We start from the raw sequence: 57,529 nt of genomic DNA on the forward strand, positions 1-57,529 counted from the left end.
AATCACCCAACAGATATCAACTCAACAAATTAATGGGTCCTGACCCTAGCCGAATGAGCTGGCGAGGCCGCGTATCACCCGAACTCAGATCGCGACCACGGAGCGCATCAGCCACACTGCAGCGGCCGTGTCGGAAGGACCGTGCCGCGACAGACACGGACGGTCCCGGTGTCCGGCGGCAACGCAGGACAGGCGCGAGACCGAGCTGCCGCGCTCAGTCGGCGATCAAGGTCAGGATATTCTCAACCGGCCCGGATTCTCAGCCGCCTGAGCCGCCACATGGCCATCGCCTGGCCCGTTTTCGGCTTCTGGCCCATCGCCACGCGCCGCCTGATTCTTCGGAAGATCGCGTTTTCAGGCTCCGTCTTCACCACCCGCGTCGGGCCGACGCTCGCTCATTCAGACGCGCCGATGTAGCCCTTCTCAAGCAGCAATTGTGCCAGATAGGCCCCGTCCTGCCCGGTTACGCCGGTAGTCAGAGCTACTTTGTCCGTCATTGCCGCATTCATCCACATGAATTGGCAAGCGATTGCAGATTTGCCGGCGGAAGGCAAATCCCGATGCGGGGAAAGACTTAACCCATAGAAGTCAATCTGGCTCAGACGCCTGAGACGGCGCAGAGGGCTTTCATCCTGGCGACGGCGAGGTCAGGGTTGGCCAGCAATCCCGCCTGGTCGGCGAGGCGAAAGATGTCGGCGTAGTGGCATATGCCGCGCGCCGACTGCATGCCGCCGACCATGGCGAAATGATCCTGGTGCCCGTTCAGCCAGGCCATGAAGACGATACCCGCCTTGTAATATTCGGTCGGCGCCTCGAAGATCTTGCGCGACAGCGGCACGGTCGGCGCCATCAGCGCGTCATAGCCGGCCCGGTTGCCCTCGCCGAGCTTCACCAGCGCGGCGTTGGCCACCGGCGCGATGGCGTCGAAGATGCCGAGCAGCGCATGCGAGTGCCTCTTGCCGTCGCCGGCGATCAATTCCGGGTAGTTGAAATCGTCACCCGTGAACATCACCACGCCTTCAGGGAGGCGGTCGCGCAGCAACACCTCCTTGCCGGCATCGAGCAGCGATATCTTTATGCCTTCGACCTTGTCGGCATGCCGCTCGATGATGGCAACGACCGTCTCCAGCGCAGGCTCGAAATCCCGACTGCCCCAATAGCCCTTGAGCGCCGGGTCGAACATGTCGCCCAGCCAGTGCAAGATCACCTTGCCGGAGGCCTGTGAGAGAATGCGGTCGTAGACGCGCGCGTAGTCGTCCGGTCCCTTGGCCACCGCCGCCAGCGCGCGGCTCGCCATCATGATCGCCTTGCCGCCCTCGCCTTCGATGAAGGCGAACTGCTCCTCATAGGCACGGATCACGTCGTCCAGGGTCCTTGCCGCCGCCGGCGCCAGTTGGTCGGTGCCGGCGCCCGAAGCGAGATCGGCGCCCTTCATCGTACGTGCCTCGGCGATCGAGCGGCGGATCAGTTCCTTCGCGCTTGCCCAGTCGAAACCCATGCCGCGCTGGGAAGTGTCCATCGCCTCGGCGATGCAGAAGCCGAGCCGCCACAAATGATGGCGAAAGGCCATGGTCTTGTCCCAGTCGACCGCCGGCCGCGACCAGGGATCGGTCATGGCGAAGGGGTTGGCGACGACATGGGCGGCGGCATAGGCGACGCGCGGGAAATCCGCGCCGATGATCGGCTCCGCCGGTTGGCCAACCAGCCGGTAGGCGACACGGTCGCCATTCTCCGCAGGCAGGATGATGTCCATCGAAATCTCCCTTTGCGGCAGCCTATAAATGGAACGTTCCAATAAATCAAGAACCTTTACAACTCTTGTGACTGAAGCGATTCAATGCTGCATCATGCTCCATCGACCTAGCATTTGCCGGGTCATTCATCAATTTTTTGAATTTCACAAGAATCCCAATTGACTCCGGTTTGGCGCAATGTTTAGAACGTTCCAATAGATTTGACGCCGAACGCGGAGTAAAGCACGGACATGGCCAGCCGGGCCAAGGCGACGATCCTGGATATCGCCCGCGAGGCTGGCGTGTCCAAATCGACGGTATCGCTCGTGCTGCAAGGCAGCGGGCTGATCCGGCCTGAGACAGCGGTCAAGGTGCGCAAGGCGATCGAGGATGTCGGCTATGTCTACAACCGTGGCGCCGCCAATCTGCGCAAGGCGCATTCCAACGTCATCGGCATGGTGATCAACGACCTCACCAATCCCTTCTTCGCCGAGCTGGCGGTCGGCATGGAGCGTGTCTTCCAGGCCGCCGGTATCGTGCCCTTCATCGCCAACACGGCGGAAAACCCTGTGCGTCAGGAAGAAGTGCTGAAGTCGCTGATGGAGCAGGGCGTCGCCGGCTTGATCGTCTCGCCGGCGCGCGGCACCACGCCCGGCGCCTTCCGCCGCATCGAGGCGGCCGGGGTACCGATCGTCTTTGCCATGCGCCGTCTGCCCGAGAGCCGCATCCCGGCAATCGCGCCCGACAACCATCGCGGCGCCTATCTCGCCACCCAGCATCTGATCGGCAAAGGCCATCGCCGATTAGCCTTCTTCGGTGGCTCCTCGGACCTGGTGGTTTATCACGACCGGCTGGGCGGCTTCCTCGAAGCCTGCGAGGCCCTTGGCATTCCTGCCGCTGACAGGACCATCGTCGAGGGCGAGACCAGCCGCAGAGGCGGCATGGCTTGCCTTGAGACCGCCCTTGCGGCACCTGAGCCGCCGACGGCCGCCCTTTGCTTCAACGATGCCGTCGCTTTCGGCGTCATGTTGGCGCTGCGCAAGCGCGGCCTGGAGGCAGGAACGGATTTTGCCGTGGTCGGCTTCGACGACGTGGCCGAAGCGGAACACTACATGCCGGCGCTGACCAGCGTTGCAGTCGATACCGCCGGCCTCGGCGAGCGCGCCGCCCACGTCATGCTGAAGATGATCCAGTCGCGCACGACGCGCGCCGAGGATCATATCGGCGCGGTCAGCCTGGCCATCAGGGAGAGTTGCGGCCCGGATCGCAATGCGCGCGGCGTTGGAATGGGAGATGCGGCATGAGCGTGAGATGGGGCCTGATCGGCGCAAGCACGATCGCCAGACAGTTCATGATCAACGCCATTCGCGCGCAGGCCGATGGCGAGGTCGCCGCCGTGATGAGCTCCAGTCCCGAGCGCGCAGAAGCCTGTGCCAGGGAAAACGGCATTCCTACAGCCGTCTCGGCGCTCGATGCGTTGCTCGCGGCCGATATCGACGCCGTCTACATCTCCACCACCAACGAGTTGCACCTCGAACAGGGGCTTGCCGCGATCGAGGCCGGCAAGCATGTGCTGTGCGAAAAGCCGCTGGCGCTGACCAGCGCCGATGCGCGCAAGATGGTCGCGGCTGCCAGGAAAGCCGGCATCGTGTTCGGCACCAACCATCATCTGCGCAATGCCGGCGCGCACCGTGCGATGCGCGAGGCGATTGCGGCGGGGCGCATCGGCAAGCCGATCGCCGCGCGTGTCTTCCATTCCGTCTACCTGCCTGAGAGCCTGCAGGGCTGGCGCATCACCAGGCCCGAAGCCGGTGGCGGCGTCGTGCTCGACATTACCGTCCACGATGCTGACACACTACGCTTCGTGCTCGGCGACGATCCGGTCGAGATATCGGCTTTCACGCAGTCGGCCGGCATGGCCGGCGGCGGGCTGGAGGACGGCGCCATGTGCATCTGGCGCTTCAAGTCCGGCGTCATTGCGCAATCGCATGAGGGCTTCACGACGAAATTCGCCGGCACCGGCTTCGAGGTGCATGGATCGGAAGGCTCGCTGATCGCCACCAATGTGATGACGCAGAAGCCGGTCGGCTCCGTGCTGCTGCGCACCGCCTCGGGTGAAGAAGAGCTGAGCTTCGACCGCGAGGACCTCTACACGCGCTCGCTGCGCCAGTTCCACGCCGCGATCAGCGGCGAAGGCCAGCCTTCCGCCACCGGCGAGGACGGCATCTGGTCGCTGGCGTCGGCCGAAGCCGCGCTGCAATCCTCGAAAACCGGCAAGGCTGTGACCATCGATCCGCAACTCGGGAGCCTCGCGTGAGCAAGCTCGTCTCGGCGGCCCATGCCGCCAGCCTGATCAAGGACGGCATGGTCGTCTCGGTGTCGTCGTCGAGCGGCCTCGGCTGCCCCGATGCCGTGCTTGCCGCGATCGGCGAGCGCTTCGACACGGAAGGTCATCCGAAGGCGATCACCACGCTGCACCCGATCGCCGCCGGCGACATGTACGGCATCAAGGGCATCGACCATCTCGCCAAGCCCGGCTTGCTGAAGCGCACGCTTTGCGGCTCCTATCCTTCCGGCCCCTCCTCCGCAGAGCCGCCGCAGATCTGGAAGATGATCGGCGACAATTCCGTCGCCGCCTATAACGTCCCTTCCGGCATCCTGTTCGACATGCATCGCGAGGCCGCCGCCAAGCGGCCGGGCGTGCTGACCAAGGTCGGCCTCGACACTTTCGCCGACCCGCGCCACCAAGGCTGCGCCATGAATGAGGCAGCCGGCGAGCCGATCGTCTCGGTGCAGCAGTTCGACGGCGAGGAATGGCTCTATTTCCGCGCCATCGTTCCAAACGTCTCGATCATCCGTGCCACCTCCGCCGACGAGCGCGGCAACCTCACCTACGAGCATGAAGGCGCGTATCTCGGCGGTCTGGAACAAGCGCTCGCAGCCCGCAACAATGGTGGCATCGTCATTGCGCAGGTGAAGCGCGTCGTTGAGAACGGCACGCTGAAGCCGCATGACGTGCGCGTCCCCGGCGTGCTGGTCGACCATATCGTGGTGGCGCCCGACCAATTGCAGACGACGCAGACGCCTTACGACCCGGCGATCTCAGGCGAAATCTTCCGCCCGCTCTCGACCTTCCGCACGCCCGAGATGAACGTTCAGAAGGTGATCGCCCGCCGCGTCGCGATGGAATTGCGCGACGGCATGGCCGTCAACATCGGCTTCGGCATTTCCGCCAACGTGCCGCGCATCCTTCTGGAGGAAGGCCAGCACGGCAAGGTCACCTGGGTGATCGAGCAGGGCGCCGTCGGCGGCGTGCCGCTGCTCGACTTCAAGTTCGGCTGCGCCTCCAATGCCGAGGCGATCATGCCCTCGCCGCACCAGTTCATCTACTTCCAGGCCGGCGGCTTCGATGCCTCGCTGCTTTCCTTCCTGCAGATCGACCGTCACGGCTCCGTCAACGTTTCGAAGCTTTCGGCACGGCCGCATGTCACCGCCGGCGCCGGCGGCTTCGTCGACATCACGTCGCGGGCGAAGAAGATCGTCTTCTCCGGCTTCTTCAATGCCGGCGCCAAGCTCTCGCTGGCCGATGGCGGCATCCGCATCGACCAGGAAGGCAAGGTCAAGAAGGTGGTCGAGGAGGTCGAGCACATCTCCTTCTCCGGCAAGCGCGCGGTCGCGCAAGGCCAGGACATCACCTATGTCACCGAACGCTGCGTGATGAGGCTGACGCCGGACGGGTTGATGGTGACGGAGCTGGCACCCGGCATCGACCTCGAGCGCGATGTGCTGGCGCAGGCCGACATTCCGCTCGCCATCGCCAACGACCTCAAGGTGACGCCTGCGTCGCTTTACCAGGACCGGCCGATCGGCTTGTCGCTCAACGGCGGTGCCTCGCTCGGAGGTGCACATGGGTTGTCGCTCAACGGCGGTGCCTCGCTCGGAGGTGCACATGGCTGAGCGCCTCGTCACCTTCGAAAAGGACGGCGCCATCGGCGTCGTCACGCTGCGGCGGCCGGAAAAATTCAACGCGCTCGACATTCCGATGCTGCGCGCGCTCGAAACCGCGCTCGACGAGGCCGAACTGGCCGAAGGCGTCCGAGTCGTGCTCATCCGCGGCGAAGGCAAGGGTTTTTGCGCCGGCGGCGACGTCGAGGCCTGGGGCGCGATGAGCGCCGCCGATTTCCAGGTGCAATGGGTCCGCTACGGTCACCGCGTCTTCGACCGGTTGGCTCGCTTGCGGCAGCCTACGATCGCCGTGCTGTCCGGTCACGCGCTGGGCGGAGGGCTTGAGCTGGCCGCGGCCTGCGACTTCCGCGTCGCCGAAAGCCGGGTGAAGCTTGGCTTCCCCGAAACCTCGATCGGCGTCGTGCCCGGCTGGTCCGGCACGCAACGCGCCGTGCGCCGCTTCGGCGCGCAAGCGGTGCGGCGCATGGCCCTCGGCGGTGAGATCCTGCAGGCAGCCGAAGCGCTTGCGCTCGGCGTCGTCGACCGCGTCGTCGACAGCGGCAAGGCGTTCGACGAAGCCAGGGCCTGGGGCGAAAAGATCGCCGAGCGCGGGCCGCTCGCAACCGAGGCCGCCAAGCTGATGATCGCCGTTGCCGAAGGCGAGGAGAATGCCGCCGCGACCGAGGTGCTGGCGAGCGGCTTCATTGCGTTGACCGGCGACCTCAAGGCCGGCGTCGGCGCCTTCAAGGCCAAGCAGAAGCCGGCCTTTTCGAGATCCTAGAGAAAGCACGATGAACGCACCCCTCAACATTGCCATGCCGGCCGAGGCGTCCCAGGCGCCGAAGACTTACAAGCTTCTCATAGACGGCAAGCATGTCGACGCCCGTGACGGCCGCACCATCGAGCGCAGCAGCGCTGGCCACGGCTTTACCGTTTCGCGTTACGCCCAGGCCGGCGTCGCGGAAGTGGAAGCCGCGGTCCAGGCCGCGCACAGGGCCTTCGAGAAAGGTCCCTGGCCGCGCATGAACGCGTCGGAACGCGCCGCTGTGCTGCTCAAGGCGGCCGACCTGATCGAGACCCGACTGGAACAGATTGCCAGGCTCGACGCGCTGGAATCCGGCAAGCCGATCGCCCAGGCGCGCGGCGAGATCGGCGGCGCCGTCGACATCTGGCGCTATGCCGCCTCGCTTGCCCGCACGCTGCATGGCGAAAGCTATGCCAATCTTGGCGACTCCATGCTGGGCGTGGTGCTGCGCGAGCCGATCGGCGTCGTCTCGATCATCACGCCGTGGAATTTCCCGTTCCTGATCATCAGCCAGAAACTGCCCTTCGCGCTCGCCGCCGGCTGCACTGCGGTGGTGAAGCCGAGCGAGATGACGTCGGCCTCAACCTTCGTGCTCGGCGACATCCTGCTGGAAGCGGGCCTGCCGGCCGGCGTCGTCAACATCCTCGCCGGCTTCGGCGCCGATGTCGGCGCGCCGATGGTCAGCCATCCGCTGGTCGAGATGGTCTCCTTCACCGGCTCGACCCGCGTCGGCAAGATGACCATGGCCGCCGCCTCGAATTCCTTGAAGAAGGTTTCGATGGAGCTCGGCGGCAAGAACGGCCAGATCGTCTTCCCCGACGCCGACCTCGAAGCGGCGGCGGACGCCGCCGTGTTCGGCGGCTTCTTCAACGCCGGTGAATGCTGCAATGCCGGCAGCCGGCTGATCGTGCATGCGGCGATCGCCGACGACTTCCTCGGCGCGGTCAAGGCGCTGGCCGAGAAGGTTCGCGTTGGCGACCCACTTGACGACCGCACCAAGGTCGGCGCCATGATCTCGGCCGACCACATGGAAAAGGTAGCCGGCTATGTGACGGCGGCCAGGACCGACGGCGGCGACGTCTACAGCGGCGGTGGGCAACTCGCCTCCAACGCCGGCCAGTATCTCGACCCGACCATCGTGCGGGGCGTCACCGAGGACATGGCCATCGCCCGCGAGGAAGTGTTCGGGCCGGTGCTGTCCGTGCTCACTTTTGAAACGATTGAAAAGGCATTGCACATCGCCAACAACACGCCCTATGGTCTGTCTGCGGGTGTGTGGAGCGCCAGCATCGACACGTGCATGTCGGTGGCGCGCGGTGTGCGTTCGGGGACGGTTTGGGTGAACACGTTCATGGAAGGTTATCCCGAACTGCCCTTCGGCGGCTACAAGCAGTCCGGTCTTGGACGCGAACTCGGCAAACGCGCCGTCGAGGACTATACCGAGGAAAAGACTATCCAGTTTCATCGCGGCCAGCGCACCGGATGGTGGGTCGGCTGAGTTGGGAACCCCGGCGGACATCCGCCGGTGATGTGCATGCAACAAGGGAGGTAGTACATGTTGCGCAAACTGCTTATCGGAACGGCTCTTGCGACGAGCTTTGCGTTCTCGGCGCATGCCGCGGACGTCAAGGAAGTGCAGATGCTGCATTGGTGGACGTCGGGCGGCGAAGCGGCCGCTCTGAACGTGCTGAAGCAGGATCTGGCCAAGGAAGGCTACGCCTGGAAGGACGTGCCGGTGGCCGGCGGCGGCGGCGACGCCGCCATGACCGCGCTGAAGGCGATGGTCGCGGCCGGCAACTATCCGACCGCCTCGCAGATGCTCGGCTACACCGTGCTCGACTATGCCGCCGCCGGCGTCATGGGCGACTTGACCGAGACCGCGAAGAAGGAAGGCTGGGACAAGTCGGTTCCGGCCGCCCTGCAGAAGTTCTCCGTCTATGACGGCAAGTGGGTCGCGGCTCCCGTCAACGTCCACTCCGTCAACTGGCTGTGGATCAACAAGGCGGTGATGGACAAGATCGGCGGCACCGAGCCGAAGACCTTCGACGACTTCATTGCCCTTCTCGACAAGGCCAAGGCCGCGGGCGTCATCCCGCTGGCGCTCGGCGGCCAGAACTGGCAGGAAGCCACCATGTTCGACTCCGTCGTGCTGTCGACCGGCGGGCCGGAGTTCTACAAGAAGGCGATGAACGACCTCGATGAGGAATCGCTCAAGTCCGACACGATGAAGAAGTCGTTCGACAACCTTGCCAAGCTCGTCACCTATGTCGACCCGAACTTCTCGGGCCGCGACTGGAACCTCGCCACCGCCATGGTCATCAAGGGCGACGCGCTGGTTCAGGTCATGGGCGACTGGGCCAAGGGCGAGTTCCACGCCGCCAAGAAGGAGCCGGGCACGGACTTCCTGTGCTATCGCTTCCCCGGCACCGACGGCAGCGTGATCTACAACTCCGACATGTTCGGCATGTTCAACGTTCCGGACGACCGCAAGGCCGCCCAGGTCGCTCTGGCCACCGCCACTTTGTCGAAGAGCTTCCAGTCGGCCTTCAACGTTGTGAAGGGTTCGGTCCCGGCCCGCACCGACGTGCCTGACACCGACTTCGACGCTTGCGGCAAGAAGGGCATCGCCGACCTGAAGAAGGCCAATGAAGGAGGCACGCTGTTCGGCTCGCTGGCCCAGGGCTATGGCGCGCCTCCGGCTGTTGCCAACGCTTACAAGGACGTCATCTCGAAGTTCGTCCACGGTCAGATCAAGACCTCGGACGAGGCCGTGACCGAGCTGGTCAAGGCGATCGACGACGCCAAGTAAGGCGTTTTGCCGTAAACTCGAGTCTCCCCCGCTTCGGCGGGGGAGGTCTCCTGTCGAGACGATATCCGGGATTTGCCTGGCGTGTCCGCGCGCCGGCCGGTCACCGCTAACCGGTACTGGATGAGCCAATGAGCACAGTTGCCGAAACCACTGCGAAGCTGACACCGGAACACGACGCCCGCCCCAGCGCGTCCGTCCGCACGCGATTGCAGGATCTGCTGCCGAAGATCGTTCTGGCGCCGAGCTTCGCGGCGACGATCGTCTTCGTCTATGGCTTCATCCTGTGGACGATCTATCTGTCATTCACCAACTCCAAGACCTTCCCGTCCTATGACATCACCGGCGCCCGCGCCTACCAGCGGCTATGGCGCTGGACCTTCGAGAGCGACCCGCCGTCGAGCTGGTACACCTCGATCACCAACATGGGCATTTTCGGTTTCCTCTATATCCTGATCTGCCTGGCGCTCGGCCTGTTCCTCGCCATCCTGCTCGACCAGAAAATCCGCGGCGAAGGCGTGTTGCGGCCGGTCTACCTCTATCCGATGGCGCTTTCCTTCATCGTCACTGGCGTCGCCTGGAAATGGTTCCTCGATCCCGGCCTCGGCCTCGAGCAGACGCTGCATCAATGGGGCTGGACGAGCTTCCATTTCGACTGGATCAAGAACAAGGATTTCGTCATCTACACTGTGGTGATCGCCGGCGTCTGGCAGGCTTCGGGATTCATCATGGCGATGTTCCTGGCCGGGCTTCGCGGCATCGACGGCGAGATCATGAAGGCGGCGCAGATCGACGGCGCCACAACCTTCCAGCTCTACCGCCGCATTGTCATTCCGCTGCTGCGGCCGGTGTTCCTGTCGGCCTTCATCGTGCTCGCCCACCTCGCCATCAAGTCCTACGACCTTGTCGTGGCGCTGACCAGCGGCGGCCCGGGCGGCTCGGCCTGGCTGCCGTCGAACTTCATGTATGAGTTCACCTTCAAGCGCAACGAGATGGCGGTCGGCTCCGCCAGCGCGGTGATCATGCTGATGACGCTGACCGCCATCATCGTGCCTTACCTCTATTCCGAGCTCAGGGAGAAGCCGCGATGAGCGCGATCACCTCACCGGCCCGCCAGGCCTCGAGCGGCGTCAGCGCCAGGACGATCAACCGCATCGTCATCTATGGTCTGCTCGCGCTGTTCGCGCTGTTCTACCTGATGCCGCTCTTCGTCATGCTGGTCACCTCGTTCAAGACCATGGACGAGATCCAGAACGGCAACATGCTGGCGCTGCCGCAGTCGCCGACCATCGCGCCCTGGTTCAAGGCTTGGGGCGAAACCTGCGTCGGCCTCACCTGCGCCGGCATCAAGGGCTACTTCTGGAACTCCATCAAGATGGTGGTTCCGGCGGTGCTGATCTCGACGCTGCTCGGCGCCCTCAACGGCTACGTGCTTACCAAATGGCGCTTCCGCGGCCACACGCTGGTCTTCGCGATGATGCTGTTCGCCTGCTTCATTCCGTTCCAGTCGGTGCTTTTGCCGATGGCGACGATCCTCGGCAGCATCGGCCGCTTCGGCGTCACCTTGCGGAACGCGACCGGGTTCAACTTCGGCCTCGGCAATTCGACGGTGAACCTGGTCTTCGTCCATGTCGTCTACGGCCTGGGCTTCACCACGCTGTTCTTCCGCAACTACTACGAGGCCTTCCCGACCGAGCTGGTGAAGGCGGCGCAGGTCGATGGCGCCTCTTTCTTCCAGATATTCCGCCGCATCATGCTGCCGAACTCGATGCCGATCTTCGTCGTCACCGTCATCTACCAGTTCACCAATATCTGGAACGACTTCCTGTTCGCCTCGGCCTATGCCGGCACCGGCGACGTGATGCCGATGACGGTGGCGCTGAACAATGTCGTCAACACCTCGACCGGCGTCGTCGAATACAACGTCAACATGGCCGCGGCGATGATCGCCGCGCTCCCCACCTTGCTCGTCTATGTCGTCGCCGGCCGCTACTTCGTGCGCGGGCTGATGGCAGGCGCGGTCAAGGGCTGACCTCTTTCTTGAAGGAACGACCATGGCTTTTCTGGAAATTGATGGGCTGAAGAAGCGTTTCGGGAATGTCGAGATCCTGAAGGGCATCGATGTCGAGCTCGAAAAGGGCGGCTTCCTCGTTCTGGTTGGCCCGTCCGGCTGCGGCAAGTCCACGCTGCTCAACACCATCGCCGGCCTGGAGCAGATCACCGAAGGCGAGATCCGCGTCGATGGCCGCGCGATCAACGATCTGCACCCGTCGAAGCGCGACATCGCCATGGTGTTCCAGAGCTACGCGCTCTATCCGAACATGACGGTCGCCGGAAACATCGCCTTCGGCATGGAGATGCGCGGCGTGCCGGTGGCGGAGCGGCAGAAGGCGATCGACAAAGTGGCCAAGATCCTGCAGATCGGCCACCTCCTGCAACGCAAGCCAAGCCAGCTTTCCGGCGGTCAGCGCCAACGCGTCGCCATGGGCCGGGCGCTGGTCCGCGACCCGAAGCTCTTCCTGTTCGACGAACCGCTCTCCAATCTCGACGCCAAGCTGCGCGTCGACATGCGCATCGAGATCAAGCGCCTGCATGCGACCACCGGCACCACGATCGTCTATGTCACGCACGACCAGATCGAGGCGATGACGCTGGCGACCAAGATCGCCGTGATGCGCGACGGCGAGGTGCAGCAGTTCGGCACGCCGGCCGAGATCTACAACAACCCTACCAACGTCTTCGTCGCCGACTTCATGGGCTCGCCCGCGATGAACCTCATCCCGGCCAAGATCGGCGCCAATGGCAGCGGGCTTTCCGTCGTGCTCGATCGCGAGGCGCGCCAGCCGATCACGCTGTCGCTGCCCGGCGCGCCGGCAGGCCTTGCTGCCTTCAAGGACAAGGCGGTTATCTTCGGCGTGCGTCCCGAAGCGCTGACCGATCCGGAAGGTGCGGAGCGCAACGGGTCCGAGATCGCCACCGCCGACTGCCACATCGAAGTGGTCGAGCCGGCTGGATCGGATACTTTCGCGGTCACCAACCTGGGCGGCAAGGGTGTGGTGGCGCGGCTGCGGGCGGACGCCAGGATTCAGCCCGGCACTAGCACGCCGCTGGCCTTCAACCTGAGCAAGGCGGTGTTCTTCGACCCGGCGACCGAGAAGCGTATCCTCTAACGATTATGACAAATCCGGATATCGTCATCATCGGCTCCGGCATTGGCGGCGCCACGATCGCCTCTGGCTTGGCCGGCAGCGGCGCCTCGATCTTGATCCTGGAGCGCGGTGAACCGCTACCCGCGACGCCGCATGCGCGCTCGACGCGATCGATCTTCGTCGACGAGCACTACCGGCCGAAGGAGATGTGGCGCGAGGCCGGCGGCGCGGCCTTCAACCCGGGCAACTACTACTATGTCGGCGGCAATTCCAAATTCTTCGGCGCGGTGCTGATCCGCTACCGCAAGGAGGACTTTTCCGAGCTCGAGCATTTCGGCGGTGTGTCACCCGCCTGGCCGTTTTCCTACGACGAGTTCGAACCCTGGTATTCGAAGGCCGAGCAGCTTTTTCGCGTGCGCGGAACGCTCGGCGAGGATCCGACCGAGCCGTTCCACTCGATCCCCTACGCCTTCAAGCCGGTGCCCGACGAGCCCTCGATCGCGCGCGCCCGCGCCGAACTCAAAGGTCTTGGCCTGCATCCGGCCTCGCTGCCGCTCGGCGTCGACATCGAAGCCTGGCTGAAAGAGGGCAAGACGGGTTGGGATGCTTTCCCGAACACCGGCCAGGGTAAGATCGACGCCCAGACTGGACCGCTGACGGCGGCGCTTTTGGACAAGAACATCAAGCTCGAAACTGGCGCCCATGTCGACTGGCTCGAGGCATCGCCGGACGGCAACTCGATAGCCGCCGTCCACTACACCCAGAATGGCTCGCAAAAGACGTTGTCGCCGAAACTGGTCATCCTCTCGGCCGGCGCGGTCAACTCCGCCGTCATCCTGCTGCGCTCGCCGTCGCCCAATACCGGTACGAAAGGGGGCAAGGGCCTGGCCAACAGCTCCGACCAGGTCGGCCGCAATTTCATGAACCACAATTCGAGCGCGATGCTGGCAATCGACCCGCGCCGCCGCAACGATGCCGTCTACCAGAAGACGCTGATGCTCAACGACTACTATCTGTCGGACGGCAAGGGCGGCAAACCGCTGGGCAATGTGCAGTTGCTCGGCAAGATCGACGGCAACATGCTGCGGGCCAATGTCAAGCTGGCGCCGAAATTCGCGCTCGATTTCATGGCCGGCCACGCCGTCGACTGGTATCTGATGTGCGAGGACCTGCCCGATCCCGAAAGCCGCATCATGGTCGACGGCAAGGAGATCGTCATGCAGTGGCAGCGCTCCAACATGCAGTCGCTAGAAGGCCTGACCAAGGTGATGCGCGAGAATTTTCGTGCCTGCGGCTATCCGATCGTGCTGTCGCGCCCCTTCGACAAGCGCACGCCCTCGCACCAGTGCGGCACGGTGAAGATGGGCAACGATCCGGCAACAGCGCCGCTCAATCCCTTCTGTCGTGCCTTCGACCACCGGAACCTGTTCGTCGTCGACGCCGGCTTCCTGCCGACCTCCGCCGCGGTCAATCCGGCGCTGTCGATCGCGGCGCAAGCGCTGCGGGTCGCTGATCACATCCGCAAGATGGACCTCGCCGCATGAGCCGCCCGGCAGCCATCGTCACCGGCGGCGCGCGCGGCATCGGCCTCGCCTGCGCCGAGGCGCTGGCCGATGCCGGCTTCGACATTCTTGTCGCCGACCTCGCGAACGACCCCACCAAACGGCTTATAGAGAACATCACGACGCGTGGTGCAGCGTTCGCCTACCATCGCTGCGATATTGCCAAACTTTCCGATCACGCAACGCTTGTCGGTGCCGCCATGCGCGCCTTCGGGCGCATCGATTGCCTCGTCAACAACGCCGGCGTCGGCGCCGTCGTGCGCGGCGATCTTCTTGAGCTGAAGCCGGAGAACTTCGATCGCGCACTTGCGATCAATCTGCGCGGCACGATGTTCCTGACCCAGGCTGTCGCCAAGGCCATGCTTTCGGCGCCCGTCGCATCGGCCAGATCGATCATCACCATCACTTCGGTCAGCGCCGCCATGGCCTCGCCTGAGCGTGCCGACTACTGCATTTCGAAGGCCGGCCTTTCCATGTGGGTGAAGAACCTGGCGCTGCGGCTCGCGGCGGAAAACATCGGCGTGTTCGAGGTGCGGCCGGGCATCATCCGCACCGACATGACAGCGGGCGTTTCCGCCAAATATGACGCGCTTATCGATGGCGGCCTGGTGCCGGCCAAACGCTGGGGCGAAGCCGCCGATATCGGCGCGGTGGTGGCAGCGTTGGCTTCCGGCAAGTTCGGCTTCTCGACCGGGTCGGTCATCGATGTCGACGGCGCGCTTTCCGTGCCTCGCTTGTAAGTGAGTGGAACAATGGCTGACTACATCATCGTTGGCGCCGGTCCGGCCGGCTGCGTTCTTGCCAACCGGCTGAGCGAAGATCCTTCTCATTCGGTCCTTCTCCTGGAAGCCGGCGGCAAGGACTGGCATCCGCTGATCCACATGCCGGCGGGCTTCGCCAAGATGACCAAGGGCATCGCCTCCTGGGGCTGGTCGACGGTGCCGCAGAAGAACATGAAGAACCGCGTCTTCTGGTACACGCAAGCCAAGGTGGTCGGCGGCGGCTCGTCGATCAACGCGCAGATCTACACGCGCGGCAACGCCCGCGACTACGATGCCTGGGAGAAGGAAGAGGGCCTCGCCGGCTGGGGTTATCGCGACGTGCTGCCCTATTTCAAGCGCGCCGAGAACAACCAGCGCTTCGCCAACGACTATCACGGCGACCAGGGGCCGCTCGGCGTCTCCAACCCGATCTCGCCGCTGCCGATCTGCGAGGCCTATTTCCGTGCCGGCCAGGAGATGGGCATCCCGTTCAATCCGGATTTCAACGGCGCCAGCCAGGAGGGCGTCGGCTACTATCAGCTTACCCAGAAGGACGCGCGGCGCTCCTCTGCGTCGGTCGCCTATCTGAAACCGATCCGCGACCGCAAGAATTTGACGGTCAGGACCGACGTGCTGGTCACCCGCGTCGTCGTCGAGACGGGCCGCGCCGTAGGCGTCGAGATCGTCGACCGGCCGGGTGGCGAGAAGACGATCCTGCGCTCGAACCGCGAGGTGGTAGTCTCCTCCGGCGCCATCGGCTCGCCGAAGCTTCTGATGCAGTCCGGCATCGGCCCGGCCGACCACCTGAAGTCGGTCGGCGTGACGCCCGTCCACGACCTGCCCGGCGTCGGCTCGAACATGCAGGACCATCTCGACCTGTTCGTCATTTCCGAATGCACCGGCGACCACACCTATGACAACTACGGCAAGCTGCACCGCACCATGTGGGCCGGTCTGCAATATCTGCTTTTGAAGAAGGGCCCGGTCGCCTCCAGCCTGTTCGAGACCGGCGGCTTCTGGTACGCCGACCCGACCGCCGCCTCACCCGATATCCAGTTCCATCTTGGCCTCGGCTCCGGCATCGAGGCCGGCGTCGAGAAGCTGAAGAACCCCGGCGTGACGCTCAACTCCGCCTTCCTGCGCCCGCGCTCGCGCGGCACGGTGCGGCTGAAGAGCGCCGACCCGGCCGATCATCCGCTGATCGATCCGAACTACTGGTCCGATCCGTATGATCGCGACATGTCGATCAAGGGGCTCAGGCTGGCGCGCGAGATCATGCGGCAGAAGGCGCTTCAGCCTTATGTGCTGCGCGAGGTGCTGCCCGGCCCTGCCCTGCAAAGCGACGCCGACCTCTTCGACTATGCCTGCCGCACCTCGAAGACCGACCACCACCCGGTCGGCACCTGCCGCATGGGCCATGACGCAATGAGCGTGGTGACGCCGGACCTCAGGCTGCGCGGCATAGAAGGCCTGCGCGTCTGCGATGCGTCGGTGATGCCGCGTGTTCCCTCCTCCAATACCAATGCGCCGACAATCATGGTCGGCGAAAAAGGCGCCGACCTGATCCTCGGCCGCGAGCCATTGCCGCCGGCCGTTTTCAAAGGCAACCAGGCGGCTTGAGGGAACATCGATGATCAGGCACTGCGTCTTCGTCCGCTTCCGCGACGATGTCTCCACCTCCGAGCGCGCGGCGATCCACGCCGACCTCGAGGCGCTGCGCTCCGTCATCGACGGCATGGGCAAGGTTCATTTCAGCGCCAATGTCAGCCCCGAGCCCTTCGCGCGCGGCCTCACGCATGGCTTCACCATCGACTTCCGCGATGCCGGCGCCCGCGACGCCTATCTAACGCATGAAGCCCATCAGCGCGCCGGCGCTCGCCTGGTTGCCGCGCTCGAAGGCGGCACCGACGGGCTGATGGTGTTCGACCTCGAATTTACGGAAATGTGACCGCCGGTTCACCGAAAACCGGCAAACCAGCCGTTCTCTTTTGCGCGCCGTGGAACATATCGCCCCCGGGGGATGCAAAGGAGAGAAACGCCTTGAACCTCACCACCGAGCAGAAGAAAACCGTAGTCGCATCATTCCTGGGCTGGACGCTCGATGCTTTTGATTTCTTCCTTCTGACATTCCTGCTTACCGATATTGCCAGTGAATTCCAGACCGACGTCCCGGCAGTCTCCAAAGCACTGTTCCTGACGCTCGCCACGCGCTTCATCGGCGCGTTCTTCTTCGGCATGCTAGCCGACAAATACGGCCGCAAGCCCATCCTGATGCTGAACATCGTCAGCTATTCGGTGATCGGGGCGCTGGCCGCTTTCTCGCCCAATCTCGGCATATTCCTGGCCCTGCGCGCGCTGTTCGGCATCGCCATGGGCGGCGAATGGGGCCTCGGCAGCTCGCTTGCCATGGAATCCATTCCGCCAAGCGCGCGCGGCATGGTCTCGGGCATCCTGCAATGCGGCTATCCCGCCGGCTATCCGCTCGCGGCGGTGGTCTACGGGCTGCTCTACGGGCAGACGATCGGCGACTTCACCATCGGCTGGCGCGCCATGTTCCTGCTGAGCTTCGTGCCGGCGCTGATCGTGCTCTTCATCCGCTCGCATGTCCCGGAATCGCCGGCATTCGTCGAAGGCCGAGCGCAGGCGCGGCCAGGCCTTCTCGAAACGCTGCGGCAGCACTGGGGCATCGCGGTCTATGCCGTCGTGCTGATGATGTTCTTCAACTTCTTCAGCCACGGCACGCAGGACCTCTACCCGACCTTCCTGAAGAAGCAACACGGTTTCGATCCGCACACGGTGAGCTGGATCACCATCGTCGCCAATATCGGCGCCATTATCGGCGGTCTGGCCTTCGGCGCGCTGTCGGAAAAGATCGGCCGCGTCAACGCCATCACGATTGCCTGCGTGATCGCCTTGCCGACCATTCCGCTGTGGGCTTATTCGACCACGCCCTTCATGCTGGCGCTCGGCGCGTTCGTCATGCAGGTAGCGGTGCAGGGCGCCTGGGGCGTGATCCCGGTGCATCTCAACGAGCTATCGCCGGGTACCGTGCGGGCGACCTTGCCGGGCTTCATCTACCAGGCCGGCAATCTCGCCGCTTCCTATGGCGGTCCCTACCAGGCGGGTATCGCCGAAGCTCCCGGAGGCAGCTACGGCTACGCGCTGGCGTTGTTTGCCGGCGTTGTCGCCGTCTGCATCATCGTCGTCATCCGCTTCAGTCCGGAGAAGCGCGGCCAGGTGATGACCGTGTTTGGCTGATTTTTGTTTCTACGCAATTGCAGGAAAACCGCTCCACATTGTTCCTAGAATTGCTCTAACCCAGCCTGAGCGCCACGACGCCCGCGACGATGCCCAGCGCGGCCGCGGCGCGCCAGGCGGTCATCTTCTCGCCCAGTGCCAGCACCGAGATCAGCATGGCGAACAGGATCGAGGTCTCGCGAAGCGACGCAACCGAGGCGATCGGCGCCTTGGTCATCGCCCACATCACGATCCAGTAGGCGGCGCCGCTGAGCACCCCGGTGAAAAGCCCCGCCTTCCAGTCGCGCGCCAGCACGGGCAGCGACTGCGGCCCGCGAAAAGCGACGCACAGCACCAGCGCCCATGCCGCATCGCAAACGAATAGCCAGGCAGCGTAGCTGGTTGCGGTGGCGGCCAATCGCGCGCCGCTGCCGTCGGACAGCGTGTAGCTGGCGATGAAGATCGATGTGCCTAGCGCGAAGCCGACCGCGCGAAGATTGAACCGTTCGAGATGCACGCCGCCGCGAAATGACATCACCAGCGTGCCGGCTGACAGAAGCATGATGCCGAAAATGGCGAGCGGTGCCGGCACCTCTCCAACCAGGACGATGCCGCCGATTGCGGCGAGCAGCGGCGCCGTGCCGCGCGCCAGCGGATAGGTCTGGGCGAAATCGCCAGCCTTGTAGGCGCCGATCAAAAAAGTCCGGTAGCCCATATGGAAGATCACCGAGGCGATGATGTAGGGCCACACTTCGGCCTTCGGCGCTTCGACGAAGGGAAGCGCGAACAGCGCCGCAAACCCCATGCCGAGCGTCATCAGCGTGATCGACAGGAAGCGGTCGAGATGCACCTTGACCAGCGCGTTCCAGATGGCATGCATGGCGGCCGCCGACAGCACCGCGAGGAAGACGAGAAGCGTCATGCCCGCCTCACCTGCCCGCGAAGCCTGAGGCTATGCCCGGCGTTTCCAGGTCAATGTCGACCCTGAGCGGGAAATGGTCGGAAGCCACCTCGCCGATGTCGGCGCTCACCCAACGCACCCGTGCGGCCAGCATGCCGCCGACGAAGCAATGGTCGAGCCGTCGTTTCGCCAGCCTGCCGTCGATGATCTTCTCGTGCGTATGGAAGTCCGGCCCGGGCTCGCTGGCGACTGAAGCGGCATCGACAAATCCGTCGATATAGGCGGCGCCGCGATGATAAGGCGCGCTGCCCACGATGCGCCGGTACTCCGCGCTTCCCGGCTCCATGTTGAAATCGCCGAGCCAAATCGCCGCCAGCGGGTTTTCCGGTTCGGGCTCGCCGTTGCTCCAGTTGTGCTGCGGCTCGTCGTCGGCACCGCTCCACGGGCCGCCCTCGGATGGCGCGCGACGATGCTCTGCAAGCAGATAGTCGATCTGTTCCAGCCGCTCCTCGGCCGCGATATGCGCAAGATGCAGCGAGAAGACCCGCACCGGCCCCGCCGGCGTGCGGATCATGCATTCGAGCGCCGCGTTGCGGGTGTTGAGCGGCTTGAGCGTGCGCCGCAGCGGCAGCGCATGCAGCCGCGACCAGACGATCGGCAGCCTCGACAGCACCATCGTGCCGAACTGCCGCCGGCGGTTCACGACGCGGCCGTCGCGCTTTTCGCTGGCGTCCATGTCGAAGGCCGGGCCATAGACCCAGTAATAGTCGGGCAGCAGCTGCGACAGCATTTCCGGCTGGTCGTCCTCGTTGGTGCGCTGCCATTGGCGCTCCACCTCCTGCAGGGCGATGATGTCGGCGCCGTCGACAAGGCGCGCCGCGCGCGCGAGGTCATAGCGGCCGTCGCTGCCGAACCCATACTGGATGTTGTAGCTGACCAGCTTCATCGATTAACCGGCTGAATATCTCGCCACGCCAGTACCGCCTCGGCTATCTCGTTGCAATGGACCGCGGCGGCGCGCGGAATAGGCCAACTAGTCCCGCGCCGTCCGGCTGTGTTGAGATTCAGGTCAGGCCGAGCCGAAAATGGTGGCTTCCGAGAACCGGAGCGGAGCGTACTGTAAGTACGTGAGCACCGGAAGCGCAGGATGCCGCTATTTGCAGGCCGGCCTCACCTGAATATCAGCACAGCCTAGGTGGTGAGCGATTGAAACCGCCCGGCCGGAGACGCGGCCAGTTCCGACCAGTCGATTTCCTCCTCCAGGCGGTGATAGGCCTCGTCGCCGATCGTGCCGTTGCGGCGCAGTTCCTCCAGCGTGTCTCGCTGGCGGTTGATGGCATAGAGGCGCAGCCGATCGTATTCGGTCGCCGCCTGCGCGTCCTCCGGATTCTCGGCGACCAGACGCTGGGCCTCGTATTGCTCGCGCACGACCGCGGCCGCGGCCGACGTCTTGCGGCTCAACACATCGAGCGCGGCCTGCATGACGGCGACGCGCGCCTGCGCCACCTCGCGGTCGATCGTCGTGTCCCGTTCGAAATTGAGCAGGCGCAGCAGCGGCTTCAGGCTCATGCCCTGCAGCACCAGCGTGCCGAGCACGACAGCGAAGGCCGCGAGCACGATCGGATCACGGCCGGGGAAGCCGGCCGGCAAGGCAACGGCCGCGACTAGCGTCACCAGCCCGCGCATGCCGCACCAGCCGACGAGCACGGCGCCGCGAAAGGTCGGCGCGTCCCGCCTTTGCTCTTCGCTGTCGAAGCGGGCGAGCCGTCGCATGATCGCAACATAACCCAACACCCAGACGAGACGCGCCACGATGACGACGGCCAGCACCGTCGCGGCGAAGAGAAATGCATTGCCATGCCCTTCGCCGGAGAGCCGGCCGACGATCGACCGTGCCTGCAGGCCCATCAGCACGAAAGCCAGCACGTTGAGCACGAACACCGCCGACTCCCAGACCGAATAGGTGCTGACGCGGCGCCTCGCCGACATGCGGCGCGGCGCGGTGCGCGCGATGGTGATGGCATAGACGACGATGGTGATGATGGCGGAAAGCCCGATCCTGTCGGCGATGATCCAGACGGCGAAGGTTCCGGCGAACTGCACCACCGTGCTGCTTGCGGCATCCTCGATGCGTGTGAGCGTCAGCAGCGAGATGCGGCCGAACAGATAGCCGGCGGCAACGCTGCCAATCGTCGACAAAAGAACCACGGGCACCGCGTCCTTCAGCATGACCGAGCCGATGGCGGCCGAAACCGCGATCCGGTAGATCAGCAGCGCCGTGGCGTCGTTGAGCAGGCTCTCGCCCTGCAGGATGGCGGTCAAGCGATGCGGCACCTTGAACTGGCCGAGCACGGCGCTCGCCGCCACCGCGTCCGGCGGCGCGACGATGGCGCCGAGCGCGATCGCCGCCGCGATCGGCAGGCCGGCCATCTTCCAGCCGACGAAGGCGACGACCACGGTGGTGAAGGCGACGGCGCCCAGCGCCAGCAGCGCCAGCGACAGCCGGTAGCGCTTCAGGTCGCGCAACGAGGTGTCATAGGCGGCATCGAGAAGCACCGGCGCAATGAACAGCGCCAGCGCCAGTTCCGGATCGATCTCGATCGTTGGAGCGCCAGGCAGAAAGGCAATCCCGGCGCCCGCCAGCGCCAGCAGCGAGGGATACGGAACCTCCAGCCAGCGCGACACTGCTGTCAGCGCGACGGCGATCAGAAGCAGGACAAGGGTGAGCTCGAAAAGCGCCATGGTTCATCGTAGCGGCGAAGCAAGGTTGTTGGCAGTACCTTGAGACAAGATGCTGTTAATTGTCGGCGCCTTGGCCTGCCTGGAAAGAGCGTAGGCGAACAGCTTCGACTGGGGATTTCAAAGCTACCGCTCAGGTCGGTGCCGCCCCTCATTGCCCTGCCGGGCATTTCTCCTCGTATAGTGACGGGGCGAAAGACGCCGTCACCGATGGTTTCGCCAATTGTCGCCGTTGCAGAATGAGGCGCCGGCGGTCGGCCCCCTTCTCCCCGTCACTATGCGGGGAGAAGGTGCCGGCAGGCGGAAGAGGGGCGGCGCCGACGTTTGATCGGCATCGAAGGGTCGACAACCGGGATTCACCGTTCAGCGCACCGGAGATCGCTGTGAAACGATGCTCGCTTCCTAGTGCAGGACCAACATATCGCCTGACGAGAACGAGATATCCGCCTTCTCGCCGACGGCGGGCGGCGGCGTCGCGGAGTTGTTGAAGGTGTCGAGCGACACCGTGTTGCCGCCGATGCCGACGCGTACCCGGATCACCGAGCCGAGGAAATGCACCTCGGCGATCTCGCCCGACAGGCTGGTGTCGTGGCCGGGCTGGCGCGCCAGCGAGATCGCTTCGGGCCTGAGCGCCAGCGACAGCGTGTCGCCGGACTTCGAGCCGTTGAGCTTGCCCTTGAGCGAAACTTCCTGGGCGTTGACCTGCACCTTGCCCGAGGCGGGGTCGGTGACCTTGCCCTCCAGCACGTTGAGCGTGCCGACGAAATTGGCGACGAACTTCGTCGCCGGCCGGTTGTAGATCTCGAACGGCGTGCCGACCTGCTCAGCCTTGCCGCCATACATCACCGCGATCCGGTCGGAGATCGACAGCGCCTCTTCCTGGTCGTGCGTGACGAAGATGGTGGTGATGCCGAGCTTCTTCTGTATCGAACGGATTTCCTCGCGCAGCGACACGCGCACTTTGGCATCGAGCGCCGACAGCGGCTCGTCGAGCAGCAAAAGCTTCGGCTTCGGCGCGATCGCGCGCGCCAGCGCGATACGCTGCTGCTGGCCGCCGGAGAGCTGGTAGGGGTAGCGATCGGCCATCTGCGGCAGCTTGATGATGTCGAGCATCTCCGCGACGCGGGAATCGATGGCCGCCTTGGCCATGCCCGCCACCTTCAGCCCGAACCCGATATTCTGCGCCACCGTCAGGTTGGGAAACAGCGCATACGCCTGGAACACCATGCCGACATTGCGCTGGTTCGGCTTCAGCCTGGTGATATCCTTGCCGCCGACGACGATCTTGCCGGCCGAGGGCTCCTCGAAGCCGGCCACCATGCGCAGCACCGTCGTCTTGCCGCAGCCGGACGGGCCGAGGAAGGAGACGAATTCGCCCGGCGCGACATCGAGGTTGAAATCCTCAACCACGGTGGTGGCTCCGAAGGACTTTCGCACATGCTGGATGGAGAGGAACGGCTCGGCCATGGCTTTTCTTTCGCTCAGTTCGGTCGGTTCGCCGATTTCGGCGCGAAGCGGGATAGGATCTGGATCAGGGACATGCAGCCCCAGGTAATGGCGAAGGCGATAATGGCCAGCGCCGCCGGCTCATAGGCACGGTTGGCGCCGATATTCTGCAGATACGGACCGAACGCCGGCCGGTTGAGCAGGCTGGCCATGGTGAACTCGCCGATGACGATAGCGAAGGTGAGGAAGGCGCCCGACAGCACCGCGATGAGAACATTGGGCAGGATGACGCGGGTGATGATCGTGGACCAGCCGGCACCCAGGATCTGCGCCGCTTCCGTCAGCGTCCGCACGTCGATGGTGCGAAGACCTGTATCCACTGCGCGATACATATAGGGCAGCGACAGCGTCGCGTAGCCGATCACCAGCAGAGCGTTGGTGGCCGTATCGTTTGCCAGGAACGGCAGCGGCGAATTCGACCCATACATCCTGATATAGCCGAAGACGATGACGATCGCCGGTATGACCAGCGGCAGCAGCGTGATGAACTCGACAAGCGGCCTGATTTGCGGCAGCCGCAGCCGAATCCAATAGGCCGCCGGCACCACCACCAGCACACCGAGGATGATGGTGAAAATTGCGGCAACCACCGAATACATGAAGGTCGCCTGGAAGCGCGGGTCTCCAAGCACGATCTGATAGGCGTCGAACGAATAGGCGCCGCGACGCATGCGCATGGAAAATTCCACTGTCGCGATCAGCGGGATGAAGAAATAGGCCGCGCCGAGGATGAAGACGACCCAGGCCCAGAATCTCCCGGTCTTCATTTCAGCCACCTCTCCGAGCGTGTTCGGAACCAGATGTAAAAGACATTGGCCAGGCCGGTGATAACGATCATGCCGAAGGCGATCGCATAGCCGAGATGGGCGTTGTGCAGCACGTCGCCGCGAATCTGCGCATAGAGCAGGATCGGCACGATGTTGAGCGAGGAGCCGGTCAGCGCATAGGCGGTGGCAATCGCCCCGAAGGCGTTGGCGAACAGGAGGATAACTGTGCCGAGAAAGCTCGGCCAAATCACCGGGATGACGACCATTCGCCAGTATTGCGCCGTGGTGGCGCCAAGCGTCGCGGCGGCCTCGCCCCATTCCTTCTTTAGCCCGTCGATCGCCGGCACGATGATGACCACCATCAACGGGATCTGGAAATAAACATAGGTCAGCGTGAGGCCCCAGAACGACAGGATGTTGAAGCCATGCGCGTAGATGTTGAGGCCAAACAGGGTGTTCAGGATCACCGTAGCGAGACCGAGTCGGCCAAGCGTGGCGAGGAAAGCAAAGGCCAGAGGGACGCCGGCAAAATTGGAGGCTACCCCGGAAAAAGTCAGCGTCGCCGAACGTATCCAATTGGGTAGGCCGCCACGCACGATCGCGATGGCGATGGCGAGGCCGGCAAATGCTCCGATGAGCGCCGATGCCAGGCTGACCTTGATCGAGATCCAGTAGGCGGCAACGATATTTGGCTCCGACAGAGCGATGAGATTTTCCAGCGTGAACTCACCAGCCTCGTTCTGGAACGCGCCCAGCATCAGGTAGAGCGTGGGCAGGATAAGAAACATGACTGCGAAGATGAAGAAGGGTGCAACGCCGATCCATTGCGTCGGCAGCCGCAACGCGCGCGCTTCGCTGGGCGGCGCGGTCTTTCCCGCAATGGCCTGGTTGGGGAACGAGACATCGGTCATGCGCCGGCTACCGTCCGTGAGAAGAGCCGGGCGGCCAGAGCCGCCCGGCCGTATCCTTCTGCTACTTCACGTTGGCGCCGACAGTGGCGTCCCAGTTCTTGGTGATCGCTTCCTTGGCCTTGCCCTGCTCATCGAGGGTCGGGAACACGGCCGATGCATAGGCTTCGGCCGGCGGCAGCTTGGCCATCACGTCGGCCGGGAGCTTGCCGTTCTTGGCGAGGTCGTTGAAGCGGATCGGATGGCAGTAACCCTTCAGCCAGCCGATCTGACCCTCGTCGGAGTAGAGATACTCGAGCCAGAGCTTGGCGGCATTCGGATGCGGCGCATAAGCGCTGATCGCCTGCACATAGACGCCGGCGACGACGCCGGTCTTCGGCACGACGACGTCGACCGGCGGGTTGCCCTTCAGCGTGTCGCGGCCAGCAAGCGCGTTGTAGTCCCAGGTGACCAGGATCGGGGTCTGACCTTGGGCCAGCGTGGCCGGCTTGCCGATGACCGGCACGAAATTGCCAGCGGCATTGAGCTTCTTGAAGAAGTCGAGACCTGCCGTGCCGGCTGCTTCACCAGCAGCGGCGCCACCGGACAGACCGGCGGCGTAGACCGCCTGGATCGCCTGGTTCGAGGCGCGCGGATCACCGGCGAGGGCGACGGTGTTGGCATAATCCGACTTCAAAAGGTCGGCCCAGTCGGCCGGCGCTTCCTTCACAAGATCCTTGTTCACCAGGAAGGACAGCACGCCGTAATAGTCGCCGGTCCAAAAACCATCGGCATCCTTAGCGCTGTCCGGGATCGAATCCCACGTCGATACTTTGTAAGCCTGGATCAGGCCGTCTTTCTTTGCGGTCGGGCCGAAGGAGAGGCCGACGTCGATCACGTCGGGCGCTTGCGGGCCCTTGTTGTCCTTGTTGGCCTTGATGGCCTCGACCTCATCGCCGGAGCCGGCATCGGGGTTGAGTTCGTTGATGGTGATGTCCGGATACTTAGCCTTGAAGGCGTCGATCACTGCCCCATAGCCGCACCAGTCATGCGGCAGCGCGATGACAGTCAGCTGGCCTTCGGCCTTCGCGGCCTTGGCGAGATCGTCCAGCGAATCCGCGGACGAAATCACCGTCGACGCGAAGAGCGCCGCGGCCGAGAGGGAAAGCACTTTCCCCGTGAACTTGAACATGTGTTCTCTCCGTTGAACTGGCGTCGTGGACGCCTGCGATGCGGGTATCGTTTTCGTGTGACAGCCAGATGAAGGCTTTTTGAAACCGGAGCCCCGCGGCACAAAAAGTTAACTCTTTTTAACGGACTGTAGCAATTAGCCCGCAGTTAATTTTCCGGCTAATGGTTAGTTGCCTTGCTTTTTGCCCCCTCTCCTTTTCATTGGGTGTCGTCTTCTTCAACTTTTCGGCATCCGAAGCCGGCTCTCATACGGAGCCGGCGATGGCGTCTTCCAGCAGCGTCAGCGCCGCCTTCTTGGTGAGCTTGACCGGGTTGCCGCCGGCGGTCGGATCGACCACCGCCATATCGGCGATCAGCGCCTTGCGCTTCTTGTCCATGTCGAGGCCCTTGATCAGGCCGGGCAGCGCGTGCGGCACCTTGAGTTCCTTGCGCAGCTTGACGATTGCCTTGGCGAAACCATCGAAGCCGCCCTTGATGCCGCAATAGGCGGCGAGCCGGGCGATGCGGTCCTCGATCGCCTCGCGGTTGAAGGCGAGCACATAGGGCATGAATACCGCATTGGTCATGCCGTGATGGGTGTCGTAGAGCGCGCCGATCGGATGCGACAGCGAGTGGATGGCCCCCAGCCCCTTCTGGAAGGCGGCGGCACCCATGGCGGCGGCGCTCATCATATGGGCGCGGGCAACCAGATCCTTGCCGTTGGCGAAGGCCTTGGGCAGGTTCTCGAACACCAGCCTGATGCCTTCCACCGCGATGCCGTCGGCCATCGGGTGATAGCCCGGCGCGCAATAGGCTTCGAGGCAGTGGGCGAGCGCATCCATGCCGGTGCCGGCAGTGATGAAGGGCGGCATGCCGGCCGACAGCTCCGGATCGGCAATGACGATCGCCGGCAGAAGCTTCGGGTGGAAGATGACCTTCTTGGTGTGGGTCGCCTCGTTGGTGATGACGCCGGCGCGGCCGACCTCGGACCCGGTGCCGGCCGTGGTCGGCACCGCGATGATCGGCGCGATCGCGTCCGAATTGGCTCTGGTCCACCAGTCGCCGATGTCCTCGAAATCCCATACGGGCCGAGTCTGCCCGGCCTGAAAGGCGATCAGCTTGCCGAGGTCGAGCGCCGAGCCGCCGCCGAAGGCGATGACGCCGTCATGCTTGCCCTTCTTGAACACCGCGATGCCGGCGGTGAGGTTGGACTCGACCGGGTTCGGCTTCACCTCGGAAAACACGCCATAGGGCACTTGTGCCGCGTCTAGGATTTTTAGCGTCGATGCGACGACCGGAAGCTTTGCCAGGCCCGGATCAGTGACGAACAGCGGGCGCTTGATGCCGGCGGCCGCCAGCGCGTCCGGCAGTTCCTTGATGCGGCCGGCGCCGAAACGGACGGTGGTGGGGTAGTTCCATTTGGAGATGAGCTTGGACATTTTCTGTCTTTCGAAAAATCAGATCGCTTCACGCAGGTGGTATGATTTCGGCCGGGTCAAATTGTCGTAGCCGATGGCCGAGAGCGCGGCGCCCTTGCCGGTGTCCTTGACGCCGGTCCAGACCAGCGCCGGGTCGAGGTAGTCGCAGCGGTTCATGAACACGGTGCCGGTCTCGACGCGGTCGCCGATCGCCACCGCGCGCTCGGTGTCGCGCGTCCAGATCGAGGCCGTCAGCCCATAGGGGCTGTCGTTCATCAGCGCGATCGCCTCTTCATCGTTGCGCACCTTCATGATGCCGACGATCGGTCCAAAACTTTCCTCGCGCATGACGCTCATCTGGTGGTCGACCTCGGTCAGCACTTCGGGCGCCAGATAGGGCGAGCCGGGCCGATCGTTCTCGACCTTCATGTCGATGTGCGCCCTGGCGCCCTTGCGCAGCGCCTCGGCCTTCTGCTCGCGGATCAGGTCGGCAAAGCGCGCCTGCGCCATCGGCCCCATGGTGGTCGCGTGCTCCAGCGGGTTGCCGACGACGTAGTTCTTGGTCTCGGCGACGAAACCCTCGACGAACTCGTCATAGACCTTCTCGTGCACATAGACGCGCTCGATGCCGCAGCAGCACTGGCCGGAATTGTAGAAGGCGCCGTCGACAAGATTGGCGACCGCGTGGTCCATCTTGGCGTCGGGCAGCACATAGGCCGGGTCCTTGCCGCCGAGCTCGAGGCCGAGCGTCATGAAGCTGCCTGCCGCCGCCTTCTCGATGGCACGGCCGCCAGCCACCGAGCCGGTGAAGTTGACATGGTCGATCTTGCCCGAGCCAAGCAGCTTCTCGGTCTGGGTGTGGTTCATGACCAGGTTCTGGAACAGGCCCTTGGGGAGACCTGCCTTGTCAAAAGCCTGTTGGAAGCGCTCGCCGACCAGCAGCGTCTGCGCGGCGTGCTTGAGGATGACGGCGCTTCCGGCCATCAGCGCCGGCACGATGGTGTTGACCGCGGTGAGATAGGGATAGTTCCAGGGAGCGATCACCAGGACGACGCCGAGCGGCACCTTCTTCACATAGCGGCGAAAGCCCTCCTTCGGATTGGAGGCCATGACCGGCTTCAGCGCGGCTTCAGCGATCTCGACCATGTAGCTGGTGCGTTCCTTGACGCCGCCGAACTCGCCGCCATAGCGCACCGGCCGACCCATCTGCCAGGCGATCTCGGGCACGATCTCATCGGTCATGGCGACCAGTGCTTCCAGCATCGCCAGCATGTATTTGCCGCGCTCGACGATGGGCGTTTCGGCCCATTTTTCCTGCGCCGCCTTGGCGCGCTCCACCGCCGCGTTGATCGCCTGGTCCGTCGCGACCGGCCGCTCGGCATAGATCGAGCCGTCGATGGGTGATTTGAGTTTGACCGTTTCGGTCATTTCTTCCTCGCAGTTTTACAACAATCGAAAATCATGTGGCCTTGGCTTCACGCTTCGCCCCTTCTTCCGCCCATCGCAGAGAAGAAAGAAAGTCCGGCCCCGGCGCTCCAGTCCCAGAGAGAGTAAAGGGCAGCGTCGGCGCCTTGGCGCTGGTACCTAGTACCGCTCAAACCCCCGGTGCAGTTCCCAATCCGTGATGCGGCGGTCGTACTCGAACTGCTCCCAGTGAGCCGTGTGCACATAGTGCTCGATGACGTCCTCACCGAAAGCCTGCTTCAGCATTTTCGACTTCGACAGCGTCTCGGTGGCGTCGCGCAGCGTCTTCGGGATCTCCGGCAGCTGCGACGCTTGATAAGCATCACCGAAGAAAGGCTTTTGCAGTTCCAACTTCTCGTCGATGCCGGCAAGGCCGGCGGCGATGAGCGCGGCGAAGGCGAGATACGGGTTCAAGTCGGCGCCGCCGATGCGGCACTCCATGCGGATGCCCTTGGTGCCTTCGCCGCAGAGCCGGAAGCCGGCGGTGCGGTTGTCCTCGCTCCACATGATCTTGGTCGGTGCGAAGGTGCCGGCCTGGAAGCGCTTGTAGGAGTTGATGTAGGGCGCCAGGAACCAGGTGAACTCCTTGGCGTATTTGAGCTGGCCGGCCGCCCATTGCTGGCCGAGGGTCGACAGCGTCCATTCGGCGTTTTTGTCGAAGAAAAGCGGCGTCTTGCCGTCGGCGCTCCACAGCGAATTGTGGATGTGGCTGGAGTTGCCGGCGAGCCCGTAATTGTACTTGGCCATGAAGGAGATCGCCTTGCCTTCGGAATCGGCGATCTCCTTGGCGCCGTTCTTCAGGATGACGTGGCGGTCGGCCATCTCGAGCGCTTCGGCATAGCGCACGTTGATCTCTTCCTGGCCGGGCCCCCACTCGCCCTTGGAATTCTCGATCGGAATGCCGGCGGCCTCCATCTCGTTGCGAAGCCGGCGCATGACGCCTTCTTCCTTGGTGGTGATGCCGATCTGGTAGTCGCCGATATAGGGCGAGGCCGAGTCGAGGCCCTGCCAGTGCTTCTTGCGGGCGGAATCGTAGGTTTCGCTGAACAGGTAGAATTCGAGTTCGGAAGCGAAATAGCCGATATAGCCGCGCTCGCTCAGCCGCTTGACCTGCCTCTTCAGGATCGCGCGCGGAGAATGCGCCAGGTCCTCATGGTCGTGGTGGTCGAGCACGTCGCAGATGACCAGCGCCGTCTTTTCGAGCCAGGGGATGCGCCGCAGCGTCGATAGGTCGGGCTTCATGACGAAGTCGCCATAGCCCTTCGACCAGCTCGCAGCCTTGTAGCCGGGGACCGGCTCCATATCGATGTCGGCCGCCAGCAGATAGTTGCAGCCATGCGTCTCGTCATGCGCCGAATCGACGAAATACTGGGCCAGGAAGCGCTTTCCCGCGAGCCGGCCCTGCATGTCGACGATGCAGGCCAGCACCGTGTCGATCTCACCGTTCGAGACCGCTTGCTTCAACTGTTCGAAAGAGAAATTCCCGGCCATTCCTTTGGCACTCCAGTGCTGGTCGATTGAAGGGTGGAAACGAAACCATGGCCGGCGCGGCGCCGGCCATGGCATTGAAGGGAGGTCTCAGTTGCCGGTTTCGCCCACCGCCTGTTCGGCCGCCTTGATCGCCGCCTGGCGCTTGGCGATCTCATCGCCGATCGGCGGACCCTGGAAGCGGCGGTTCTCGAAGCCGTACCAAAGCACCGCGGTCAGCAGGATGAAGCCGATGGTGATATAGAGCACCTTATCGTTCGGCGGCTGGATGGCGATGTAGAAGATGATCGCCATGCCTATGACTGACAGGATGCAAACCAGCTTGAACAGCCCGGCACCGAGATTCCATGGGCCCGGGCTCGGCCATTTTGCCGTTCCGAAAGCCATCATGCCGAGCACGATCGGGATGATGAAGGAGAGGAACAGGAAGACCAGCGTCGAGTTGACGACGATGGTGTAGATGTTCGTGCCACCAATCGAGATGAACTGGGCAAGAAAGACATAGATGATCTCGAGGACAGCAGCCGTCCAGATCGCGTGGACGGGCGTGCGCCAGGTCGGGCTGACCTTGGCAAGCGAGGCCGAGCCAACCGGCATGCCGCCGTCGCGCGAGAAGGCGAAAAGCATGCGCGACGCCGAGGTCACGGTGGCGAGGCCGCAGAGGAACTGCGAAATCAGGATGGCAAGGTAGAGCAGTTCCTTGAGCCAGACCGGCAGGATCGCGTCCATGGTCGAGAAGAAGACGCTCCAACCCTGCTTGGCACCTGCCGCGAGGTCCGGAATGGCCAGCACGATCGCGCAGACCATAGCCCAGCCGATAAGCGACGACCAGAGCACCGACGAAATGATCGCCCGCGGAACGGAATGCGCGGCCTTCAGCGTTTCTTCCGATGTATGCGCCGACGCGTCATAGCCGGTAATGGTGTAGACCGGCAGCAGCAGGCAGAGCAGGAACAGGTAGGTCATGGAATCCGACTGCGGGAAAACCCCGCCGCCTGCGTCGCCCGAATAATTGGTGAACGTCCACAGCCTGGTGATGTCGATTGCCGGAGCGAAAACCAGGCAAGCCACGATCAACACCGCCGTCGCGCCAAGGATCAGGAAGCCGGAAGCGTCGGTCAGCATGGCGGTGAGCTTGATGCCGAAATGATTGCAGAGCGCCTGGATCACCGTGATGACGGCGACAAATCCGACGATCTCTCCCGGTGTGCCGGTGATGCCGAACCAACTGCCGAACGTTCCGACGAAGAAGAATGCGGTGCCGATGTTGATGGCGCCCAGCACGGTGATCAGGCCAAGCAGGTTGAGCCATGCAGTCAGCCAGCCGGTGAATCGGTTGCCGAGGATCGACGCCCAATGATAAAGGCCGCCCGCTGTCGGGAATGCCGAGGCGATCTGCGCCATGGCGAGGGCGAAGAATCCGGATACGGCGCAACCGACGATCCAGCCGATGCCGGCGCCGGCGCCGCCGATCGAAGATATCGCCTGGGCGAAAGAGTTGATGCCGCCCGAAAGGATGCAGATGATCGAGAAGGAGATCGCGAAGTTCGAGAAGCGGCTCATGCTTCGCGACAATTCCTGGGCATAGCCCATTCCGTGGAGAACCTTTAGGTCCTCGTGCTTGTCGACTTCTGTGTAGTCTTGCGCTGACATGTTAGTCCCCTGTTGATTCTTAGCTGGCCGATTGAATTGACTTTCCCATTGCGCGTTGTCGGGAACCCCTGGCCTCCTCGGGCTCCAGATTCGAAAATATGCCTGTGAGCAGATCCGCCCATTTCCGCTGCCCGGTCTCGCCGGAGATTTCGTCGTTGCGGATTTCGATCATCGCGCAGGCAAGGCCGCGCGAGCGCGCATGCCGTTCCAGCGTGAAGTAGACGCGGTCGGCCGGCGAATAAGGCTCGTTGACGCCGACGGTGACGCCGGCAAGCCGCTGCAATGCCGATATCAGCGGCGCCGCCAGCCTGCGGTCGTCGTCATGGATGATGCCGATATGCCAGGGTCGGCTCCTGCCCCTGTAGACCGGCGTAAAGGAGTGCACCGACACCAGCCGCGTCTCCTGGCCACGCGCCAGCCGCTGTTCGATGATCTCGGCGATGGTGTCATGGAATGGACGCCAGGCCAGGTCGACGCGCGCCGCGCGCTGTTTGTCGGAAAGACCCGTATTGCCCGGGATGGCCGTCGTCTCGCTGACCGGCGGCACGAGGTCCGGCGCGTCGAGCGGCCGGTTGCAGTCGATCACCAGGCGCGAGACCCGGGTCTCGACCAGCGTGGCATCGAGCGCATCGGCCATGCGGCTGGCGACGGGCAACGCGCCCGGATCCCAGGCGATGTGGCGGGACAGATCCTCGATGGGCAGGCCCAGCGTGCCGAATTCGGCTGGCAGGAAGTTCGAGGCGTGGTCGCAGGTGAGGACGAAGGGGCTCGAGCCGCCGGGGTTGGTCACCCTTACGGTCTCCGACGGTGCAAGGCTGGCCGGCCGTGCTTTCTCCATACTGCCGTCCCCTGGGGAGCGCTGTATCGTATGTTACGTATTTTGCCTCATTGCGTCCCTGTGAATGATTTCATACACTTTACCCGGCTTTGTCAAACGCCGAATTCCGAAAACGGCGGCGACCGGGTCAAAGGGTGGGGAAAACCATGATCTCCAGCATCGCCGAACTGATCTCGGACCGCATCGGCACCATGCCGGCGGGCGAGCGCCGCGCCGCACAGACGCTGATTGCCAACTATCCGCTGACCGGGCTGAAGACGGTGGCCGAATTCTCGATCGCGGCGGGAGTTTCATCGCCGACGATCCTGCGTTTCGTCGCCAGGCTGGGTTTCCAGAACTATCCCGAATTCCAGTCGGCGTTGCAGGATGAACTGGCGGCGCAGTTACAGTCGCCGGCGTCGCGCACGCTCAACCCGGCATCGCCCGCCGGTGGCGGCGCGGTTTCGCCGATGCTGGAGGCGACGCTCGACAACATGCGCGAGACGTTCCGGCACCTCTCCGACAAGCAGCTGGCCGACATCGCCGCAAGACTTGCCGAGCGGCGCGGCAAGACCTTCCTGATCGGCGGCCGCTTCACCGACCCGCTGGCGCGCTACATGGCCGCCCATCTCGCCATCATCCAGCCGGATGTCTACCACCTCGCCGGCCAGGAGAGCATCTGGCGCGACCGGCTGATCGATATGGGCAAGCGCGACGTGCTGGTGATCTTCGACATCAGGCGCTACCAGGAAAGTCTGATCCGCTTCGCCGAGAAGGCGCACGAGCGCGGCGTGCAGATCGTGCTCTTCACCGACCAGTGGCTGTCACCCATCGCCCGCTTCGCCCGCCACGTGATCGCCGGCCGCACCGCAGTGCCTTCGGCCTGGGACTCATCCGCCGCCCTCTTCGTCGTTGCCGAAACGCTGATCGGCGCTGTCACCAGGCAACTCGAAGCTGCCGGCGCCAAGCGCATCCGCGACCTGGAGAGCCTGCGCTGAGTGGTCACCAATCTGAGTAGCCGCTACGGCTTGATGAACACCTTGCCATTCGGCTTGGCCAACTCGGCCGGCAGCCGCGCCATCGCCTCGTCCAGTGGCACCACCGCCGTCACATCGGTCGACCACCGCCCGTCGGAAAAGCGTTTTTGCGCTTCCAGCACCGCCGGGCCGAGCCGGTCGCGGAACCGCCGCATCCATTCGGCGAGCCAGAAGCCTTCGATGCGCTTGTGCTGGAAGATCAACTGGCCTGGCTCGCGTATCACCGTCGGCTCGGCATCGAGCCGGCCATAGACGATCCAGCGCGAACGCTTCGGCATGGCATTGAAGATAGCCGAGGCCAGCGGGCCGGTCACCGCGTCCAGGAAGATGCGCGGCTGCTCGGCTTTCATCACCTCGCGCAGCGCAGCCTCGAAATCCGCCGCCTTCTCGTTGAGCACATGAGCGGCGCCGATGCCTTTCAGCAACGGGATCTGCTCCTCGCGGCGCACGGTGACGATCGGCCGAAAACCTTCCTCCTTCGCGAGCCCGATGATCAGCTTGCAGAGCTGGCTGGCGCCGGCGGTCATGATGAACGCCTTCTCCCCTTCTCGGCTGACGATGTCGAACATGGCTAAAGCGGTCAGCGGATTGACGATCATCGCGGCGCCGTCCTCGTCGCGCACCGTGTCGAGCAGTGGGATGCAGGACGCCGCCTCCGCCACCGCATAGTCGGCCCACGAGCCCCAGTTCGACACCCCGGTGGCGAAAGCGACGCGCTTTCCCTCCAGGCTCCTTGCATAGGGATCGTTGCCCGTCGCGACGACGATGCCGACGCCTTCGAAACCTGCCGGCTGCCCCTTTACCCGCGGCTGGCCGTATTGGCCCTTGATGAAGGCGATATCGGAGGGGTTTATCGAGGCAAGGCTGACCTTAATCAGCGCCTGCGTCGGGCCGGGCGCGGGCACGGCGATATTGCCGGGCCGCAGATAAGGCTCCGTCGCCTCCAGCGCGCCGGCCGAAGGTGTTCTGGTGTAGCCGTCGCCGACAAGCAGCAAGGCCTTCATTTCCGATGGAAGCGCCATGGCGATCAGACCTTTTCCTGCGTGTATTTCCTGAGCTCGGTGCGGGCCACCTGCCGCCGATGCACGGCGTCCGGCCCGTCGGCCAGCCGCAGGGTTCTCAGATGCGTCCAAGAGCGGGCAAGCGGCGTGTCCTGGCTGATGCCCTGCGCGCCGAACATCTGCACCGCCTCATCGGTGACCTTGAGCGCGACGCGGGGTGCCACCACCTTGATCTGGCTGATCCAGGGCGCGGCGGCGCGCGCATCGCCCTGGTCGATCATCCATGCCGCCTTGAGGCACAAGAGCCTCGCCATCTCGATCTCCATCCGGCACTCGGCGATGATATCGAAATTGGCGCCGAGCTTGGCCAGCGACTGGCCGAAGGCCTCGCGCCGCACGGAACGCTGGCACAGCATCTCCAGCGCCATCTCGGCCTGGCCGATCGCGCGCATGCAGTGATGGATGCGACCCGGCCCCAGCCGCCCTTGCGCGATCTCGAACCCCCTGCCCTCGCCGAGGATCAGGTTCGCCGCCGGCACCCGCACATCCTCGAACCTCAGATGCATATGGCCGTGCGGCGCGTCGTCGTCGCCATAGACCTGCATTGGGCGCAACTTAGTGATGCCCTTGCTGTCGGAGGGCACCAGGATCATCGAATGCCGGCGATGCTGCGGCTCGTCGTCGGAGCCGGTCCTCACCATGACGATGTAGATCGCGCAGCGCGGATCGCCGGCGCCCGACGCCCACCATTTCTCGCCGTTGAGCACATAGTAGCCGCCGCGCCGCTCGCAGCGCATCGAAATATTGGTGGCGTCGGACGATGCGACGTCCGGCTCGGTCATCAGATAAGCCGAGCGAATCCTGCCGTCGAGCAACGGCTCCAGCCATTCTTGCTTATGGTCTTCCGAGCCGTAGCGCTCCAGCACTTCCATGTTGCCGGTGTCGGGCGCCGAGCAGTTGAAGGTCTCGGCGCCGAGATGCGCCTTGCCCATCTCCTCCGCCAGATAGGCGTATTCGACGGTCGACAAGCCATAGCCGCGCTTGGAATCGGTGAGCCAGAAATTCCACAACCCGCGTGCCCGCGCCGTCTTCTTCAACCCTTCGAGGATCTCGGTCTGCCTGGCCGTATAGGCCCAGCGGTCACCGTTCCGGCCAACCTCGGCCAGAAACTCCTCGCCGAGCGGCGCGATCTCGTCGCGCACCATCGCGGCCACGCGCTGATGGATCGGCTTCAGCCGCTCGGTCATGCCGAGATTCATGTCCGCCATCGGTTCTGGCCCTTTCACAGATGCATCTTTACCCGTGGCAAGGATGACCGTACTTCGGCTAGCCTTGTCAACGCGAGTCCTTCGGTTCCGGCCGGGACGAGGCACGTGGGAGGAATTGGGATGAGCTATTTGGACAGGCTGTTCTCGGTCGCCGGCAAGACCGCACTGGTGACCGGTGCCGCGACCGGCATCGGCCGCATGGTCGCGACCGGGCTGGTACGGGCCGGTGCCACCGTGATGATCGCCTCGCGCAAGGGCGAGGACTGCGTGCGCGTCGCCAGCGAGCTCAACGCGCTTGGCGGCTCAGGCCGCGCCGAGGGTTTTGACGGCGACGTGTCCAGCGAAGCGGGCATCGCTGGTTTGGTCGCCGAGGTGAAGGTGCGCACGGATCGGCTGCACATCCTGGTCAACAATGCCGGCATTTCCTGGGGCGCGCCGCTGGAGGAGTTTCCCTATCACGCCTGGGGCAAGGTGTTCGGCGTCAACGTCACCGCCGTCTTCCACCTGACGCGCGAGTTGCTGCCGCTGCTCGACGCCGCCGCAAGCGACGAGGACCCGGCCCGCGTGATCAATCTGGGCTCCGTGATGGGCACCCAGCCGCTGGCCGACGATGCCTATTCCTACACCGCCTCCAAAGCCGCGGTGCATCACCTGACGCGCACACTGGCGATCGAGTTCGCCGCCCGCCGCATTACCGTCAATGCCTTTGCCCCCGGCCCCTTCCAGAGCCGGATGACGGCCTTTGCCACCGCCACGGAGGAGCAGGCGAAACATGTCGGTAACCATGTTCCGCTCGGCCGCATCGGTGTGGCGGATGACATTGCCGGCGCAACGCTCTATTTGTGCAGCCGTGCCGGAAGCTATGTCACCGGCGCCATCCTGCCGATCGACGGCGGCCAGTCGGTGCAGCACGGGATGACATTGTTCAAGGAATAAAAGCGCTCGTTATCCGGGCGGGGGTGCGGAGGACATCAGCGTGGAACCGATCAGACTCGATACGCTTCTGGCCAGCGTCGGCAAGGAAGTCGGCGTGTCGCCCTGGCGCACGGTGACGCAGCGCATGATCGACCAGTTCGCCGACGCCACCGACGATCATCAGTTCATCCATTGCGATCCGGAGCGCGCCGCGCGTGAGACGCCGTTTGGCGGCACCATCGCGCATGGCTTCCTGTCGCTGTCGCTGCTGTCGGCCATGACCTTCGAGACCATGCCGCCGATCGAGAACACCAAGATGGGCGTCAACCATGGCTTCGACACGCTGCGCTTCCTGGCGCCGGTGAAGACGGGCTCGCGCATCCGCACGCACTTCGTGCTGGCCGACGTCAAGGTGCGGCCCTCAGGATGGGTGCAGACGGCGCATGACGTCACCATCGAGATCGAAGGATCGAAGAAGCCCGCGCTCACCGCGCGCTGGCTGACGCTGACGCTGATCGAGCGCCAGCCAGAGACCGCATGAGCGGCGACGCCAACGCTCTCAATCAAGCGGCGCTTGCGCCGTACCTCGAAGCGCATATCCCGGGCTTTGCCGGGCTTTCCGCGATCGAAAAATTCAAATCCGGACAGTCGAATCCGACCTATCTGCTCACCGCCGCCAGCGGCCGCTACGTGCTGCGCGCCAAGCCGCCTGGACAGCTGCTGAAATCGGCGCACCAGGTCGACCGTGAATTCCGGGTCATGCAGGCGCTTGCCGGCACCGCCGTGCCGGTGCCGCGCATGCTGCATCTCTCGGGCGAAGTAACGCCGATCGGCCGCATGTTCTATGTCATGGAGTTCCTCGACGGCCGCATCTTTTGGGACCCCTCATTGCCGGATGCATCCGGCAATGACGAGCGGGCCGCGATCTACGACGCCATGAACGCGACGCTCGCCGCCCTGCACGACGTCGATATCGAGGCCGTGGGCTTAAGCGATTTCGGCAAGCCGGGCAGCTATTTCGAGCGCCAGTTCGCCCGCTGGACCAGCCAGTATCGCGCCTCCGAAACCGAAAACATCGCCGACATGGACCGGCTGATTGCCTGGCTCGAGACCCATATGCCGGCCGCTGACGGCCGCGTCTCGCTGGTGCATGGCGATTACCGGCTGGACAACATGATCTTCGCCAAGGACGAGCCGAAGGTCATCGCCGTGCTCGACTGGGAGCTGTCGACGCTCGGCCATCCCTTTGCGGACCTCGCCTATCAATGCATGCAGTGGCGGCTGCCGCATGCTTCCGGCTTTCGCGGCCTCGGCGGCGTCGACCGCGCCACGCTCGGCCTGCCTTCCGAGGAGGCCTATGTCGCCGCCTATTGCCGCCGGCGCGGCATCGACGGCATCGGCGACTGGACCTTCTTCCTCGCCTTCTCCTTCTTCCGGCTGGCGGCGATCTGCCAGGGTGTCTACCGCCGCGCGCTGGACGGCAACGCCTCCAATCCGGAAAAGGCCAAGACCTATGGCGAGGCGGTGAAGCTGCTTGCCGCGCTGGCGGTCGACCTGATCGACAAGAAGATTTGACAACGGAGCGTTGAGCGATGGGCCGTTTCGATGGAGCGGCGGTGCTGATCACGGGGGCGACCGGCGGCCTCGGCAGCGGCACGGCCAAAGCCTTCGCCGCCGAGGGGGCGCGGCTGGTTCTTTCCGATCTCGACGAAGCAGCGCTCGGCGACTTCGCGGCGACACTCGACGCCGAGACCGGGCTCCTTGCCGGCAACATTGCCGACGAGAAGCTATCCGAGGATCTGGTGAAGCTTGCCGTCGAGAAGTTCGGACGGCTGGACATCGCCATCAACAATGCCGGGATCGTGCACGCCTTCGTGCGCCTGCCGCAAGTGACGTCGGAGGAAGCGCGCCGGGTGCTTGAGGTCGACCTGCTCGGCGTCTTCTACGCCATGAAGCACCAGATCCCGCAGATGGAGCGCCAGTTCAGGGAAACGGGCAGGGGCGGCGCCATCGTCAACATCGCCTCGGTCGCGGGTCTCTCCGGCGCGCCCAAGCTGTCGGTCTACGCCGCCGCCAAGCATGGCGTCGTCGGGCTGACGCGCTCGGCGGCGGTCGAATATGCAAGCAAGGGGATACGCATCAACGCGGTCTGCCCGGCTCATACGAGGACGGCGATGGTCGACGGCTTCGTGCGTTCCACCGGCGCGCCGGAAGCCGAAGCGCTTGCCGAGCTCACCCGCGGCGTGCCGATGAAACGGGTCGGAGAGGTCGACGAGATCGTGACCGGCGTCCTTTATCTCGCCGATCCCGCCAACTCCTTCATGACCGGCCATGCGCTCGCGCTCGATGGCGGCATCGGCGCCACCTGATTTCGGGAAAGGCGGTCTGGAATTGCGTTGGAACAAAGCGCTAGAGCGTACCTTGCCGAACCAGGCCGCTCCCTTGCCCGTTGCCGTACACTGTATATAATTTCGTCAGGCAACCAATCAAAAGGCAGGCGGACATTGGCGCTGAGCGTTCAGAAACGCCGCGAGAAACAGAAAGCCGAGCTTCGTTCCGAACTGGTCGATGCGGCCCACAAGCTCGTCCAAGAAGAGGGCTACGAAGGGCTTACCATCCGCAAGCTGGCCAAGCGGGTCGGCTACGCGCCGATGTCGGTCTATTCCTATTTCGCCGACAAGCAGGACATCCTGTTCGCGCTGGCTGAAGACGCCTTCGAGACGCTTGCCCGGCGCATCGAGGAGCATCCCGCCGATGACCCGATCGAAGCGCTGCGGGCGGTGATGACCGAATATGCCGCCTTCGGGCTCGGCAACCCCAATGAATATCGCACCGTGTTTATGACCGAGAAGACGCGGCTGCCGGAGGGCCGCAGCTACGAGGACATGGAAGAGGGCAACCCGGCGATGAAGGTGCTGATCAAAAGGGTCGAGGCCTGCGTGGCCGCCGGCAAGCTCAAGGGCGACCCGCGCGCCATCGCCACCATGCTGTGGACCGTCGGCCATGGCACGATCTCGTTGCTGATCACCTTCCCCTTCTATCCCTTCGGCGATCCCCAGGCTTATGTGAAGCGGATGTGCGACTTCATGCTGGTCTCCTTGTCGGCACAGGACATACCCCCTCTCACCGAAACACCCGTCAACTGCTGATCGGCCATCTTTGACCGTTTTGCCCATCCGATCGCTTGATCCGCGGCGGTGAATTCCTACGTTCAAGAAAATTTGTCGTACGCGTACAAATTCGCCCTTGCATTCACCTTCCGTTAACCGTATATGTACAGCATATCGTACATGTACGAAAATCGACTGGAGACGGAAGATGAAAAAGACAATCCTCGCACTCGCTGCCGTGCTGGCTTTCTCGGGCGCCGCTTTCGCTGGCGCGAGCCAGCCGGCCAAGCACGCCCCCGCGGCCTGCGCTCAGACCAACACCAATATGACGCTTGACTGCACTGCGACCGGTTCGGTCGAAAAGGCCGACGCCGTCAAGACCCAGACCACCAAGGGCCCGCGCCTCGGCATGGACGTCAACCCGTGGTTCGTGCCCGGTCTTTAAGCGCAGGCAGCTTCGCACAAAAACTAAACGAAAACGGGCGGCACTTGGCCGCCCTTTTTCGTTTCAGCTGTATTCGAAACGTCTGAAGCAATGTCGCAAGCCGCCTATTTCTTACGCGGCTTCTTTCCAGTCACGTTCTTCGCCCTCCCAGACTTTGCGGGAGCGCCAGAAATTGAGGTTCCGGTGATCGACACCGGATCGCTGGCCGGAAACGTGTCCTCGAGGCCTTCCTCGAGTTCCTCATCCTCGACCTCGTGATGCCGTTCCCGCTCCAGCGAACGGACAGCCGCGGTCTTCTTGGGCGACTTCGGCGCGGATCTGGACGGCATCGGCTTCTCCCTCGCTGGTCGCAAACAACGGGCCGGATTGGCGATGGTTCCCGCAGCGACCATTAGGGCAATCGGCCGCAAGCATCAGTTCGCCGCGTCGCTCGCTGCTTCCGACAGCAAAGTAAAGACATAGTCCGAGAAGGAACGCCAGCACTCCACCCGGAACGTGTCTTTCGCGGTACGCAGCAGCACGATCTCGGCCTTGCCCAGGATGGTGCGCGACGCCGCCCCGACCGGGAATGCTTCGAGCGACAGGTCCTGCGGGCAACCGGAATTGACCGTCACCTCAGCCGCAAGGCCGGCGACCGAGATCGCGACGTTGCGATGCGAGATGCCAACCGCCGAATGCAGCGCCGAGACCTTGGCGCAATCGGCCAGCGGATCGTTGCTGGCCTCGTCGATGACCAGCCACTCGTCCGGCCCGAGCCACAGCGCCGTGCGCCCGCCCTTCGCCTCCGAGGTCTTCGGCTTTGCCGGCAGCGTCACGCCGAGCGCCTTCGACAACGCGGCGACCGAAGCCTCCGGCGCGCGCAGCGAAATGCGCTCGGCCGGCGGCAGGATCTCGACCTTGACGCCCGGCGCCGATACCGCGCGGCCGCCAAGCGCGGGACGCCGCTCGACCGAGGCTTCAGCGGCTTTTGTCTTGACGGCAGCCTTAGCCATTGAGGCGTTCTCCCTTCTCGTCGACGAACACCATGCCGGTGACCTCCACCTCGATCGTGCCGCTGGGCATCGGCACGTAGAGCGTCTGGCCCATGCGGTCGCGGCCGCCGGCGACCATCGCCAGCGCGATCGAGCGCCCGCAATTCTCCGACCAATAGCTGGATGTGACGTGGCCGATCATCTTCATCGGGATCGCCTGCTTCGGATCCTCGACGATCTGCGCGCCCTCTTCCAGCACCACCTTCGGGTCCTTGGTCTTCAGACCGACGAGCTGCTTGCGGCCCTTGGCGACCAGGTCAGACCGGGCCATGCCGCGTATGCCGACGAAGTCGGTCTTCTTCTTGCCCACCGCCCAGTCGAGCCCGGCATCGTTCGGCGTGACCGTGCCGTCGGTGTCCTGGCCGACGATGATGTAGCCCTTCTCGGCGCGCAACACGTGCATGGACTCGGTGCCGTAAGCAGTGGCGCCATGCTTCTGGCCTTCGGCCCACAGCGCTTCCCAGACCGCTTCGCCATAATCGGCCGGCACATTGACCTCGAAGCCGCGCTCGCCGGTGAAGGACATCCGGAACAGCCTCGTCGGCACGCCGCAGATCTTGCCCTCGCGCACCGACATATGCGGCAGCGCCTCGTCCGACATGTCGATGCCTTCGACCAGCGGGGCGATGATCTCGCGCGATTTGGGCCCCTGCACCGCGATCACCGCCCATTGCTCGGTGATCGAAGTCAGCCAGACATTGAGATGCGGGAATTCGGTCTGAAGGTAATCCTCCATGTGATGCATGACGCGCGGCGCGCCGCCGGTGGTCGTCGTCACATGGAAGCGGTCCGGCGCCAGCCTGCCGACAACACCGTCGTCATAGATGAAGCCGTCCTCGCGCAGCATGATGCCGTAGCGGCAGCGGCCGGGCTCCAGCTTCTCCCACGGGTTGGTGTAGAGCAGTCCCATGAATTTCGCCGCGTCCGGCCCGACCACCTCGATCTTGCCGAGCGTCGAGGCGTCGAACAGCCCGGCCACTTTTCGCACCGTCACGCATTCGCGGTTGACGGCGGCGTGCATGTCCTCGCCGGCCCTGGGAAAGTACCAGGCGCGCTTCCACTGGCCGACATCCTCGAAGACCGCTCCGTGCGCGGCGGCCCAGGGATGGGTCGCGGTCCTGCGGGTCGGGTCGAACAAGGCACCGCGCGCATGGCCGACGATCGAGCCGAACGTCACCGGCGTATAGGGCGCGCGGAAGGTGGTGAGGCCGACCTGCGGGATCGGCTTGCCGAGCGTCTCGGCCGCGATCGCCAGGCCGTGCATGTTCGACGTCTTGCCCTGGTCGGTCGCCATGCCGTTGGTGGTGAAGCGCTTGACGTGCTCGATCGAATGCATGCCCTCGTGCACCGCCTGGCGGATGTCCTTGGCGGTGACGTCGTTCTGGAAATCGACGAAGGCCTTGACCGTGGTGTCCGGACCGGCACCGGGAGCGGCGCCAAGCATGCCGCGCGACCAGCTCTCGCTGGCATCGACCTTCGGCTTGGCGCTCTTGCCTGCCTTGCCGCCGGCTTCCTTTGCCGCCTTGGCGCCGGCCGCGTAGGCCTCATCGATCGTCGCGTCCAGCCCGTCGGTGCCGTTGCAGGCGCCGATCGAGACACAGTCCTGCGCGTAGGTTCCCGGCACGAAGCGCCGCGTCTCCTCGTTGAAGGCGACCTTGCCGCGCGACTGCGAGAACAGATGCACCGACGGCGTCCAGCCGGCCGACATCAGGATGGCGTCGACCGGGATGGTGCGCTCGCCGCCGCCATTCTTCGGCTGCACGGTCATAGACGACACGCGCAGCTTGCCGCCGGCGCGGATCACCGCGCGGCCGAAATTGATCTCGATGCCGAGGCCTCTCGCCTCGTCGATCGCCGGTCCGGTCGGGTTGTCGCGCAGGTCGACGATTGCTGCGACATTGACGCCCGCCTTCTTCAGGTCGATCGCCGCCGCGTAAGCCGAGTCGTTCGCTGTATAGACGCCGACATTCCTGCCGACCGCGACGCCATAGTGGTTGAGATAGGTGCGCGCGGCCGACGCCAGCATGATGCCCGGCCGGTCGTTGTCGGCGAACACCATGTGCCGCTCGATGGCGCCGGTCGCCAGCACGACTCGCCTGGCGCGGACCTGCCACAGGCGCTCGCGCGCCAGTTCCCGGCCAGGGCTCTTGAGATGGTCGCTGACCCGCTCGACAAGACTGACGAAATTCTGCGCGTAATAGCCAAAAGCAGTCGTGCGCGGCAGCAAGCGGACATTGTCCATGGCCTTGAGCTTCGCGATCGCACCTTGAGCCCAGGCAAAGCCGTTCTCGCCGTCGATTTTGGCGCCGCTCTCGAAGCGCAGGCTGCCGCCGAATTCGGCCTGCTCGTCGGCGAGGATCACCCGCACACCCGTTTCGGCGGCGGCAAGTGCTGCGGCAATGCCGGCGGCACCGCCGCCCAGCACCAGCACCTCGCAATGCGCATAGCGCGCGGCATAATGGTCGGGGTCCGGCCGGTCGGGAGAAACGCCGAGGCCGGCCGCCGCGCGGATCTTCGGCTCGTAGAGATTCTTCCAGGCCGACTTCGGCCACATGAAGGTCTTGTAGTAGAAGCCGGCCGAGAACATCGGCGAGGCAAGATCGTTGACCGCGCCGACGTCGAAGGCAAGCGAGGGCCAGCGGTTCTGTGAATGGGCCGTCAGCCCGTCATAGAGCTCCTGCACGGTCGCCCGCACATTCGGCGTCTTGCGCGCATCGTCGCGCACGATCTGCACCAGCGCGTTGGGCTCCTCCGCGCCGGCCGACAGGAAACCGCGCGGCCGGTGGTACTTGAAGGAACGGCCGACGAGGTGGACGCCGTTGGCGAGCAGCGCCGACGCGAGCGTATCGCCTTCGATGCCGGCATAGGACTTATCGTCGAAACTGAAGGAAGCCGTCTTCGCCTGGCTGAGGCGCCCGGCGCCGGGAATGCGGAACGCGGGGTTCATTTCGAGGCTCCAGGCAGCTTAGCGGGCTTCGGCTCGCCGGCCTTGTAGGTCATGACGAACTTGTCGGTGACGGTGTCGCGCACGGCGTTGAAGAAGCGCGCGCAGCCATGGATATGCCGCCAGCGCTCATAGATGACGCCCTTCGGGTTCGCGCGGATGAAGAAGAATTTCTCGAAGTCGTCGTCACTCTCGCCGGCAATGTTGGTCGGGCGCACGATATGCGCCTCGCCGGCATTGCGGAACTCGAGTTCCGGGCGCTCTTCCTCGCAATAGGGACAGCGGATGAGAAGCATCTAGGTTGATCCTACAATTCGCCATGGCCGACGCGGGCGCCGGCCGGTTGATCGCAAAGCCTCTGGCCGAGCGCCGCGAAGGGCGCGACGAGCCGCATGCGTTCCTCGACGCTGGCCGAGGGTTTCAACAGCGCCCGGTTCGCCATGTTGCCGAGCGTGAGCTGCATCGGGTCTGTGGTGACGATGACGCCGCGCGGATGGAAGGGCTCGCCTTCGCCCAGATCCTTCGGCCTGTTCTCGAAGAACATCACTACCTTGCGGCCGCCGCTCCAGACGCAGGCAAGCATGCCTTCACCGACCGAGAACGGCCAATCCGTCTCGTGGTCCGCCCGGCTGATCGCCTGGACCCGCACTTCGCGCGCCGAGGCCACGTGGAAAGGCCCCTGCTCGCCGGCGAGCACCAGCGGCATCGCGACAGCCATCTCGGCCATCATCAGTGCGCCACCGCCGCCGCCGCGGCCTCGTCGATGAGGCGGCCGGTGCGGAAGCGCTCAAGGGTGAAGGGCGCGTTGATCGGGTGCGGGTCGTCCCTGGCGATGGTGTGGGCAAAGACGTTGCCTGAGCCGGGTGTCGCCTTGAAGCCGCCGGTGCCCCAGCCGCAGTTGACATAGAGCCCCTTGACCGGCGTCTTCGCCAGGATCGGCGAGCGGTCCGGCGTCACGTCGACGATGCCGCCCCAGGAGCGCAGCATCTTCATGCGCGTGAAGATCGGGAACATCTCGCAGATTGCATCGAGCGTGTGCTGCAATATGTGTAGGCCGCCGGTCTGCGAATAGGACACATACTGGTCGGTGCCGGCGCCGATCACCAGCTCGCCCTTGTCGGATTGCGAGATATAGGCGTGCACGGTGTTCGACATCACCACGCAGGGCACCACCGGCTTGACCGGCTCCGACACCAGCGCCTGCAGCGGATAGCTTTCGAGCGGCATGCGCACGCCGGCCATGTTCATGATGACCGAGGAATGACCGGCCGCGACCACGCCGACCTTTTTTGCGCCGATGAAGCCGCGCGTCGTCTCGACGCCGGTGACGGCGCCGTTGGCCGCGCGCTTGACGCCGGTGACCTCGCAGTTCTGGATGATGTGGACGCCGCGCGCCGATGCGCCGCGCGCATAGCCCCAGGCGACCGCGTCGTGGCGCGCCGTGCCGCCGCGCCGCTGCAGCGCCGCGCCCATCACCGGATAGCGCGCCTCCCTTGCGATGTTGAGCGGCGGGCAGAATTCCTTCGCCTGTTCCGGCGTCAGCCATTCATTGTCGATGCCGTTGAGCCGGTTGGCATGGATATGGCGCTTGAATACCTGGACGTCGTGAACGTTGTGCGCGAGCATCATGACGCCGCGCGCCGAATACATGACGTTGTAGTTGAGCTCCTGGCTGAGCCCGTCCCACAGCTTCAATGCATGATCGTAGATGCCAGCGCTCTCGTCATAGAGATAGTTGGAGCGGATGATGGTGGTGTTGCGGCCAGTGTTGCCGCCGCCGAGCCAGCCCTTCTCCAGCACTGCGACATTGGTGATGCCGTGCTCACTCGCCAGATAATAGGCCGTCGCCAGGCCATGACCGCCGGCGCCGACGATGATGACGTCATATTCCTTCTTCGGCTCGGGCGAGGTCCACTGTTCTTCCCAGCCCTTGTGGCCGCGCATCGCCTCGCGGGCAATAGCGAATACTGAGTATTTTTTCACGTTGTAGCCTCGCGCCAAAAATCGCGGATGTCGTCCGTCCGTCACGCGAGGAGTATCACTAGCGAAACCGCGCCGCCATCCTTGCACTGTTTGCGACGGCGCTTGCCGTTTTGCGCCGTGCTGAAGAGGACGCATCCCGGCTGGTTGATGCGGCCGGCTTTGATCTCTATCGCTGACGTCCAGCAATTCGGAGGTACGACGTTGGGTAACGCCTGGTGGAATCTGACATTGCGCTTCTTGCTGGAGCTTGCCGCATTGCTCGGCCTCGCCATGGCCGGCTGGGGTCTTTCCGGCGAAGTCTGGCGCTGGGCCGCCGCGCCGGTCGTGCCACTTATCGCGGCGGCCCTGTGGGGAACCTTCGCGGTTCCAAACGATCCCAGCCGGTCGGGGCGTGCGCCGGTTCCGATCCCTGGCGTAGTGCGGCTGGTGCTGGAATTGGCGATCCTGTTCGGCGGCGCGCTCGGATTCTACGCGGCTGGATACAAGACCACGGCCATCATAGTCGCGCTCTTGGTCGCCGTGAGTTACGCCCTTTCACTCGATCGCCTGGGTTGGCTTGTGAAACAATAGCGATCCCTCAGCGCCATTGCAGGTATCGGGTGGCTCACGGCCGCCCGACCTGCGACCAAGCATCCGATCGCCAGTAAGGCTGGCACGAAGAAAAGGATGCAACAATGTTCGCTCTCACCTACAAAATCGCCATCGTCACTGGGGCCAGTTCCGGCATCGGCCGCGCCACGGCCAAGCTGTTCGCCGAGCAGGGCGCCCGCCTCGTCGTAGCGGCGCGCCGCCAAGCTGAACTCGACACGCTCGTAAACGAAATAGAGGAGGCGGGCGGTTCAGCCGCAGCCCTTGCCGGCGACGTCAGGGACGAGGCCCATGCGAGGGCCTTGGTCGAACTCGCTGTCAAAAGGTTCGGTGGCCTTGACATCGCCTTCAACAATGTCGGAGCTGTCGGTCAGATGGGGTCGATTTCCGACCTGTCGCTGGATGGATGGCGCGAGACGCTCGACACCAATCTCACCAGCGCGTTTCTCGGCGCGAAATACCAGGTGCCGGCGATGATCGAACGGGGTGGCGGTTCGCTGATCTTCACCTCCACCTTTGTCGGCCACACCGTCGGCATGCCCGGCATGACCAGCTACGCGGCGAGCAAAGCTGGCCTGATCGGATTGACGCAGGTGCTTGCCGCCGAATACGGCCCGAAAGCCATTCGCGTCAACGCGCTCCTGCCGGGCGGCACCGATACGCCGGCGGCGACGTTCAAGACGCCGGAATCGCGGACATTCGTCGAAAATCTGCATGCCTTGAAGCGTGTAGCCCAGCCGGAAGAGATCGCCCGTTCGGCGCTCTACCTTGCCTCCGACGCCTCGAGCTTCACCACCGGCACGGCGCTGTTTGCCGATGGCGGCGTATCGATCAACCGGACGTGAACGGATTGGCGGGCATCACGCTTTCGGTCCGTCGAAAATGTCGGGGAGCGGTCTTGCATTTCAGCGCAATTTGACGATTCCGTTTTCTCGTCAAAAGACGGACCGGAACGATGCTGCTGATCAAAACCTATATCGCCAAGAGCGCCATCGAGGGTGTCGGTGTTTTCGCCGCCGAGCCGATCAGGAAGGGCGCCTCGATCTGGCGGCTCGATCCCGATTTCGACCGGCTGATCCCGCTCGAGAAATACGAGGCGGCGCCGCCCCATTTGAGGGAATTGCTCGACCGTTACGCCTATCCGAGCCCGGACAAGCCGGGTTTCATGGTCTATGAGGTCGACAATGGCCGCTTCATGAACCATTCCGAGCGGCCGAACACGGATTTTTCGCAATATGGCGGCGCCACCGCCATTCGTGATATCGCCGCCGGCGAGGAAATCACCTGCGACTATAGCGAATTCTTTGAGGATTTCGCCCGCCTGCATCTGGCGACGGCCTAGGGTTCGGACCGGCAAGGCACGGCGCTCCGGCTTCTGATCGCGGTTTCCTGCAATCAACGGTGGACAGCCCGGCCTGATTCTGCTATCAGCCGCCACAATTCGCGGTGCAACCCGCCGCAGAGGCATAACGGCTATGGTCGTTTGCCTGTTGATTTCAAACTCGAAGACAGGATTGCACGTGCAGGTACTCGTTCGCGACAACAACGTTGATCAGGCGCTTCGCGCGCTGAAGAAGAAGATGCAGCGCGAAGGTATTTTCCGCGAAATGAAGATGCGCGGTCACTACGAGAAGCCCTCCGAGAAGCGTGCGCGCGAGAAGGCGGAAGCCGTGCGCCGCGCCCGCAAGCTGGCCCGCAAGCGCGCCCAGCGCGAGGGTCTGCTGCCGATGACCCCGCGCCCGGCTCCGGCTGGTGCTGCCGGCGCATCGCGTTCGCCGCGCTGATACGCCAATTTTTCGTCCTTTTCGAAGGATACCGAGGGTGGCGCGATGCGGAATCGCCGCCACCTTTTTGTTTATGCATTCGAGCCGGTTCGGAGAGGGAACGGACCTGACGGCGCGGCGCCAGTGAGGACTGAGATGAACGCAATTACCGTGGAGCGCAGAACCGCTTTTCGCGGCTTCGCCCTGACGGCGGCCCTGCTTTCGGGCCTGGCCCTTGCAGCATGCCAGACGACCCCGACGGGTGAGTTCAACAACATCGACAAGGCGCAAGGCTCGAGCGAGAACATCTCCTCGCTATCGGCGGTGATCCAGCGCAATCCGCAGGATCCCGAGGGCTACAATGTGCGCGGTTCGGCCTATGGCCGCGGCGGCCAGTACCAGGCGGCGCTGAAGGATTTCGACACCGCCATCCAGCTCAACCCGAACTTCTACCAGGCCTATTCGAACCGGGCGCTGATCCAGCGTTTCCTCGGCAACCAGCAGGCGGCGCTCGCCGACTACAACCGGTCGATCCAGATCAACGCCAACTACGACGCCGCCTACATCGGCCGCGGCAATCTCTACCGCAAGGCGGGCCGCACCCAGGACGCCTTCAACGATTTCCAGAAGGCGATCCAGCTCGATACGACCGATGCCCGCGCCTATCACAATCGCGGCCTGATCTACCAAAGCCAGGGCCAGCACAAATTCGCCATCGAGGACTTCTCGACCGCCATCTCGCTGGCGCCGGACGCCGCCGAGCCCTACAACGGCCGCGGCCTGTCCTATCTCGCCATGAACGATGAAGATAACGCCTTCGCCGACTTCAACATGGCCATCAAGCTCGATGGCAAGAACGCCGAGGCCTGGGCCAACCAGGCGCTGATCTACGAACGGCGCGGCGACAAGGTAAGGGCCGCCAAGTCCTACCGCGAGGCGATCCACCTCGACCCGAACTACCAGCCGGCCAAGGACGGCCTCTCCCGCACCTCCGCCGGCGCCAGCTGATCCGCCGCCGGCGCCAGCCGGCGCGCCGCGCGATGCTTTCGCTTGCGATCCGCTGAACTGCGTTGCCGCCCCGACACGCCGCTAGCGATCCGTTAACCGCCAACGGCAATGCGTCGACACTTGCCATGCTCGCGCCAAGTTTTCGGCGGAACGCTCCGCGCACCTCGGCCGTTAACCGGGGCCAATTTGCGAAAGGACCTTTCCAATGATCAAGACACTTGCCTGTGCAGCCGCGCTTTCAACCACGGTCCTCGCCTTTCCCGTCAGCGCCGGCACGCTTCGGCTCGGCACGCTCGATTGCACCATCGACGGTGGCGTCGGTTACGTCATCACCTCCAACAAGGGCGTTTCCTGCGTCTTCCGCCCCTACCATCACGGTCCGGCTGAGCTCTACACGGGCATGATCTCCAAGCTGGGCGTCGATGTCGGCCAGACGCATCAGGGCCAGCTTGTCTGGGCGGTGCTTGCCGCGACGCGCAGCCATGACGCGGGCGACCTCGCCGGCAGCTATTACGGCGTCAACGCCGAGGCGAGCGTCGTGACCGGCGGCGGCGCCAACCTCCTGGTTGGCGGCCTGAACGGCGCCTTCATGCTGGAGCCGCTGAGCGTCCAGGCGCAAACCGGCGTCAATCTGGCCGTCGCGGTGGCCTCGCTGGATCTCGTCCACTCCTACAAGTGAAGCTTCGGCTTCCAATCCGTTGCGCCACACTCGACCCGGAACAGCCGTTCCGGGTCGAGTGCTTTTTGGGGAACCGGATGCCCCCAGCGCAAATCTTACAGCGCGTCGCGCTGACGCGAATTCAGGCGACGCGCTTTAAGTCTTTGTTTTGATGCATGTCGTTCTCCCAAAGCCGCTGCGAACTTTTGGGCGACATGCATTGGCTCGCCCACGTCTCGAAATCCGCGAAAAGACCTCTTGAGCTCAACTGCGCTTGAGGTTCTACAAGCCCTGCCGAACTGGATCTGGCGCCTCGTTCGTTATGCGGATGAGGTTGCGGAAAAACAAGCGGGAGATCGACGTGACGGCAGCAGGCGGCAACAAGGTGGCAAGCAACAAGGTGGATTGGCGCGCGCTGTGGGCGAGCGGCGACCTGGCGCGCTTCTGCTTCGTCAGCCTGGGCATCCTGCTGCATGCCACCAATGAGACGATGGTGGCGACGGTGATGCCGGCCATGGTCGGCGAGCTGGCGGGCGTGCAGCTGGTTGGCTGGTCGCTGGCGATCTACGAGCTTGGCGCCATTGTCGCCGGTGCCGCGGCCGGCCGGCTGGTCAGTTATGTCGCGCTGCGCTCCAACATGATGATCGCCGCCCTGTTCTACGCGGCAGGCGCGCTGATCTGCGCCACGGCGCCTTCCATGCCGCTGTTCCTCGCCGGACGCCTGGTCGAGGGCCTTGGCGGCGGCGCGCTTGTATCGCTGGCCTTCGTCTCGGTCGAGCGGCTGTTTGCGCGCAACACCTGGCCGCAGCTCTTCGGCATCATGTCGGCGATCTGGGGCATCGCCGCCTTCAGCGGACCGATGCTCGGCGCGCTCATGACAGAGTACCTGTCGTGGCGCTGGGCTTTCGGGGTCTTCACGTTCGGTGGCGCGGCGATGGCGCTGGCAAGCTTCATCGTGCTGAACACGCCCGAGGCAACGAAGCCGCAGGCAGGCAGCGGCACGGCGCCGCCCTTCCCCTATCCGGCGCTCGCCTGTCTCGGCCTCAGCGTGGTGCTGATCGCCGCCGCCGGCATCGACATCGCCCTGCTGCGCTCGTCGCTGCTGCTCGCCCTCGGTTTGATCGGCCTGGCGCTGTTCTTCCGCATCGATGCCCTCAGGCCGCGCTCGCGCCTCTTCCCGTCCCCCTTGTTCTCATGGCGCTCGCCGCTTGGCTCAGGCATGACGATGGTCGCGGCCTTCTCCGTAGCCACCTGCACTTTCACCATTTACGGGCCGCTGCTTTTGACCACGCTGCACAGCATTCCGATCCTGACCACCGGCTACATCATCGCCGCCGAATCCATCGCCTGGTCGATCCTGTCGATCCTGATCGCCAATGCGCCGCTCGAACGCGAGCGGCTGATCATCGTCGTCGGCGCGCTGATGATCGCCTCTGGTCTCGCCGGCTTCGCCTATACCATACCGGCAGGCTCGATCCCCCTGATCCTGCTCTGCGCCCTGCTGCAGGGCGGCGGCTTCGGCGTTTGCTGGCCGTTCCTGACGCGCGTCATCGTCGCCTCGGCCCGGGAAGGCGAGCAGACGATCGCCTCGGCCGCCGTGCCGACCATGCAGCGCATCGGTTACGCGGTGGGCGCAGCACTTGCCGGCATTGTCGCCAATGCCAGCGGCTTCTCGGAAGGCCTGAACCGCGAAGCGGCCGCGGGCGTCGCCGGCTGGCTGTTCCTCGCCTTCGTGCCGCTCGGGATCCTGGGCTGCGTCGCTGCGCTGAGGATCGCGCTGCCGGCCATGCGGCCGCAGGAAGCGGCCGGTTAGGGCAATTCCAGGAAAAGTGTGTAACGGTTAGGCTCGGCGCCTTCGCCGTAGCCTTCCGTCCGGAATTGCGTCAAAACAAAGAGATAGAGCGGTTCTGCATTTCCGTGAAACGGTGAACCGCTCTAAACGACGACTGTCTGCAGCCGCTCGGCGATCAAGGCGGCGAGCCGCGCCGCGACCTCGTCCTTGCCCATCTCCGGCCATTCCTCGACGCCGGTCCTGGAGACGATGCGCACCTTGTTGCGGTCGCCGCCCATCACGCCGGAAAGGCCGATGCCGCTCTCATGCGAGACGTCGTTGGCGACGATGAGATCAGCGCCCTTCTTCTTGAGCTTGGCCTCGGCGTTGCCGATGAGGTCCTGCGTCTCGGCCGCAAAACCGACGACGAGGCCCGGCCGCTGGCTGTGATGGCCGACGCCGCCTAGGATGTCGGGGTTCTCTACCATCTGGAGCACCGGCGGCCCCTTCCCCGCCACCTTTTTGATCTTCTCGCCGGCAGCGTTCGCGGTCCGCCAGTCGGCGACCGCGGCGACGAACACCGCTGCGTCCGCCGGCAGAAGGCTCTCGACCGCATCCTTCATCGCGGCCGCGGTCTCGACATGCGTGGTCGCGACCCCGGCCGGATCGGCGATATTCACCGGGCCGGACACGAGCCGGACATCGGCGCCGAGCTTCGCCAGCGCGGCCGCGATCGCATGGCCCTGCTTGCCGGATGAGCGATTGGCGATATAGCGTACCGGGTCGATCGGCTCGTGCGTCGGCCCCGAGGTGACGATGATCCTGCGGCCCGCCAACGGCTTGGGCTTCTCGTCGAGCATCGCCTCGACCGCGGCCACGATCTCCAGCGGCTCGGCCATGCGGCCTTCGCCGGCCTCATTGCTTTCCGCCATCTCGCCCCTGGCGGGGCCGACAAAGACGATGCCGTCCTTCTGCAGCGTCGCCCGGTTGCGTCGCGTCGCCGGATGCGACCACATTTTCGGATTCATCGCCGGCGCCATCAGCACCTTCTTGTCGGTGGCCAAAAGCACCGTCGAGGCAAGATCGTTGGCATGGCCGTTGGCGAGCTTGGCCATCAGGTCGGCGGTGGCCGGCGCCACGACCAGAAGGTCGGCCTCGCGCGACAGCCTTATATGGCCGACATCGTGCTCGTCATTGCGGTCGAACAGCTCGGTGAAGACATGGCCGGCGGAAAGCGCGCCAACCGAGAGCGTGGTGACGAATTCCTGGGCGGCGGCCGTCATCACCACCCGAACCGACGCGCCGCGCTCGCGCAGGCGCCGGATCAGGTCGAGCGCCTTGTAGGCGGCGATGCCGCCGCCGATGATGAGCAGGATGCGCTTGCCGGAAAACGCTCCCCGAATTGACGGCATGCTGGATCCGACAGAGACGGGCGTCGTTTGTCGCTCGGGGCCGATCAGCGCACGCAGCGTCCTCTCGATCTGGTCGATGCGGTCGGCCTGTCCTGCCCGGCCTTCAACCGCCGCGCGGATCATCGCTCGCGCCTGCTCCTCCATCGAGCAGCCATTTTCGGCCGCCAGTTGCCGGAGCAAGTCCTTGACCTCGTCGTCAAGGTTACGGATCGTGATGCTGGCCATCTGATTGCACCGCTTTCAAACTGACGTCAGCAACGATAGCAATGCAATCAAACAACGACAAGGCGGACAGCGGTCAGAAAATCCGCCAGGCTATATAGGTCAGCGCCAGCGCGATGACCCAGAGCGCCACGCGGCCGGAGCGGGTATGGCGCGCCTCGGCCTTGCCGATGGCGCGCGCCGTCGCCTCGTCGAAGCGCAGGCCATGTTCGGCCATCAGGTCGATTTCGCGCGACAATCGCTCGGTGCGGGCCGCAATGTCCGGCGCCTGCCTTGCCAGTGCCACCAGCGCCTTGCCGGCGTCGCGCGCATCGGTGAGCATGCCGCGCGGGCCGAGATTGCCGGCGATCCAGTCGCTGACCACCGGCTCCGACGTCTTCCACATGTTGAAGGCCGGATCGAGCGTGCGGGCGACGCCTTCGACCACCACCATGGTCTTTTGCAGCAGGATCAGTTCCGGCCGCGTCGCCATGTCGAAAAGCTCGGTGACCTCGAACAGCAGCGTCAAAAGCTTCGCCATCGAGATGGTCTCGGCCGACTGGCCATGGATCGGCTCGCCGATGGCGCGGATCGCCTGCGCGAAGGCCGAGACATTGTGCTGGCGCGGCACGTAGCCGGCCTCGAAATGCACCTCGGCGACGCGGTGATAGTCGCGCACGATGAAGCCGTAGAGGATCTCGGCCAGGAAACGCCGCTCTTTCCTGCCGAGCCTGCCGGCAATGCCGAGATCGACGGCGACGATGGTGCCATTCGCCTCGACGAACAGATTGCCCGGATGCATGTCGGCATGGAAGAAGCCGTCGCGCAGCGTGTGCCTGAGGAACGACTGGATGAGGTTGGCGGCGATCGCCTTGAGATCGTAGCCGGCGGCAGCAAGGCCGGCCAGATCGTTCATCTTGACGCCGTCGATCCACTCCATGGTGATCACGTCGCGGCCGGTCCGTTCCCAGTCGACTGCCGGCACGCGGAAGCCCGTATCGTCCTTTGTGTTCTCAGCGAGCTCGGAAAACGCCGCTGCCTCGAGTCGCATGTCCATTTCGACCTTGGTGGTCTGCGCCAGCGTCTGGGTCACCTCGATCGGCCGAAGGCGGCGTGAGGAGGGAATGTATTTCTCCTGCAGGCGGGCGGCGAGGAAATAGCTCTCGAGATCCTGGAAGAAATGATGGCGCACGCCGGGCCGGATGACTTTTACCGCCACGCGCGAAGCTCTCCCGTTGCGAAAGACTTCGGCGCTGTGCACCTGTGCGATCGAGGCTGCCGCCACAGGCTCGCCGAAGCTCGCATAGAGATCGTCGATCCTGCGCCCGAGCGAAGCCTCGATCGCCGCGATCGCCTCCGCTTTCGGGAAGGTGTGCATCTTGTCCTGCAGCAGAGCGAGATCGAGCGCCATCTCGTTGCCGACGACGTCTGGCCGTGTCGCGAGGAACTGGCCGAGCTTGACATAGGACGGCCCCAGCCGCACCACCGCCTGCGCCAGCCGGTCGCCGCGTTGATGCTTCCTGGCGCGACGCCGGGTGAGCACTCGCGCCAGACGCCAGCCGAGCTTCGGCATGCCGGAAAGCTCTTCGCCGGGCAGCGCCGCAACGACGCCCTCGCGGACCAGCACCCAGCCGGCCCTGGCGAGCCGGAAGGCGGCGCCAATGCTGGTCATCGGACGCTGCTCATCGCCTGGCCTGCCTCAAGGGTTCCGACCTCAAAGCTTCCAGCCCGAATGAAGTGCCGCGATACCGCCCGAATAGTTGCGGAAAGTGACGCGATCGAAGCCGGCCCGTGCAATCATCGCCGCGAAATTCTGCTGGTTGGGGAATTTGCGGATCGACTCGACCAGATAGGAATAGGGCTCGCCGTCGCCGGTCACCGCCTTGCCGATTTTGGGGATGGCGGTGAAGGACCAGGCTTCGTAGGCCTTGTCGAGCAGCGGCATGTCGACCTCGGAAAACTCCAGGCAAAGGAACCGCCCGCCGCGCTTCAGCACGCGAAAGGCTTCGCTCAGCGCCACATCGATGCGCGGCACGTTGCGGATGCCGAACGCGATCGTATAGGCATCGAACGTGTCGTCCTCGAACGGCAGCGCTTCGGCATTGGCCTCGACGAAATCGGTGTTTTCCGAGAGGCCTTTCTTCTCGGCACGGTCGCGGCCGACCTCAAGCATCGAGCCGTTGATGTCGAGCACCGCCGCATGCGCGTTGCGGTGGCTGGCCTCGATGATACGGAAGGCGATGTCGCCCGTGCCGCCGGCGACGTCGAGCACCTTCCAGCCCGGCCGCTTCGGTGGGTTGAGCCACGCGACCATCGCGTCCTTCCACAGCCGGTGCAACCCGCCCGACATCAGATCGTTCATGAGGTCGTATCGATCGGCCACCTTATGGAAGACGTCGTTGACCAGGGACTGCTTGTCGCCTGCCCCTACCTTCCTGAAACCATAGGAGGTTTCCATGCCGCCCGCGGCCGTGGTTCTCTCAACTGACATTATTTTGATCCGCCATAAAACCGGCGGGACCATAGCCGATCGATGGGGCCGGCGCTATTGTCCAAGGCGCGGTTTTCGGCCGCGCCTTCGAGACGGGTTCGGGAAGAGTCTCGCATGATTTTCCGCCCGGAATCGGCGCGAGAACAGAATACCGCACGGGATGGCCGCATGATCTTGAAAGCCGAATTGCACTGCCACATCGAAGGGGCAGCGGCGCCCGACCTCGTCGTCAGCCAGGCCCGCAAATACGGCAAGGACCCCTCGCCCTATATCCAGGACGGTTCCTTCGTCTGGCACGATTTCAGCTCTTTCCTCGCGGCTTACGACTTTGCCTCCGACCTGTTTCGCACAGAGGAGGACTACGCCCGCCTGACCGATCATTATCTCACCAGCCTCGCCCGCGACGGTGCCATCTATTCCGAGGTCTTCACTTCGCCGGATCATGCGAAGAAGGCCGGCCTCTCGCCCAAGGCCTATACGGATGCGCTCGGCGAAGGCATGGCCCGCGCCAAGGCAAGGACCGGCATCGAAGGGCGCATGATCGTCACTGGCGTTCGCCATGTCGGCGTCGAGGCGATCGAGCAGGCGGCGCGCTTCGCGGCCCGCTGCGGCCATCCGCTGGTGACCGGCTTCGGTGTCGCCGGCGACGAGCGGATCGGCGATTTCGAGGATTATGTGCGCGCTTTCGAGATCGCGCGCGAGGCCGGGCTCGGCATCACCATCCATGCCGGCGAGCTGATGGGCTGGGAAAGTGTGGCGGCAGCGCTCGACCACATCCGCCCCGCCCGCATCGGCCATGGCGTGCGCGCCATCGAAAATCCCGACCTCGTGCGGCGTATTGCCGGCCAAGGCGTGGTGCTGGAATGCTGCCCCGGTTCCAACATCGCGCTCAAGGTGTTCGGCAGCTTCGCCGAGCATCCTTTCCCGGCGCTGCGCGCCGCCGGCTGCAAGGTGACGCTCAACTCCGACGATCCGCCCTATTTCTGGACCTCGCTGAAGCGCGAATACGATATCGCCGCCGAGCACTTTTCGATGGACGACAAGGCGCTCACCGCCGTCACCAGGACGGCCATCGAGGCGGCCTTCGTCGACCGG

At 64.3% G+C, this 57,529-nt stretch carries 53 protein-coding genes and 1 pseudogene (1 of these 54 cut by a window edge); 29 read left to right on the forward strand and 25 right to left on the reverse strand.

What is annotated here, in order from left to right:
• Positions 1-410 precede the first annotated feature (410 nt).
• Positions 411-497: pseudogene (locus tag AU465_RS37875) on the reverse strand (GDP-mannose 4,6-dehydratase); the annotation flags it as partial.
• A gap of 101 nt (positions 498-598) precedes the next feature.
• Entirely contained in the window at positions 599-1,753 is a 1,155-nt protein-coding gene (locus AU465_RS28130; RefSeq protein ID WP_192255429.1) for a dihydrodipicolinate synthase family protein, read from the reverse strand.
• 231 nt (positions 1,754-1,984) lie between these two features.
• Here AU465_RS28130 and AU465_RS28135 point away from each other — a divergent pair, with 231 nt between their 5' ends.
• The 14 genes from AU465_RS28135 (at position 1,985) to AU465_RS28200 (ending at position 18,019) form a co-directional block, all read left to right on the forward strand.
• On the forward strand, positions 1,985-3,037 hold the full coding sequence (locus tag AU465_RS28135; RefSeq protein WP_192255431.1) for a LacI family DNA-binding transcriptional regulator: 1,053 nt from the start codon (positions 1,985-1,987) through the stop codon (positions 3,035-3,037).
• Positions 3,034-4,050: a Gfo/Idh/MocA family protein gene (locus AU465_RS28140; RefSeq protein ID WP_192255433.1), complete on the forward strand. Its 1,017-nt coding sequence runs from the start codon at positions 3,034-3,036 to the stop codon at positions 4,048-4,050. Before AU465_RS28135 ends, AU465_RS28140 begins: the two co-directional genes overlap by 4 nt.
• Positions 4,047-5,690 (forward strand): acyl CoA:acetate/3-ketoacid CoA transferase, encoded by a 1,644-nt coding sequence (locus AU465_RS28145; protein WP_192255434.1) that lies wholly within the window; start codon positions 4,047-4,049, stop codon positions 5,688-5,690. Before AU465_RS28140 ends, AU465_RS28145 begins: the two co-directional genes overlap by 4 nt.
• The gene (locus AU465_RS28150) at positions 5,683-6,459 is read left to right on the forward strand and encodes an enoyl-CoA hydratase/isomerase family protein (RefSeq protein WP_192255436.1); all 777 of its coding nucleotides are present in this window, start codon (positions 5,683-5,685) and stop codon (positions 6,457-6,459) included. The genes AU465_RS28145 and AU465_RS28150 overlap by 8 nt, the downstream gene beginning before the upstream one ends.
• 10 nt (positions 6,460-6,469) lie before the next feature.
• Entirely contained in the window at positions 6,470-7,981 is a 1,512-nt protein-coding gene (locus tag AU465_RS28155) for an aldehyde dehydrogenase family protein (RefSeq protein ID WP_192255438.1), read from the forward strand.
• 57 nt (positions 7,982-8,038) lie between these two features.
• Positions 8,039-9,292, forward strand: a complete 1,254-nt coding sequence (locus tag AU465_RS28160; protein WP_192255440.1) for an ABC transporter substrate-binding protein — start codon at positions 8,039-8,041, stop codon at positions 9,290-9,292.
• Between the two features lie 128 nt (positions 9,293-9,420).
• Complete coding sequence (locus AU465_RS28165) at positions 9,421-10,380, forward strand: carbohydrate ABC transporter permease (protein ID WP_192255442.1); 960 nt, start codon at positions 9,421-9,423, stop codon at positions 10,378-10,380.
• Positions 10,377-11,321, forward strand: a complete 945-nt coding sequence (locus tag AU465_RS28170; RefSeq protein ID WP_192255444.1) for a carbohydrate ABC transporter permease — start codon at positions 10,377-10,379, stop codon at positions 11,319-11,321. Before AU465_RS28165 ends, AU465_RS28170 begins: the two co-directional genes overlap by 4 nt.
• A gap of 22 nt (positions 11,322-11,343) precedes the next feature.
• Complete coding sequence (locus AU465_RS28175) at positions 11,344-12,459, forward strand: ABC transporter ATP-binding protein (RefSeq protein ID WP_192255446.1); 1,116 nt, start codon at positions 11,344-11,346, stop codon at positions 12,457-12,459.
• Between the two features lie 5 nt (positions 12,460-12,464).
• The gene (locus tag AU465_RS28180; protein WP_192255448.1) at positions 12,465-13,982 is read left to right on the forward strand and encodes a GMC oxidoreductase; all 1,518 of its coding nucleotides are present in this window, start codon (positions 12,465-12,467) and stop codon (positions 13,980-13,982) included.
• Positions 13,979-14,740 (forward strand): 3-ketoacyl-ACP reductase, encoded by a 762-nt coding sequence (locus AU465_RS28185; protein WP_192255450.1) that lies wholly within the window; start codon positions 13,979-13,981, stop codon positions 14,738-14,740. Before AU465_RS28180 ends, AU465_RS28185 begins: the two co-directional genes overlap by 4 nt.
• Before the next feature lie 12 nt (positions 14,741-14,752).
• The gene (locus tag AU465_RS28190; protein ID WP_192255452.1) at positions 14,753-16,381 is read left to right on the forward strand and encodes a GMC family oxidoreductase; all 1,629 of its coding nucleotides are present in this window, start codon (positions 14,753-14,755) and stop codon (positions 16,379-16,381) included.
• 10 nt (positions 16,382-16,391) lie between these two features.
• A complete protein-coding gene (locus AU465_RS28195) occupies positions 16,392-16,709 on the forward strand; it encodes a Dabb family protein (RefSeq protein ID WP_192255454.1) in 318 nt (105 codons plus the stop codon).
• Between the two features lie 92 nt (positions 16,710-16,801).
• Complete coding sequence (locus tag AU465_RS28200) at positions 16,802-18,019, forward strand: MFS transporter (RefSeq protein ID WP_192255456.1); 1,218 nt, start codon at positions 16,802-16,804, stop codon at positions 18,017-18,019.
• Between the two features lie 55 nt (positions 18,020-18,074).
• Here the strand turns inward: AU465_RS28200 and AU465_RS28205 are convergent, their stop codons facing one another.
• The 12 genes from AU465_RS28205 to AU465_RS28260 all read right to left on the reverse strand — a co-directional run bounded on the left by AU465_RS28205 (position 18,075) and on the right by AU465_RS28260 (position 32,829).
• Positions 18,075-18,920: an EamA family transporter gene (locus AU465_RS28205; protein ID WP_192255458.1), complete on the reverse strand. Its 846-nt coding sequence runs from the start codon at positions 18,918-18,920 to the stop codon at positions 18,075-18,077.
• Positions 18,921-18,927: 7 nt separating this feature from the next.
• A complete protein-coding gene (locus tag AU465_RS28210) occupies positions 18,928-19,845 on the reverse strand; it encodes an endonuclease/exonuclease/phosphatase family protein (RefSeq protein WP_192255460.1) in 918 nt (305 codons plus the stop codon).
• Between the two features lie 245 nt (positions 19,846-20,090).
• Positions 20,091-21,641: a cation:proton antiporter gene (locus AU465_RS28215; RefSeq protein WP_192255462.1), complete on the reverse strand. Its 1,551-nt coding sequence runs from the start codon at positions 21,639-21,641 to the stop codon at positions 20,091-20,093.
• 399 nt (positions 21,642-22,040) lie between these two features.
• Positions 22,041-23,105 (reverse strand): ABC transporter ATP-binding protein, encoded by a 1,065-nt coding sequence (locus AU465_RS28220; RefSeq protein WP_192255464.1) that lies wholly within the window; start codon positions 23,103-23,105, stop codon positions 22,041-22,043.
• 14 nt (positions 23,106-23,119) lie between these two features.
• Complete coding sequence (locus tag AU465_RS28225) at positions 23,120-23,911, reverse strand: ABC transporter permease (RefSeq protein ID WP_192255466.1); 792 nt, start codon at positions 23,909-23,911, stop codon at positions 23,120-23,122.
• Positions 23,908-24,822 (reverse strand): ABC transporter permease, encoded by a 915-nt coding sequence (locus tag AU465_RS28230; RefSeq protein WP_192255468.1) that lies wholly within the window; start codon positions 24,820-24,822, stop codon positions 23,908-23,910. The genes AU465_RS28225 and AU465_RS28230 overlap by 4 nt, the downstream gene beginning before the upstream one ends.
• Positions 24,823-24,883: 61 nt before the next feature.
• A complete protein-coding gene (locus AU465_RS28235; protein WP_192255470.1) occupies positions 24,884-25,990 on the reverse strand; it encodes an ABC transporter substrate-binding protein in 1,107 nt (368 codons plus the stop codon).
• A 244-nt stretch (positions 25,991-26,234) separates the two neighbouring features.
• On the reverse strand, positions 26,235-27,407 hold the full coding sequence (locus AU465_RS28240; protein WP_192255472.1) for an iron-containing alcohol dehydrogenase: 1,173 nt from the start codon (positions 27,405-27,407) through the stop codon (positions 26,235-26,237).
• 18 nt (positions 27,408-27,425) lie between these two features.
• A complete protein-coding gene (locus AU465_RS28245; RefSeq protein WP_192255474.1) occupies positions 27,426-28,814 on the reverse strand; it encodes an aldehyde dehydrogenase family protein in 1,389 nt (462 codons plus the stop codon).
• A gap of 156 nt (positions 28,815-28,970) precedes the next feature.
• On the reverse strand, positions 28,971-30,341 hold the full coding sequence (locus AU465_RS28250) for a glutamine synthetase family protein (RefSeq protein WP_192255476.1): 1,371 nt from the start codon (positions 30,339-30,341) through the stop codon (positions 28,971-28,973).
• Positions 30,342-30,428: 87 nt separating this feature from the next.
• Positions 30,429-31,991 carry an amino acid permease gene (locus tag AU465_RS28255; RefSeq protein WP_192255478.1) on the reverse strand — a complete coding sequence of 521 codons (1,563 nt, stop codon included), beginning with the start codon at positions 31,989-31,991 and terminating at the stop codon, positions 30,429-30,431.
• A 19-nt stretch (positions 31,992-32,010) separates the two neighbouring features.
• On the reverse strand, positions 32,011-32,829 hold the full coding sequence (locus AU465_RS28260; RefSeq protein ID WP_192255480.1) for an N-formylglutamate amidohydrolase: 819 nt from the start codon (positions 32,827-32,829) through the stop codon (positions 32,011-32,013).
• Positions 32,830-32,975: 146 nt separating this feature from the next.
• On the opposite strand from AU465_RS28260, the gene AU465_RS28265 reads away from it, so the two are divergent.
• A complete protein-coding gene (locus AU465_RS28265) occupies positions 32,976-33,806 on the forward strand; it encodes a MurR/RpiR family transcriptional regulator (protein ID WP_192255482.1) in 831 nt (276 codons plus the stop codon).
• A 23-nt stretch (positions 33,807-33,829) separates the two neighbouring features.
• Here the strand turns inward: AU465_RS28265 and AU465_RS28270 are convergent, their stop codons facing one another.
• The gene (locus AU465_RS28270) at positions 33,830-34,867 is read right to left on the reverse strand and encodes a zinc-binding dehydrogenase (RefSeq protein ID WP_192255484.1); all 1,038 of its coding nucleotides are present in this window, start codon (positions 34,865-34,867) and stop codon (positions 33,830-33,832) included.
• Between the two features lie 5 nt (positions 34,868-34,872).
• Positions 34,873-36,114 carry an acyl-CoA dehydrogenase family protein gene (locus AU465_RS28275; RefSeq protein WP_192255486.1) on the reverse strand — a complete coding sequence of 414 codons (1,242 nt, stop codon included), beginning with the start codon at positions 36,112-36,114 and terminating at the stop codon, positions 34,873-34,875.
• Positions 36,115-36,234: 120 nt separating this feature from the next.
• On the opposite strand from AU465_RS28275, the gene AU465_RS28280 reads away from it, so the two are divergent.
• The 6 genes from AU465_RS28280 to AU465_RS28305 all read left to right on the forward strand — a co-directional run bounded on the left by AU465_RS28280 (position 36,235) and on the right by AU465_RS28305 (position 40,584).
• Entirely contained in the window at positions 36,235-37,050 is an 816-nt protein-coding gene (locus tag AU465_RS28280) for an SDR family oxidoreductase (RefSeq protein ID WP_192255488.1), read from the forward strand.
• A 34-nt stretch (positions 37,051-37,084) separates the two neighbouring features.
• The gene (locus AU465_RS28285) at positions 37,085-37,570 is read left to right on the forward strand and encodes a MaoC family dehydratase (RefSeq protein WP_312891328.1); all 486 of its coding nucleotides are present in this window, start codon (positions 37,085-37,087) and stop codon (positions 37,568-37,570) included.
• Positions 37,567-38,604, forward strand: coding sequence for a phosphotransferase family protein (locus AU465_RS28290; protein ID WP_192255491.1), 1,038 nt, complete (start codon positions 37,567-37,569; stop codon positions 38,602-38,604). The genes AU465_RS28285 and AU465_RS28290 overlap by 4 nt, the downstream gene beginning before the upstream one ends.
• A 17-nt stretch (positions 38,605-38,621) precedes the next feature.
• Positions 38,622-39,398, forward strand: a complete 777-nt coding sequence (locus tag AU465_RS28295) for an SDR family NAD(P)-dependent oxidoreductase (RefSeq protein ID WP_192255493.1) — start codon at positions 38,622-38,624, stop codon at positions 39,396-39,398.
• 135 nt (positions 39,399-39,533) lie between these two features.
• The gene (locus AU465_RS28300; protein WP_192255495.1) at positions 39,534-40,178 is read left to right on the forward strand and encodes a TetR/AcrR family transcriptional regulator; all 645 of its coding nucleotides are present in this window, start codon (positions 39,534-39,536) and stop codon (positions 40,176-40,178) included.
• Between the two features lie 169 nt (positions 40,179-40,347).
• Entirely contained in the window at positions 40,348-40,584 is a 237-nt protein-coding gene (locus AU465_RS28305) for a DUF680 domain-containing protein (RefSeq protein WP_192255497.1), read from the forward strand.
• A gap of 104 nt (positions 40,585-40,688) precedes the next feature.
• Here the strand turns inward: AU465_RS28305 and AU465_RS28310 are convergent, their stop codons facing one another.
• The 6 genes from AU465_RS28310 to AU465_RS28335 form a co-directional block, all read right to left on the reverse strand.
• Positions 40,689-40,913: a hypothetical protein gene (locus tag AU465_RS28310; RefSeq protein WP_192255499.1), complete on the reverse strand. Its 225-nt coding sequence runs from the start codon at positions 40,911-40,913 to the stop codon at positions 40,689-40,691.
• An 84-nt stretch (positions 40,914-40,997) separates the two neighbouring features.
• A complete protein-coding gene (locus tag AU465_RS28315) occupies positions 40,998-41,576 on the reverse strand; it encodes a sarcosine oxidase subunit gamma (protein ID WP_192255501.1) in 579 nt (192 codons plus the stop codon).
• Entirely contained in the window at positions 41,569-44,562 is a 2,994-nt protein-coding gene (locus AU465_RS28320) for a sarcosine oxidase subunit alpha (protein ID WP_192255503.1), read from the reverse strand. Before AU465_RS28320 ends, AU465_RS28315 begins: the two co-directional genes overlap by 8 nt.
• The gene (locus AU465_RS28325) at positions 44,559-44,855 is read right to left on the reverse strand and encodes a sarcosine oxidase subunit delta (protein WP_192255505.1); all 297 of its coding nucleotides are present in this window, start codon (positions 44,853-44,855) and stop codon (positions 44,559-44,561) included. The genes AU465_RS28320 and AU465_RS28325 overlap by 4 nt, the downstream gene beginning before the upstream one ends.
• Positions 44,856-44,866: 11 nt before the next feature.
• A complete protein-coding gene (locus AU465_RS28330) occupies positions 44,867-45,289 on the reverse strand; it encodes a hypothetical protein (RefSeq protein ID WP_192255507.1) in 423 nt (140 codons plus the stop codon).
• A complete protein-coding gene (locus AU465_RS28335; RefSeq protein WP_192255509.1) occupies positions 45,289-46,542 on the reverse strand; it encodes a sarcosine oxidase subunit beta in 1,254 nt (417 codons plus the stop codon). The genes AU465_RS28330 and AU465_RS28335 overlap by 1 nt, the downstream gene beginning before the upstream one ends.
• A 201-nt stretch (positions 46,543-46,743) precedes the next feature.
• Here AU465_RS28335 and AU465_RS28340 point away from each other — a divergent pair, with 201 nt between their 5' ends.
• The 7 genes from AU465_RS28340 to AU465_RS28370 all read left to right on the forward strand — a co-directional run bounded on the left by AU465_RS28340 (position 46,744) and on the right by AU465_RS28370 (position 52,372).
• Positions 46,744-47,112, forward strand: a complete 369-nt coding sequence (locus tag AU465_RS28340) for a YrdB family protein (RefSeq protein ID WP_192255511.1) — start codon at positions 46,744-46,746, stop codon at positions 47,110-47,112.
• A gap of 104 nt (positions 47,113-47,216) precedes the next feature.
• Positions 47,217-47,975 carry an SDR family oxidoreductase gene (locus AU465_RS28345; protein ID WP_192255513.1) on the forward strand — a complete coding sequence of 253 codons (759 nt, stop codon included), beginning with the start codon at positions 47,217-47,219 and terminating at the stop codon, positions 47,973-47,975.
• A gap of 110 nt (positions 47,976-48,085) precedes the next feature.
• The gene (locus tag AU465_RS28350) at positions 48,086-48,472 is read left to right on the forward strand and encodes an SET domain-containing protein (protein WP_192255515.1); all 387 of its coding nucleotides are present in this window, start codon (positions 48,086-48,088) and stop codon (positions 48,470-48,472) included.
• Positions 48,473-48,650: 178 nt separating this feature from the next.
• Positions 48,651-48,914 (forward strand): 30S ribosomal protein S21, encoded by a 264-nt coding sequence (gene rpsU / locus AU465_RS28355; RefSeq protein ID WP_040969057.1) that lies wholly within the window; start codon positions 48,651-48,653, stop codon positions 48,912-48,914.
• 135 nt (positions 48,915-49,049) lie between these two features.
• Positions 49,050-49,901 carry a tetratricopeptide repeat protein gene (locus tag AU465_RS28360; protein WP_192255517.1) on the forward strand — a complete coding sequence of 284 codons (852 nt, stop codon included), beginning with the start codon at positions 49,050-49,052 and terminating at the stop codon, positions 49,899-49,901.
• 205 nt (positions 49,902-50,106) lie between these two features.
• Entirely contained in the window at positions 50,107-50,580 is a 474-nt protein-coding gene (locus tag AU465_RS28365) for a DUF992 domain-containing protein (RefSeq protein WP_192255519.1), read from the forward strand.
• Positions 50,581-50,920: 340 nt separating this feature from the next.
• Entirely contained in the window at positions 50,921-52,372 is a 1,452-nt protein-coding gene (locus tag AU465_RS28370) for an MFS transporter (protein ID WP_312891327.1), read from the forward strand.
• Positions 52,373-52,494: 122 nt separating this feature from the next.
• Here the strand turns inward: AU465_RS28370 and coaBC are convergent, their stop codons facing one another.
• From coaBC to ubiE, 3 genes are all read right to left on the reverse strand, one after another.
• Positions 52,495-53,967 carry a bifunctional phosphopantothenoylcysteine decarboxylase/phosphopantothenate--cysteine ligase CoaBC gene (gene coaBC / locus AU465_RS28375; protein WP_210325292.1) on the reverse strand — a complete coding sequence of 491 codons (1,473 nt, stop codon included), beginning with the start codon at positions 53,965-53,967 and terminating at the stop codon, positions 52,495-52,497.
• Between the two features lie 73 nt (positions 53,968-54,040).
• Positions 54,041-55,615: a 2-polyprenylphenol 6-hydroxylase gene (ubiB, locus tag AU465_RS28380; RefSeq protein WP_192255523.1), complete on the reverse strand. Its 1,575-nt coding sequence runs from the start codon at positions 55,613-55,615 to the stop codon at positions 54,041-54,043.
• A 42-nt stretch (positions 55,616-55,657) separates the two neighbouring features.
• Positions 55,658-56,434, reverse strand: a complete 777-nt coding sequence (gene ubiE / locus AU465_RS28385; protein ID WP_192255525.1) for a bifunctional demethylmenaquinone methyltransferase/2-methoxy-6-polyprenyl-1,4-benzoquinol methylase UbiE — start codon at positions 56,432-56,434, stop codon at positions 55,658-55,660.
• Between the two features lie 168 nt (positions 56,435-56,602).
• Here ubiE and AU465_RS28390 point away from each other — a divergent pair, with 168 nt between their 5' ends.
• On the forward strand, positions 56,603-57,529 hold the 5' portion of the coding sequence (locus AU465_RS28390; RefSeq protein ID WP_192255527.1) for an adenosine deaminase. Its footprint extends 48 nt past the window's final position; 927 of the gene's 975 nt are visible here — the first part of the coding sequence; its start codon is at positions 56,603-56,605; the stop codon falls past the right edge of the window.

This window comes from Mesorhizobium silamurunense, from assembly GCF_014843905.1.
GTDB classification, from domain to species: Bacteria; Pseudomonadota; Alphaproteobacteria; order Rhizobiales; family Rhizobiaceae; genus Mesorhizobium; species Mesorhizobium silamurunense.

Coding starts and splice junctions, on each gene's coding strand:
- AU465_RS28130 (WP_192255429.1), bottom strand. CDS start 1,753: ATGGACATCATCCTGCCTGCGGAGAATGGCGACCGTGTCGCCTACCGG.
- AU465_RS28135 (WP_192255431.1), top strand. CDS start 1,985: ATGGCCAGCCGGGCCAAGGCGACGATCCTGGATATCGCCCGCGAGGCT.
- AU465_RS28140 (WP_192255433.1), top strand. CDS start 3,034: ATGAGCGTGAGATGGGGCCTGATCGGCGCAAGCACGATCGCCAGACAG.
- AU465_RS28150 (WP_192255436.1), top strand. CDS start 5,683: ATGGCTGAGCGCCTCGTCACCTTCGAAAAGGACGGCGCCATCGGCGTC.
- AU465_RS28155 (WP_192255438.1), top strand. CDS start 6,470: ATGAACGCACCCCTCAACATTGCCATGCCGGCCGAGGCGTCCCAGGCG.
- AU465_RS28160 (WP_192255440.1), top strand. CDS start 8,039: ATGTTGCGCAAACTGCTTATCGGAACGGCTCTTGCGACGAGCTTTGCG.
- AU465_RS28165 (WP_192255442.1), top strand. CDS start 9,421: ATGAGCACAGTTGCCGAAACCACTGCGAAGCTGACACCGGAACACGAC.
- AU465_RS28170 (WP_192255444.1), top strand. CDS start 10,377: ATGAGCGCGATCACCTCACCGGCCCGCCAGGCCTCGAGCGGCGTCAGC.
- AU465_RS28175 (WP_192255446.1), top strand. CDS start 11,344: ATGGCTTTTCTGGAAATTGATGGGCTGAAGAAGCGTTTCGGGAATGTC.
- AU465_RS28180 (WP_192255448.1), top strand. CDS start 12,465: ATGACAAATCCGGATATCGTCATCATCGGCTCCGGCATTGGCGGCGCC.
- AU465_RS28185 (WP_192255450.1), top strand. CDS start 13,979: ATGAGCCGCCCGGCAGCCATCGTCACCGGCGGCGCGCGCGGCATCGGC.
- AU465_RS28190 (WP_192255452.1), top strand. CDS start 14,753: ATGGCTGACTACATCATCGTTGGCGCCGGTCCGGCCGGCTGCGTTCTT.
- AU465_RS28195 (WP_192255454.1), top strand. CDS start 16,392: ATGATCAGGCACTGCGTCTTCGTCCGCTTCCGCGACGATGTCTCCACC.
- AU465_RS28205 (WP_192255458.1), bottom strand. CDS start 18,920: ATGACGCTTCTCGTCTTCCTCGCGGTGCTGTCGGCGGCCGCCATGCAT.
- AU465_RS28210 (WP_192255460.1), bottom strand. CDS start 19,845: ATGAAGCTGGTCAGCTACAACATCCAGTATGGGTTCGGCAGCGACGGC.
- AU465_RS28215 (WP_192255462.1), bottom strand. CDS start 21,641: ATGGCGCTTTTCGAGCTCACCCTTGTCCTGCTTCTGATCGCCGTCGCG.
- AU465_RS28220 (WP_192255464.1), bottom strand. CDS start 23,105: ATGGCCGAGCCGTTCCTCTCCATCCAGCATGTGCGAAAGTCCTTCGGA.
- AU465_RS28225 (WP_192255466.1), bottom strand. CDS start 23,911: ATGAAGACCGGGAGATTCTGGGCCTGGGTCGTCTTCATCCTCGGCGCG.
- AU465_RS28230 (WP_192255468.1), bottom strand. CDS start 24,822: ATGACCGATGTCTCGTTCCCCAACCAGGCCATTGCGGGAAAGACCGCG.
- AU465_RS28235 (WP_192255470.1), bottom strand. CDS start 25,990: ATGTTCAAGTTCACGGGGAAAGTGCTTTCCCTCTCGGCCGCGGCGCTC.
- AU465_RS28240 (WP_192255472.1), bottom strand. CDS start 27,407: ATGTCCAAGCTCATCTCCAAATGGAACTACCCCACCACCGTCCGTTTC.
- AU465_RS28245 (WP_192255474.1), bottom strand. CDS start 28,814: ATGACCGAAACGGTCAAACTCAAATCACCCATCGACGGCTCGATCTAT.
- AU465_RS28250 (WP_192255476.1), bottom strand. CDS start 30,341: ATGGCCGGGAATTTCTCTTTCGAACAGTTGAAGCAAGCGGTCTCGAAC.
- AU465_RS28255 (WP_192255478.1), bottom strand. CDS start 31,991: ATGTCAGCGCAAGACTACACAGAAGTCGACAAGCACGAGGACCTAAAG.
- AU465_RS28260 (WP_192255480.1), bottom strand. CDS start 32,829: ATGGAGAAAGCACGGCCGGCCAGCCTTGCACCGTCGGAGACCGTAAGG.
- AU465_RS28265 (WP_192255482.1), top strand. CDS start 32,976: ATGATCTCCAGCATCGCCGAACTGATCTCGGACCGCATCGGCACCATG.
- AU465_RS28270 (WP_192255484.1), bottom strand. CDS start 34,867: ATGGCGCTTCCATCGGAAATGAAGGCCTTGCTGCTTGTCGGCGACGGC.
- AU465_RS28275 (WP_192255486.1), bottom strand. CDS start 36,114: ATGGCGGACATGAATCTCGGCATGACCGAGCGGCTGAAGCCGATCCAT.
- AU465_RS28280 (WP_192255488.1), top strand. CDS start 36,235: ATGAGCTATTTGGACAGGCTGTTCTCGGTCGCCGGCAAGACCGCACTG.
- AU465_RS28290 (WP_192255491.1), top strand. CDS start 37,567: ATGAGCGGCGACGCCAACGCTCTCAATCAAGCGGCGCTTGCGCCGTAC.
- AU465_RS28295 (WP_192255493.1), top strand. CDS start 38,622: ATGGGCCGTTTCGATGGAGCGGCGGTGCTGATCACGGGGGCGACCGGC.
- AU465_RS28305 (WP_192255497.1), top strand. CDS start 40,348: ATGAAAAAGACAATCCTCGCACTCGCTGCCGTGCTGGCTTTCTCGGGC.
- AU465_RS28310 (WP_192255499.1), bottom strand. CDS start 40,913: ATGCCGTCCAGATCCGCGCCGAAGTCGCCCAAGAAGACCGCGGCTGTC.
- AU465_RS28315 (WP_192255501.1), bottom strand. CDS start 41,576: ATGGCTAAGGCTGCCGTCAAGACAAAAGCCGCTGAAGCCTCGGTCGAG.
- AU465_RS28320 (WP_192255503.1), bottom strand. CDS start 44,562: ATGAACCCCGCGTTCCGCATTCCCGGCGCCGGGCGCCTCAGCCAGGCG.
- AU465_RS28325 (WP_192255505.1), bottom strand. CDS start 44,855: ATGCTTCTCATCCGCTGTCCCTATTGCGAGGAAGAGCGCCCGGAACTC.
- AU465_RS28330 (WP_192255507.1), bottom strand. CDS start 45,289: ATGATGGCCGAGATGGCTGTCGCGATGCCGCTGGTGCTCGCCGGCGAG.
- AU465_RS28345 (WP_192255513.1), top strand. CDS start 47,217: ATGTTCGCTCTCACCTACAAAATCGCCATCGTCACTGGGGCCAGTTCC.
- AU465_RS28350 (WP_192255515.1), top strand. CDS start 48,086: ATGCTGCTGATCAAAACCTATATCGCCAAGAGCGCCATCGAGGGTGTC.
- AU465_RS28360 (WP_192255517.1), top strand. CDS start 49,050: ATGAACGCAATTACCGTGGAGCGCAGAACCGCTTTTCGCGGCTTCGCC.
- AU465_RS28365 (WP_192255519.1), top strand. CDS start 50,107: ATGATCAAGACACTTGCCTGTGCAGCCGCGCTTTCAACCACGGTCCTC.
- coaBC (WP_210325292.1), bottom strand. CDS start 53,967: ATGGCCAGCATCACGATCCGTAACCTTGACGACGAGGTCAAGGACTTG.
- ubiB (WP_192255523.1), bottom strand. CDS start 55,615: ATGACCAGCATTGGCGCCGCCTTCCGGCTCGCCAGGGCCGGCTGGGTG.
- ubiE (WP_192255525.1), bottom strand. CDS start 56,434: ATGTCAGTTGAGAGAACCACGGCCGCGGGCGGCATGGAAACCTCCTAT.